Source organism: Streptomyces sp. NPDC031418 (assembly GCF_055581605.1).
In genome coordinates, this window is the sequence record NZ_JBVIJC010000021.1 from 61,837 (window position 1) to 117,606 (window position 55,770).

The following is a 55,770-nucleotide window of genomic DNA, read 5'->3' on the forward strand; positions in this document are numbered from 1 at the left end:
TCTCGGCGACGGGGTCAACGACCTGCCCGCGCTGCGCACCGCCGACGTCGGCATCGCCCCGCGGGACGCCGCCGACGTGGCCCGGGAGGGCGCGGACGTGGTGCTGGCGGAGCGGGACCTCACCGCGCTCGCGCACGCCGTGGCCGTGGGCCGGCACGCGGGCGGCAACATCGCCACCTATCTGCGCATCACCCTCTCCTCCAACCTGGGCAACGTCCTCGCGATGCTCTCCGCGGGTCTGCTGCTGCCCTTCCTGCCGATGCTCCCGGCACAGGTCCTTTTGCAGAACCTGTGCTTCGACGCCGCCCAGCTCACCTTCGCCCACGACCGCCCGCACCCCTCGGTGCTGCGCCGGCCGACCGTGCTGGACCCGCGGGCCCTGCTGCGTTTCATCACCGTCTTCGGGGGCCTCAACGCCGTCGCGGACCTGGCCACCTTCGGCGTCCTGGCGCTCGCGGTGCACGGGCCGGGGACGGGCGACGACGAGGCGGTGTTCCACTCCGGCTGGTTCAGCGAGAACCTGCTCACCCAGGCCCTGGTGATGGTGCTGCTGCGGGCCGGCCGCGGCACCGCCGGCCGGCGCGGACCGGGACCGGTCGCCCGGGCCGCGCTCGTGCTGGCCGCCATCGGTCTGGTGCTGCCGGTCTCACCGCTCGGCCCGGCGCTCGGCCTGCCCGCGCTGCCGGCCGTGTACTACCTGCTGCTCACCGCCGTACTCGCCCTCTACGGCCTGGCGCTGCCCGCGCTGCGGTCCGGGGCGCGAGCAGCGGTGTGACATGCGCGGACTTCGTGACGCTTCTCTGGTGAGCGGTTGCATGAGATGCCTCACCTGTGAATTCCCCCAGGATCACTGCTGCTCGGGCCATGTGTTTGTTAGATTGCGCAACTACGCAACCGAGTCGGGGTGTGGCGCTCCGTCTTCTCGTCCACCGGCCTGACCGGCCCGAGCGTTCATTGGGAGTGGGAGATGAGCGACCCGTGGGACGGCCCGGTCGGGCAGACCACGCGCAGCCGCACCGCCCAGATGCCGGAACAGCGTACGGCCGGGCCGGGTGAGGCGCGCCCCACGGGGGGTCGGGAGGCGGTGAGGCCGGCGGTCGGCGGCCGGGCGGCGGCCCGTGAGGCGGCCCGTTCGCGCGGCGGACGCGCCGCGGCACGGCGCCGGGCGCGTCCGGCAGGGCGCGGCAGGCGTGTCCTGAAGATCGTCGGTATCTGCACGGCCCTGCTGGTGCTGGCCACGGCAGGCGTCGGCTGGTGGTTCTACCAGCATCTGAACGGCAACATCCACAGTGTGGCGCTGGACGGCAAGGGCGGTACGGAGAAGGCGGACGCGTTCGGCCGTACGCCGATCAACATCCTGGTGATGGGGTCGGACGGGCGGACCAGTGCGGCGGACTGCAAGCTGGGCGGCGGCTGTTCGCGGACCGGGGTGCAGAGCGGTCACGGCAACGCGGACGTGGAGATGGTGGTGCACATCGCCGCGGACCGTTCCAACGCGACGGTGATGAGCATTCCGCGGGACACCATGACCCGGGTCCCGGCCTGCAAGGACAGTGAGACGGGGCAGTCCACGCCGGGCTACTACGGGCAGATCAACAGCGCGTTGCAGTACGGTCCGGCGTGTCAGGTGGCGACCGTGCACCAGCTGACCGGGATTCCCATCGATCACTTCGTGAAGCTGGACTTCTCCGGTGTGGTGAAGATGTCGGACGCGGTCGGCGGTGTGTCGGTGTGTGTCAGCGACAACGTCTACGACACCTACTCGCATCTGAAGCTGTCCAAGGGTGAGCACACCCTTCAGGGGCAGGCGGCGCTGGAGTTCGTGCGCTCGCGGCACGGCTTCGGCGACGGCAGCGATCTGGGCCGCACGGTCTCGCAGCACATCTTCCTCAGCTCGATGATCCGCAAGTTCAAGAGCGCGGGCACGCTGACCGACCCGGGCGCGGTCTACGACCTGGCGGACGCGGCGACCAAGGCGCTGACCGTGGACGACGGCCTGGGCACGGTGAAGAAGCTGATCTCGCTGGCCGACGACGTGAACAAGGTCCCGACCAAGCGGATGACCTTCACCACCATGCAGACCGCCCCCGACCCCGGCAACGACTCCCGCGTCGTGGTCGGCCCGGGCGCGAAAACTCTGTTCGCCACGATCGCCGACGACCAGTCGCTGACCACCGGCTCCGGAGCGAAGTCGGCAGCCGCCTCGGCGACCACCAAGCCCACCGCCACCGTGCCCGCCGCGCAGATCGCGGTCACCGTGGAGAACGGCACCACGGTCACCGGCCGCGCCTCGCAGATCGCCGCCGCGCTCACCGGCAAGGGCTTCAGCCCGCAGACCACCACCGCCAACGCGCCCAGTGCGGCGGCGGTCACCGCGCTGACCTACGGCAGCGGGCAGAAGGCGCAGGCGCAGACGGTGGCCAAGGCGCTGCATCTGTCCGGCTCGCATCTGCACCAGGGCAGCGGCAGCGGGCTGACGCTGGTCATCGGCGCCGACTGGCCCGACGGCACCGTCTTCCCCGCCGCGACCGCCGCGGACACCAAGGCCGCGGTGTCCAACGCCCATGCCTCCACCGCCGACCAGGCCAAGACGTGCGCCAAGGTCAGCCCGTACCGGACGGTGGAGCTGAACGGGGTGCCGATGACCCCGGCCCAGGCCTACGCGGCCGCGACCAAGATCCCCGACTCCGACTCCTGAGCGCCGGCCCTGCTCAGGGGCTGGCGACGTCGAAGCCGTACCGGAGGGGTTCCTCGGTGACGCCGTAGTCCAGGCGGTAGACGTACACGCTCTCCGCGCGCACCCCCGGCGGCACGCCCGGCGGTGCCGCCTCGGCGGGGCACGGATACGTCACCTGGATCACCCGCGGCCGATGGGCCACCTTCATCCGCATGCCGTCGGCCGGCCCGCCGGCGAGCACGGCGGTCTCCCAGGCGCCCTCGGCGGCGCGGTCGGTGGTCACGTCGGTGGTCTCCACACCGGACAGTTTAGGTGTTGCGCAAGTCGCCGGCCGGGTCTCCGCCGAGCAGCCGCAGCACATCCCGGAGGGTGTGCTCGAACACCGGCTCCGAGTCCGTCAGCGCGAAGTCCAGGTGCCCGAACACCTCGATGGACACCATGCCGTACAGACGCGACCAGCAGAGCACGACGACGTACAGCGCCTCCAGGGGCGGCTGTTCGGAGTCGATGTGCTCCCGCACCTCCGCCAGCTGGCGCAGCCACTGTGCGTCCAGGGTGCCGGGCTCGGGCAGCGGCAACGTGCCCGCCCGCCAGAAGTCCAGCATCAGTTCGAGGAAGACCCCGCCGAAGCGCCAGGCGGCGGCATGACTGGGGTCCTCGGGTCCGTTGCCGGAGTCGGGCAGCGGCTTGCTGAACACAAGCGCGAACTCCGCCTCGTGACTCAGCGCCCAGGAGCGCAGCGCCCGGGCCGTGGCGCTGAAGCGGCCCTGGAGGGACTGGTCGGGGGCCTGGTCGCGGGCGTGCTCCAGGGCGGCGGCGAGTTCGTCGTAGACCGCGGCGGTCAGTGCCTGGACCAGTTCGCGGTGGTCGGCGTAGTAGCGGTACAGGCCCGGAGCGGTCATGCCCATCTCGCGCGCGATGGCGCGCAGCGAGACCGCGGCCGGCCCCTCGGCCACCAGCAGCCGGCGCGCATGGCCCAGGATCTCGGCCTTCGTCTCGGCGCGCTGCCGCTCCCGGGCCTCCTCCCGCTGCCGGGCCCTGCGGGTGGTCGCCGAGGCGATCTCGCTGCTCACGGCTGCGTCTCCTGGTTCGTCTGCGGCTCCGCCGACCGGCCCGCCCTTGACAATGTTAACGCCGATCAGCTCTAGTAAACGCCGTTAGCTAATGCTGTTTACTGAGTGGCGTACACGTAGGGGGAGTCACTGTCATGCGGACCACGATCGTTCTGACCTACACCGTCACACCGGCCTGGCTGGCCCTGTCCCGCGAGGAGCGGAACGCGCTGACGGCCGCCCATGTCCAGCCGCTCTTCGCCCGGTACGCCGACCGCGTCTCGGCCCGCTTCTTCGACGCGGAGGCCTTCACCGCGGCCTTCTCCGACTTCGCGCTGCTGGAGACGGAGGACCTGCGGGCGTACTACTTCCTGATCGAGGAGCTGCGCGACTCCCCGCTGATCGCGCAGGGCTACCTGGTCATGAACGACGTCTTCATGGGCGTGGAGGACGGCTTCCGGTCGTACGAGGAGCAGGCCGGCCTCGGCACGGGCGCGACGGCCCGCGCCTGACCGGCCCTCCCGCCTGCTCGTCAGGCGCTGAGCGTGCCGGTGGCCAGCAGGCCGATCAGGACGGCGCCGATGACGATCCGGTAGATCACGAAGGCGTTGAAGGAGTGCTTGGCGACGAACTTCAGCAGCCAGGCGATGGAGGCGTAGGCGACGACGAAGGACACCACGGTGCCGACGGCCAGCGGGACGGCACCCACGCCCGCGCCGAGGGCGTCCTTCAGCTCGTAGATGCCGGCGCCGGTCAGGGCCGGGATGCCGAGGAAGAACGACAGCCGGGTGGCGGCGACCCGGTCCAGGTCCAGGATGAGCGCGGTGGACATGGTGGCGCCGGAGCGGGAGAAGCCGGGGAAGAGCAGCGCGAGGATCTGCGAGCAGCCGACCCACATCGCGTCCTTGAAGGACGTGTCGTCCTCACCGCGCTTGTGCCGGCCCATCTGGTCCGCGCACCACATCACCACGGAGCCGGCGATCAGCGAACCGGCGACCACCCACAGCGAGGCGAGCGGGCCGTCGATCAGCGGCTTCGCCGCCAGGCCCACGACCACGATCGGGATGGTGGCCGCGATGACCCACCAGGCGAACTTGTAGTCGTGGTGGTAGCGCTCCTCCTTGTTGGTCAGCCCGCGGAACCACGCGGTGACGATCCGCCTGATGTCCTTGAAGAAGTACAGGAGTACGGCGGCGATGGCGCCGACCTGGATGACGGCGGAGAACCCGACGACGGACTTGTCGTCCACCGGGATGTCCATGAGCCCTTCGGCGATCTTGAGATGGCCGGTGGAGGACACGGGGAGGAACTCGGTCACCCCCTCGACGATGCCGAGGACGACGGCCTGACTCACACTGATCGCGCTCATGGGATCCACTTCGGGAGAGAGGGCCGGTGCCCGGCCTCGCATGGCACACTCGGAACAGCAGCTTTTACGCGACTGTAAAACTTTTACGCGACTGTAAAAGGCGAAGGGAGGCGAACGCAAACCCATGGCCATCGATGACCGGTCGGCCGGCCGTCGCCCCAACGGGCAGCTGGAGGCGGAGATCCTCACTGTGCTCCAGCGGTCCGGGAGCGCGCTGAGCGCCGGACAGGTCATGGACCGGCTGGACGACGACCTGACGTACAGCACCGTGATCACCGTACTGAACCGGCTGTACGACAAGCAGGTCCTCAGCCGCACCCGCCACGGCCGTGCCTATGTCTACGCCCCCGTCGCCGACGAGGCCGGCCTCGCCGCCCGCCGAATGCAGGGCGTCCTGGACGAGCGCGGCCGCGACCGGGAGGCGGTGCTGTCCCGGTTCGTGGACGGCCTGTCCAGCTCGGACGAGGAACTGCTGCGCCAGCTGCTCGACCAGGGACCCGGACGGTAGGCCAGGCCCCCATGCACCTGGCCGTCTATCTCCCCCTGCTGCTTCCCCTGCTCGCGTTCCCGGGCGCGCGGATGCTGACCGAGCACTGCGAACCCCGGCTGGCCAGCTGGCTGTCGGCCGGCTCCGCCCTCGTCCTGGGCGCCGCGAGCACCCTCTCGCTCGCCCTGCTCGCCTCCACCTGGCTGGTCCGCAGCCCGCTGCCGGCGTTCCTCGGACACCGGCCGCTCGGGCCGGCAGGGCAGCACCTCCCCGCCCGGCTGCCGGTGGCCGTCGCCGCCGCGGCGCTGCTCGCCGTCGCGGCGGTCGGTGTGCTGCGGCTGCTCGTACGACGCGTGCGCGCGCTGGCCGCCGCCACCCTGGACGCGGCCTGCATGCCCACACGGGACGGGACGGTGATCGTCGACGACCCGGCACCCGACGCGTTCGCCCTGCCCGGGCTGCCCGGCCGCATCGTCGTCTCCACCGGCATGCTCCGCACGCTGGACCGCGCCGAGCACGAGATCCTGCTGGCCCACGAACGCGCCCATCTCACCGGCCACCACTACCTCTTCGTCGCCCTCGCCCAACTCGGCGCCGCCGCCAACCCGTTGCTGCGCCCCCTGGCCCACGCCGTCACCTACACCCTCGAACGCTGGGCCGACGAGCACGCGGCCACGGCCACCGGCGACCGGCGCCGCGTCGCCCGCGCCGTGGGCCGGGCAGCCCTGGCCACCCGGCACTCCCGGGCCCGCGGCGGCCTCCCGCCCGCCGCCCTCGGCCTGCTGGGACGCCGGCGCAACCCGCTCCGCGGCGCGGGCCCGGTCCCGCGCCGGGTGGCCGCCCTCCTCGCCCCGCCCGTGACCCACCGCCTGCTGCCGGCCCTGGCCACGGCCCTCGTCCTGGCCGCAGCCACCTGCTCCGTCGCGGAAGCCGCCCACGACCTGCACCGCCTGCTGGAACAGCTGCGGGCACTGAACGGCTGACCGGCCCCGACGCGCCCGGAGCTACCGGCTGCACGCCGGCAGCGCCATCACCCCGGCCTCGCCGTGGTAGGCGTGGTGACAGTGCAGCATCCACCGGCCGGGGTTGTCCGCGTCGAAGAAGACCGACACCGGTGTCCTTGCGGGCCACATGCTGACGCTGTTGACGAAGTCCGGCTGTCGGTCATGGGCCCACGGTAGGGATCGGCACGCCGGGCGACCACCGAACATCCGAGGCGACCAGGCCAGCCCCGCCGTGGCCGTGCACCTCAGGGGCCGAGCACGCCCAGCGCGCCGAGGACGAGGCAGACGGTCCCGAAGAGGAAGAACCCGCCCACGGCGATCATGGCCGCACCGAGCCTTACGATGCCGGCACTCCTGCTCTCCTGCGGTACCAGCGAGCCCGACGCCCTCTGCCTGAAGTCGAGATACGCAGGCAGCTGTCCGGTCCGCCGCAGCATCCGTCCGACGCTGATGAGCGCTATGCCGAAGACCAGCGCGAGCGCGCTCGTCTGGAGCTGGTAGGCCGGGTCGTACGGACCCGAAAAGGCAATGATCACGAAAGTCCCCCCAGGACGCGCCAGGCAGCCGGCGCTGCCACCGCCGACAGAAAGAAGCACCCCATCCTGCCTGACGGCTGGCCCTTGGACCTGTTCGTTTTCGAAGTAACTGGGGCGGGGTTTCTGCCTCGGGTGGTCCTGCCTTCGGCTGCTCTGAGGGTCCGCAGACCTCCGCCTTCATCCGCCGCTGAGCGTCGGCGTTGTCACGCAGGTCGACGTCCACCGCCGCGGCTCACCTCTTGCGGCGCTTGCTCGCCATCTTCTTCAGCTCGGCTTGGCGCAGACGCAGGGGAGGGCGCATGGCTGGGGACACCTGGGTCCCAGGCGCACGCGGTCAGTACACCCAGCGCATCTCCTTGATGTGCACGCTTTTCCATCTGAGTTGGTGGGGAGCTGTGCGACGGAAACTGAGACGGTCCGTCCGGCGGTCGTTGTCAGTGGACACGTCTAGTCTCCGTTCATGAGCATGATCGGTCAGTATCTGCGTGTCACGGCTGCTGAGCTTGATCGAGCGATCCAAGATCCCGGCTGGGCTCTGGACTTCGCCGAAGAGGTCCAGGATGCGGAGGAGGAGACGAGACCTGCGCCGGCCGAGGCGCGCCACTTCAGTACGGCTGCGGCACACGCGCCGCCGGGGCATCGAGACTACGAACCTGGCACGCGCCGTGGAGTTGCTCGGTCGGCAGCAGCAGCCGGTTCGCCTGGGGGAGATCAGGGCTGCCGATGGCTCCTGGACGTTCATGCTGTTTCTGACCGAAGACGGCAGCAGGCTGATCGCGTGCACCGGCGTGCGGCGGACCCACGTCTGAACCTCAGCCGACGAAAGCCAGCGACGGCGGCGAGGACGTCGAACGAGCGGGCGCGCGTATGTGTCGCCGTACCCCCACCGGGCTCAGCCACGCTACTGATGCCGTCGACCAGAGCAAGCCGTGGCGGCCGGCGCGTGACCACCGCGGCGTGCCCTCAGCTTGGGAAGCTGCGGGCATTCGCACGGGGTCTCACCCCGCACAGGCTCAGGCACTCCCACAAGACGGTCATGGAGGAACTCGGGACCCCACCCAAGCTCATGGATGAACGGATGGGGCATGAGGATGGCTCGGTGCAAGCCCGCTACTCGCACATCACGGCGCGGATGCGGGACCGGTTCATGGACGACCTGACCGAGCAGTGGGAAGAGGCGTTGGCGGCACGTTCTGCCATGCACCCGCGGTCACCGGTCCGCGCGCTCGATGCGCTGTTGAGAGCGCGTCAACGGTGACGTCCGGGGAGTCGATTTCCTTGATCCACTCCCCGTTCACTCCCCAGACGCCCTGCGGAACGAGTCAGGGCCGGTTCTCCGTGAAGGAGAACCGGCCCTGACCTGGTGTTGCGGCTGTCGGGGTGGCGGGATTTGAACCCACGACCTCTTCGTCCCGAACGAAGCGCGCTGCCAAGCTGCGCTACACCCCGGTGTCGCTGCTTCCCGCGGCGACGTCGTTTACTTTAGCCCACGGGTGGCCCAGAGACGAAATCCGATTCAGAGGGGGCGGCGGACCGGGGTCGGGCGGGCGTGGTCCAGGGCGACCAGGAGGACTCCGACGGCGTAGATCGCGAGGCCGATGAGGAGGGCGTTGGCCAGGGTGCTGCGGTAGCCGTGGGCGGTGACGTCCAGGAAGGGGTAGAGGTAGCGGGACGGGCGGGTCGGCGGGATCACGGTCGCCCGGGCGAAGGTGAAGGCCAGGTAGGCCAGGGGGTACAGGAGCCAGCTCGCGGCCTGGCGCAGGTGCAGGCGGGTCGCGGGGGTGAGGCAGAGCCAGTCGAGCAGGGCCGCCGCCGGGGCCACCGTGTGCAGCAGCTGGAGAGCCGCCCACTGGGCGTGCCAGCGCTCCGGGGCCTTGGTCGCGCCGGTCATGGAGAACGGGGGCGTCGTGTGGGCCAGCAGCAGGTGGTAGACGAGCGCCGAGATCACGACGTACAGCAGTGCTGCGCCGGTCACGCCGGAGGGGAGGGGACGGCGGGCGCGCCAGGCCCGCGACGCCGAGAGCAGCATCGTCACGGCCAGCAGTACGGCCGCCTGGACGCCGAAGTAGCTCAGCGTCCGGGCCGGGGTGCCCAGCAGGAGCTGGAGGGCGACGCCCGCGGCGGCCACCAGGGCGGTCAGCAGCCGGAACACCGCGGCCGCGGGGCGGCGGATCGGGCCCACCACCGCCGTGGCTGGGACCGGGGAGGGCAGGAGCAGGGGCGGGCCCGGGACCGCGGGCAGGTCCGGGATCTCCCTGGGTATGGGGGCGGTCATGCCCTCACGCTAGGGGTGGGGGGCAAAAGGGGCTATTTGGGATGCGCCTCATGCGCCCAGTGGGGTGGTAGGGCGTTCCAGGGCGGGGGTGGAGTGGCGTTCTTGCCGACGTCCCCCCGCCCTCGCCGTCGCCTTTGAGTGGCCGACCGGAGTCCGCCCGCCCCCTACCGCCGCTCCACCAGCGTCAGCAGCGTCGCCTCCGGCGGGCAGGCGAAGCGGAGCGGGGTGTAGCGGTTGGTGCCGCAGCCCGCCGAGACGTGGAGGTAGGAGGTGCGGCCCTCGGCGGTGTGCGTGGAGAGGCCCTTCACCCGGTCCGTGTCCAGGTCGCAGTTGGTGACCAGGGCGCCGTAGAAGGGGATGCACAGCTGTCCGCCGTGGGTGTGGCCGGCCAGGATCAGCGGATAGTCGTCGGCCGTGAAGGAGTCCAGGACGCGCAGGTAGGGCGCGTGGACCACGCCGACGGAGAAGTCGTACGCCGCCGAGGGGCCGCCCGCCACCCGGGCGTACCGGTCGCGCTTGATGTGCGGGTCGTCCAGGCCGGTCAGCTCGATCGACACGTCGTCGACCTTCAGCACGCCCCGGGTGTTCGTCAGGTTCAGCCAGCCCGCCGCGTCGAAGCCGTCCCGCAGCTCCTCCCACGGGTTGTGGATCGCACCGACCGCCGGCGGGTTGCCGTTCAGGCCGTGCCGGCCGCTCGCCTTCTCCAGCAGATAGCGGGCGGGGTTGCGGAGCTTGGGGCCGTAGTAGTCGTTGGAGCCGAAGACGTACGCGCCCGGGAACTCCATCAGGGGGCCGAGCGCGTCCAGGGTCTCCGGCACACCCTCGGGGTCCGAGAGGTTGTCACCGGTGTTGATCACGAAGTCCGGGCGCAGCCCCGCCAGCGACTGGAGCCAGCGCTGCTTCTTCCGCTGGCCGCTCACCATGTGGATGTCGGACACCTGAAGCACGCGCAGCGGGCGCATGCCCGGCGGGAGCACCGGGACCGTCACCCGGCGGAGGCGGAAGGAGCGGGCCTCGAAGCCCGCGGCGTACACCAGCCCGGCGGCGCCTGCCGCCATGATTCCCATGGGAATTCCGTATCGCGCGCGCATGCGCCCATCGTGTCAGACCCCGGAGCCCGCGGAAGACCGGGCGGCCGCAAATCCGCGGGCGTCCGGCGGCCCATACCTGCGACAATCGAGCCATGACCACCACGCTCAAGTCGAAGCTCCAGGACGACCTCAACGCCGCGATCAAGGAGCGCGATGAGCTGCGCTCCTCGACGCTCCGGCTGACCCTCACCGCGATCACCAAGGAGGAGGTCGCCGGCAAGGAGAAGCGCGAGCTGTCCGACGACGAGATCCTCAAGGTGATCACCCGGGAGGCGAAGAAGCGCCGCGAGGCGGCCGAGGCCTTCGCGCAGGGTGGCCGGGCCGAGTCGGCCGAGCGGGAGAAGGCGGAGGGCGAGGTGCTCGCCGAGTACCTGCCCAAGCAGCTGTCCGACGAGGAGCTGGACGCGATCGTCACCCAGGCCGTGGCGGAGGCCAGGGAGGCCGGTGCCGAGGGGCCGCGGGCCATGGGTGCCGTCATGAAGATCGTGAACCCGAAGGTGGCCGGCCTGGCCGAGGGCGGCCGCGTCGCCGCCGTGGTGAAGAAGCACCTTCAGGGCTGAATCCCTGCACAGCCACAGGCACAGGACTGAATCGCCGCACAGGCACAGTGCTGAAGCGCCGCACAGCCACAGTGCTGAAGCGCCGCACAGGCACAGGCACAGACAGAGCGGGGCCGGCCCTTTCCGCAAGGGCCGGCCCCGTCGTCGTACGGCATCAGCCTCGGTTGCCGCCGATTCCGTTGCCGTTGCCGTTCCCGTTGCCGTTGGAGCCGCCGTTCGTCTGGCCCTGGATGAAGTTGCCGGGCAGGGAGAACGTCGGGGTGGGAAGAGCGCCGCCGGCCGTGCCGGTGGTGGTGTCACCCGTGGTCCCGCCGGTCGACGCACCGCCGTCCGTCAGGTCACCGATGAGTCCGCCGATCACCTGACCGGTGGTGTCCCCGTTCTTCCCCCCGTCCGTCCCCCCGGGGCCTTTTCCCTGACCACCGGTGCCCTTGCCGGTGTCGTCGGGGATGTCGATCAGGTGGAAGTCCTCCACGGGCTTGCCGTCCAGCGCGCCGGTCATCATGTCGCGCCAGATCGGGCCCGGGACCTTGCCGCCGTAGACCTTGTCGTACGGGATGCCGCCGATGGTGATGTTGATCATGTGGCGCTTGTGGGCCGGGTCGCCGACCCAGACCGCGCCCGCCATGTTCGGGGTGTAGCCGACGAACCAGGCCGCGAAGCGCTCGTCCGTCGTACCGGTCTTGCCCGCGCTCGGGCGGCTGCCGAGACCGGCCTCCTCACCCGTGCCGTCCTCGACCACGCCCTTGAGGATCGTGCTGATGCTGTCGGCGGTCTTCTCCGACATCGCGCGCGAGCAGGTCGACTTCGGCACCGGCAGCGACTTCTGCATGCTGCCGACCTTCTGGGTGATCGACTCGATCGCGACCGGGGTGCAGTACGTCCCGCGCGCGGCGAAGGTGGCGTACGCGTTCGCCATCGTCAGCGGGGACATCTCCTGGCTGCCGAGCGCGATCGACGGCGCCTGGTCGATGGGCCGGCCGTCCGCCCGCGCCACGCCCATCTTCTTGGCCATGTCGATGACCGGGCAGATGCCGATGTCGCTGATCAGCTGCACGTAGTAGGTGTTGACCGACTTGGCGGTCGCCTCCTTCATGCCGTACGGCCCGTGCTCCGACCTGCTCTCGTTGGTCAGCTTCGCCGGGTTGTTCGGGTCGTTCCGCCAGACCTTCCCGTCACAGGCCTGTACGGGGCTCGGGTACGGCATCTCGTACGGCGACGAGTACTGCTGCGTCGGCGGCTTCCCGCCCTCGATCGCGGCCGCCGCGACGATCGGCTTGAACGTCGAACCGGGCTGGTAGCCGGCGCCGCCGCCCATGTCCGAGTTCACCGAGAGGTTGATCTGCGTCTCGTTCTTGCCGAAGCCGTACGGCCGGGACTGGCCCATCGCGAGGATCTTGCCGGTGCCGGGCTGCACGATGGTCGCGGCCGTCGCCACGGAGTCGCTCTTGTAGACGTGCTGCTTGACGGACGCCTGGAGGGACTGCTGGGACTGCGGGTCCAGGGTGGTGCGGATCGTCAGGCCGCCGCGGTTCCACAGCTGGGCCCGCGCCTCCTTGGTCTTGCCGAAGGAGGGGTCGGTCAGCACGATGTCGCGGACGTAGTCACAGAAGAAACCGGCGCCCTTGACCGCGGTGATGCAGCCGTTCTTGGGGCGGCTGGGGTTCAGGCCGAGCGGCTTCTCCTTGGCCTGGTCGGCCTCCTGCTGGGAGATGTCGCCGACCTCTGCCATCCGCTGGAGCACGGTGTTGCGGCGCTTGGTGGCCTCCGCCTCGTCGTTCACCGGGTCGTAGCGGCTTGGCGACTGCACGATGCCGGCCAGCAGCGCCGCTTCCTGGAGGTTCAGGTCCTTGGCGTGCTTGGAGAAGTACCGCTGGGCGGCGGCCTCGACGCCGTAGGCCTGCTCACCGAAGAAGGTGATGTTCAGGTAGTTCTCGAGGATCTTCTTCTTGCCGAGCTTCTCCTCGATCTGGATCGCGTACTTCAGCTCGCGGATCTTCCGGCCGAGGGTCTGCTGGGTGGCCTCGGCGACCTTCGTCGGGTCGTCGCCGGCCTCCTCGATGAAGTAGTTCTTCACCAGTTGCTGGGTGAGCGTGGAGGCGCCCTGGGCGACCCCGCCGCTCTGCGCGTTCTTGTTCAGGGCGCGCAGCACGCCCTTGAGGTCGATCGCGCCGTGCTTGTAGAAGCGCGAGTCCTCGATCGCGACGATCGCCTTCTGCATGTACGGCGACATGTCCTTGAGGTCGACCACCGTGCGGTCGCGGGAGTAGACGGTCGCGATCTGGCCGCCCTGGTTGTCCAGGATGGTGGTGCGCTGACTCAGCTGGGGGCTCTTCAGGTTGGCCGGGATCTCGTCGAAGCTCTGGACCGACCCCTTGGCCGCGAGGCCGAGCGCGCCGGCCGCGGGCAGTGCGATGCCCGCCATCACGGCTCCGGCGAGCACACTGACACCGAGGAACGTGGCGGCCTGTTGCATCGGCGACAGACCACCGCCCGAGCGCTTCTTTGGCATGGGGGCAGCCTAATCCGTAGTCATGAGCGTTCCGAGGGAGCGGCTCCCCCCGGGATGTTTCGCATGCGGGATCGTGACGGCAGCGCAACCTGGCCCCACCCTGACCTGCCTACGTTTCCATTTCCCGGACACGCGCGCAGGCCTTGGCCTAAGCTGCTCTCAACTGTCACAGCAGTGCGGTCACGTATCAATACGTCCGGCAGCCCCGAATCGTTCCGGAAGTACCCCGGCTTCTTGGTGGGGGCGTGTCCGAATCCGCCTTGTGTGTCATCCGGCGTCCGGTGTGGTGCATCATAACTGTCCCGGTTTGCCGGAATCGTCGCGCATGTCGCCAGCTCACTCCCGCGGGTGATCTGCCGCTTACCCATAGTCCGTTCGGGCCATTCAAGATTGGGCCCGAAGGGGGTGTTGCGCTGTCCCCGCCTTCCGTAACGTCCTCAACTGGCGGCGGTGAATATGCCGCTGCCGCCGTGGGGGAGCCTCGATTCGGGAGAGGACGGCGCCGGTATGGGCTGGGTAACCGACTGGAGTGCGCAGGCTGCCTGCCGCACTACTGATCCGGATGAACTGTTCGTTCAAGGAGCAGCGCAGAACAGGGCCAAGGCGGTGTGCACCGGATGTCCGGTACGCACCGAATGCCTGGCCGATGCGCTGGACAACCGCGTCGAATTCGGCGTGTGGGGAGGCATGACGGAGCGGGAACGCCGCGCACTGCTGCGCCGGCGGCCCACCGTGACCTCCTGGCGCAGGCTGCTGGAGACCGCCCGCTCGGAGTACGAGCGGGGCGCGGGCATCGTGTCGCTCGACAGCGACGAGGTGTACGAGAACTACGCGGCGGTGAGCTGAGGGGATCTCTCGCGCCCCTCATATCCCTCGCCTGCCTCGCATTCCCGTGGTGTATGCCACCACGGGTGGCCCTCGTCCGTCTCGTCCTGGGCGCGCATCGCCCCGGATGGACGCCACGGACACCGCGTACGTCGGGCATCTCTCTCGCGCCGCGCCCGCCGCTCGTGACGGTTCGCTACGGCGGCTCCGTGCGCCCTGTCGCCCCGGCGGCGAGCCGGGCGCCGATGTCGCGCAGGCCCGCGAGGTCGTGGACGTCACCGGGCAGCGCGGCGACCTCCACCACCGCCACCTCGGGATGGCGCGCGGTGAAGCGGTCACGCGTGCGCTGCTCGCGTGCGAGGAGATGCATACGGTCGGCGTGCAGTCTCAGCAGTCCCGCGGTGAGCCGGTCGACGGGGCGTTCCGCGTCGGCGGGGGAGCCTTCCTCGGAAGCAGGGGTACCGGTCCCGGGCTCGGATGCGGGAGATGTTGAACTGCCGTACGTGTCAGGAGAGTTACGAAGACCAGCTTTCCCGCCCCCCTGATCCACAATGCGGGACTCCTCAAGATTTTCCGCGGCGGCGAGCGCCCGCTCGGCCGACAGCCGGACGGCGCCGCTGCCGTGCACCCGGTTGAGCACCAGCCCCACCAGGGGCATGTCCTCCGCGGCCAGCCGCTCCACGAAGTACGCCGCCTCGCGCAGCGCGTCCCGCTCCGGGGCGGCGACCACCAGAAACGCCGTACCGGGCGCCTGGAGCAGTTTGTACGTGGCGTCCGCGCGCGTGCGGAACCCGCCGAAGGTGGTGTCCATGGCGGCGACGAACGTCTGCACGTCCTTCAGCAGCTGGCCGCCCAGCAGCTTGCCCAGGGTGCCGGTCATCATCGACATGCCGACGTTGAGGAAGGCCAGGCCCGCGCGGCCGCCCAGCTTCGCCGGCGCGGTGAGCAGGCGGATCAGGCGGCCGTCCAGGAAGGAGCCGAGCCGCTTCGGCGCATCCAGGAAGTCGAGCGCCGAGCGGGACGGCGGGGTGTCCACGATGATCAGGTCCCACTCGTCCTTGGCGCGCAGCTGGCCCAGCTTCTCCATCGCCATGTACTCCTGCGTGCCCGCGAAGCCCGCCGAAAGCGACTGGTAGAAAGGGTTCGCCAGGATCGCGGCCGCCCGCTCCGAGTCGGCGTGCGCCTCCACGACCTCGTCGAAGGTGCGCTTCATGTCGAGCATCATGGCGTGCAGTTCGCCGTCGCCCTCGGTGCCCTTGACCCGGCGCGGGACGTTGTCGAGCGAGTCGATGCCCATCGACTGGGCCAGCCGCTTGGCCGGGTCGATGGTGAGCACGACCACCTTGCGGCCCCGCTCGGCCGCCCGCAGACCGAGCGCCGCGGCGGTCGTCGTCTTGCCGACCCCGCCCGAGCCGCAGCACACCACGATCCGGGTGCCGGGGTCGTCCAGCAGCGGGTCGATGTCCAGCACGCGTGCGGGGGAGAGGCGGCGGCCCTTCTCCCAGCCGTCGGCCGGCTCCCCGACTTCGGCCGCGTCGGGGGTTTCGGGTGCTTCGGATGCCTCGGCCGGGTCCGGACTCATGACAACCCCTGCTTCCGCAGCTCGGTGGCGAGTTCGTACAGGCCCGCCAGGTCCATGCCCTCGGCGAGCAGCGGCAGTTCGTGCAGCGGCAGGCCCAGCTCGGTCAGGACCGCACGCTGGTCCTGCTCCAGCGCGTACCGCTCGGCGTACTCCGCGGCCTGTTCCAGCAGCGGGTCCACCAGCTTCGCGGCGTTGCCACCGCGCCGGGCCCCGCCCAGCCCGGCCGCCGACAACGCCTGTGCGACAGAAGAACGCTCCACGCTCCGGACGAGTTCCAGATCGGCCCCGTCCAACACCTGCGGCCGGACCATGTTCACGATGACCCGGCCCACCGGCAGCCGCGCCGCGCGGAGTTCCGCGATGCCGTCGGCGGTCTCCTGGACCGGCATCTCCTCCAGCAGCGTCACCAGGTGCACCGCCGTCTCCGGCGACTTCAGCACACGCATGACGGCCTGGGCCTGATTGTGTATCGGGCCGATCTTCGCCAGGCCCGCCACCTCGTCGTTCACGTTCAGGAAGCGGGTGACGCGGCCGGTCGGCGGGGCGTCCATCACGACGTAGTCGTAGGCGAACCGCCCGCGCTTGTCCTTGCGGCGCACCGCTTCGCACGCCTTGCCGGTGAGCAGGACGTCGCGCAGGCCGGGGGCGATGGTGGTGGCGAAGTCGATGGCGCCGAGCTTCTTCAGGGCCCGGCCGGCGCCGCCGAGTTTGTAGAACATCTGGAGGTAGTCCAGAAGGGCCAGTTCGGGATCGATGGCGAGGGCATACACCTCGCCGCCGCCCGGTGCGACCGCGATCTTCCTTTCCTCATAGGGCAGCGCCTCCGTTTCGAAGAGCTGTGCGATGCCCTGCCGGCCCTCGACCTCCACGAGAAGCGTCCGCTTCCCCTCGGTCGCGAGGGCCAGCGCGAGGGCGGCGGCGACCGTCGTCTTTCCGGTCCCGCCCTTGCCGCTGACGACCTGGAGCCTGCTCACGTCTTCGAGCCTAACCATTCCGGCCGACACTCACGCGGGAGGCTGTGGATAACGCACGTCACCGCCCTCCCGGCCTCAGGTCACGGTCCCCCCGGTCACAGCGGCTACAGTCGGCCCATGACCAAGTGGGAATACGCAACCGTGCCGCTGCTCGTCCATGCCACGAAGCAGATTCTGGACACCTGGGGCGAGGACGGCTGGGAGCTCGTCCAGGTCGTGCCCGGGCCCAACGCCGAGCAGCTCGTGGCCTACCTGAAGCGGGAGAAGCAGGCGTGAGCGCGGTCGAGGAGAAGCTGGCCGAACTGGGCCTGACGCTGCCGGAGGTCGTACCGCCGCTGGCCGCCTACCAGCCGGCCGTGCAGTCCGGTGTGTACGTGTACACCGCCGGCCAGCTGCCCATGGTGCAGGGCAAGCTGCCGGTCACCGGCAAGGTGGGCGCCGAGGTCACGCCGGAGGAGGCCAAGGACCTGGCCCGTATCTGCGCGCTGAACGCGCTGGCCGCCGTGAAGTCCGTCACCGGCGACCTGGACCGCATCGCGCGCGTGGTGAAGGTCGTCGGCTTCGTCGCCTCCGCGTCCGACTTCACCGGCCAGCCCGGTGTCGTCAACGGCGCCAGCGAACTGCTCGGAGAGGTCCTCGGCGACAAGGGCGTGCACGCACGCAGCGCGGTGGGCGTCGCGGTGCTCCCGCTGGACGCGCCGGTCGAAATCGAGATCCAGGTCGAGCTGGCTCAGTAGCCCACGGGGGCCGGCCGGCGCGGGGGCGTCGACGCGGGGGCCTGTCCGTGCCGGGGTGCGTCCGTGCCGGGGCCCGGTCGGGGGGAGGTCCGTCGGTGCCGGGCTGGGTCCGTCGACGCCGGGGTAGGCCGTCCGCCGGGGCCCGGGAGCCCGCCGGCCCTCGGCGGCCGGCAGTCCGGCGACCCCGGCAGCGGCAGTCCGCACCCTGGCCCTCGGCGCCCGGTAGTCGCAGCCTGCCGCCCCCGGCAGTCCGCCGATCCCGCCCCCGGTAGTCGGTAGCCGGCCCGGCCTGGCAATCGGCCGGGCCGGGCAGTCGATAGTCCGCCTGATCTCGGCCTCGGCCCCGGGTAGTCCGCCGCTGGCCGGACCTGGCAGTCGGTAGTTCGCCGGGTCCTGCCCTCGCCCCCGGGTCCCCGGTAGTCGGTAGCCGACCGGGCCCGGCAGCCGGCAGCAGTCCGCGGGATCCCGGCGCTCCGCAGTCGGCAGTCCGCCGGATCCCGCCCCCGGTAGTCGGTAGCCGGCCCGGCGTGGCAGTCGGCCGGATCCCGCCCTCCGGCCCACGGCAGCCGGTAGTCGGCAGTCGGCCGGAGTGAGCAGCCGCCGGATCTCGGCCCACGGCAACCGGCAACCGGCAGCTGGCCGGGCCCGGCAGTCCGCCGCATCCCGCCCCCGACAGTCGGCAGCCGGCACTCGGTCCCCGGCCGCCCCCGACGGTCAGCAGCACGGCGGGCCCCGCACCCAGCAGCCGCCCCCCCCGCAGCCCCACTCCTCACCCCCGCCCCGCCTCCCCCGGGCACCTCTCGAACATTCGCCCTATACGGGATAGCCTCCGGCCATGGCGAACGGTCAGTGGTATCCACCGGAGTGGCCGGACCGCATACGTGCGCTCGCGGCCGGCACCCTCACCCCGGTGTCCCCCAGGCGGGCGGCCACGGTGCTGCTCCTGAAGGACACCGAGAGCGGCCCGGCCGTCCACATGCTGCGCAGACGCGCCTCCATGGCCTTCGCCGGAGGCGCGTACGCCTATCCCGGGGGCGGTGTCGACCCGCGCGACGACGACCGTCAGATCGGCTGGGCGGGCCCCACGCGCGCGTGGTGGGCACAGCGGCTCGGCGTCGACGAGAACAGCGCCCAGGCGATCGTCTGCGCGGCCGTACGGGAGACGTACGAGGAGGCGGGCGTCCTGCTCGCCGGGCCGGACGCGGACTCGGTCGTCGGGGACACCACGGGCGAGGACTGGGAGGCCGACCGGGCCGCCCTGGTGGCCCGTGAGCTGTCCTTCGCCGAGTTCCTGGACCGGCGCGGCCTGGTGCTGCGCGCGGACCTGCTGGGTGCCTGGGCCCGTTGGATCACCCCGGAGTTCGAGGCCCGCCGCTACGACACCTGGTTCTTCGTGGCCGTCCTCCCGGAAGGCCAGCGCACGCGCAACGCCTCCACGGAGGCCGACCGCACGGTGTGGATCCGCCCCGCCGATGCCGCCGCCGGCTACGACAAGGGCGAGCTGCTGATGATGCCGCCCACCATCGCCACCCTGCGCCAGCTGCTGCCGTACGCCACCGCCGCGGAGACGCTCGCGGCGGCCCCCGCGCGCGATCTGACACCGGTGCTGGCCCGGGCCCGTCTCGTGGACGGCGAGATCGTGCTGTCCTGGCCGGGGCACGACGAGTTCACCAAGCACATCCCCACCGCCCCGGCGCCCGCCCCGACGACCGCCACGCAGGCCGGAACGACCGGTGGAGGCTCCGCATGACCGACGCAGCAGCTCTGCCCGGACAACCCCGGGGCGCGGTGGTCTCGGGCCCCGCCACCGCACGGGCGGTGAACGTCCTCGCGCCCAACGCCTCCGCGATGACCCTGGACGGCACCAACACCTGGATCGTCGCCGAACCGGACTCCGACCTGGCCGTGGTGATCGACCCGGGACCGCTGGACGACGGCCATCTGCGCGCCGTCGTGGACACGGCCGAGAGGGCCGGCCGGCGCATAGCCCTGACCCTGCTCACCCACGGCCATGCCGACCACGCCGAGGGCGCCGCCCGCTTCGCCGAGCTGACCGGTACGCGCGTGCGTGCGCTCGATCCGGCGCTCCGGCTGGGGGACGAGGGCCTGGCCGCGGGGGACGTGATCACCGTGGGCGGCCTGGAGCTGAGGGTCGTACCCACCCCGGGGCACACCTCGGACTCGCTGTGCTTCCATCTGCCGGCCGACCAGGCGGTGCTGACCGGTGACACCATCCTGGGGCGCGGTACGACGATGGTGGCCCATCCGGACGGCCGTCTCGGCGACTATCTGGACTCCCTGCGCCGGCTGCGGTCCCTGACGGTGGACGACGGCGTGCACACCGTGCTGCCGGGCCACGGACCGGTCCTGGAAGACGCGCAGGGCGCCGTCGAGTTCTATCTGGCCCACCGCGCCCACCGGCTCGCCCAGGTGGAGACCGCGGTCGAGGACGGTCATCGCACCGCGGCCGAGGTCGTCGCCCATGTGTACGCCGACGTGGACCGTTCGCTGTGGCCGGCCGCGGAGCTGTCGGTACGGGCCCAGCTGGACTATCTCAGCGAGCACGGGCTGATCTAGCGGGGCCGTATCCCGCGCCGTGGCTAGTTCTCCGGCCGCGGGGCCTTCACGCCGTGCACGCGCGCGTACTCGTCGGCGAGCCAGGGGCCGAGGTCGTCCACGTACGACCGCAGCAACTCCGCGTCGCCGACGGGCTCATGGCCGTACCGCGCCGCCGTACGCACCTGGGCGGCGCGCTCCGGGTAGTACGCGGCGAACGCCTCGGCCATCTCGCCCAGGTCGCTCGTCCAGCCGTTCCAGCGGGGCATGACGAGCGTGAAGGCGGTGCGGACCAGATGCCGGGACATGAACCGCACCAGCGGCCGCCGCGCCGCCTCGGTGTCCTCCGCGCCCGCGATGCGCTCCCGCCAGCGGGGCAGCCACAGTGCGAGGTCGCCGTTGGTCTCGCGGGCGAGCAGGGAGTCCGGGCGGTACCGGGGCAGCCGCTCGGCGAGGTCCTCACCGAGCAGCGGGGTGCACAGGCAGGCGACGAACCAGGCCAGGTCGTACCGCTCCAGCTCGCTCAGCAGCCGGTCCCGGCCGTACAGCAGCGTGCCGACGCCGTCGATCTGCGGGAACTCCCGGTCGAGCGCCTCCCCCAGCGCCCGTACGGCATCCCGGTCGCCGTCCCCGGGTTCCTCCTGGAGCACGACGAACAGGTCCAGGTCGCTGCGGCCCACGCGCGCGGTACCGCGCGGAATCGAGCCGTAGAGGTACGCGCTGTGCAGCCGCGCGCCGAGGGCCGCAGGCAACCGGTCGCGGGCCGCGTCCACGACCGGGCGGAAGGCGTCGGGCACGCGCGCGAGGGAGCCTTCGCGGGCGATGTGGCCATGGGCGTCGAGGCCGGGACGGCGATGCGGTGCGGACATGCCGCAACTGTGCCGTCTCCGCCGCTCCTGAGCAGCTGTTTTTCGAGCGCCGGAGGTCCCGTAGGCCGGGGAGGAGGGGCGCTCACGCTGCCACCGGGCCCCCGTCGGACGGCGGGACCCGGTGGGTCGTACGGCCGAGGCCGGTGTCAGCGGGAGCGCTTGGCGAGCCGCTCCACGTCCAGCAGGATGACCGCCCGCGCCTCCAGGCGGAGCCAGCCGCGCTGGGCGAAGTCCGCCAGGGCCTTGTTCACGGTCTCGCGCGAGGCGCCGACCAGCTGGGCCAGCTCCTCCTGGGTGAGGTCGTGGACGACGTGGATGCCCTCCTCGGACTGCACGCCGAAGCGGCGGGACAGGTCCAGCAGGGCGCGCGCCACACGGCCGGGGACGTCGGAGAAGACCAGGTCGGACATGGCGTCGTTGGTCTTGCGCAGCCGGCGGGCGACCGCGCGCAGCAGGGCGGTGGCCACCTCGGGGCGGGCGTTCAGCCAGGGCTGGAGGTCGCCGTGGCCGAGGCCGAGCAGCTTGACCTCGGTCAGCGCGGTGGCGGTCGCCGTGCGCGGGCCGGGGTCGAAGAGGGACAGCTCGCCGATCAGCTCGCCGGGGCCGACGACGGCGAGCATGTTCTCGCGGCCGTCGGGGGAGGTGCGGTGCAGCTTGACCTTGCCCTCGGTGACGACGTAGAGCCGGTCGCCCGGGTCGCCCTCGTGGAACAGGGAGTCGCCACGCGCGAGGGTCACCTCACTCATGGAGGCGCGAAGCTCCGCGGACTGCTCGTCGTCCAGAGCCGCGAAGAGCGGGTTGCGCCGCAGAACGTCGTCCACGAGTTCTCTCCTTGTCGACCTGCTCAGGGGATCTTGCTCCCCCGTGTGCCAGGGGACCGTGTTCCCCATTTTGCCGGACGGTCCAAACAGTGTGATCTGTCACAAGGATGCCGCACAGGTGTCCCGGGGTAAGCGTCAGGGGTCCAATCGGGGGCTGATCTTCCGGGTCCGGGGCGGATGTCGGTGCCGGGCTCTAGGCTGGCCGGGTGTCCAAATCGCCGGTGAGAGCACAGGCCAAGGGGGCTGGGCGGGTGGTTGTACGTCGCGATTCCGCTGTGGGCGAACAGGGCCCTGGCGGTAGTAGGAAAACCGGCAAATCGGCTGAAAAGTCTGTAGATGTCGAGAAGGGCGCGAAGAAGAGCGCATCGGCTAAGAAGGCTGCGTCCGGCAAAAAGGCTGTACCGGCTGAAAAAGCCGCCCCGGCCAAGAAGAGCGCCCCGGCCAAGAAGAGCGCCCCGGCCAAGAGGACGGCGGCCGCCAAGAAGACAGCGGCAGCGAAGAAGGTCGCCCCGGCCAAGAAGACGGCAGCAGCCAAGAAGACGGCGGCGGACAAGAAGGCCGCCAAGGGCCCCGCAGTGAAGAAGAGCGCCGCCAGGAAGGCCACGCCGGTGAAGAGGGCGGCGGCCGCCGCCGAGGTCCTGGCCGTCGGCGAGACGGTGACCGCCGGGAAGGCCGCGCCCGTGCGGACCGTGGCCGTGCGGACCCCGGCGGGTGAGTCCCGGACCGCGCTGGTCCGCCGGGCCCGCCGGATCAACCGCGAACTGGCCGAGGTGTATCCGTACGCCCACCCCGAGCTGGACTTCGCCAACCCCTTCCAGCTGCTGGTCGCCACCGTCCTGTCGGCCCAGACCACCGACCTGCGCGTCAACCAGACGACCCCCGCGCTCTTCGCCCGCTACCCCACCCCCGAGGACCTCGCCGCGGCCGACCCGGAGGCGGTCGAGGAGATCCTGCGCCCGTGCGGGTTCTTCCGTATGAAGACGAAGTCGGTCATAGGGCTCTCCCAGGCCCTGGTGGCCGACTTCGGCGGCGAGGTCCCCGGCCGGCTGGAGGACCTCGTCAAGCTGCCCGGCGTCGGCCGCAAGACCGCCTTCGTGGTGCTCGGCAACGCCTTCGGCCGGCCCGGGATCACCGTGGACACGCACTTCCAGCGGCTGGTGCGGCGCTGGAAGTGGACCGACGAGACCGACCCCGACAAGATCGAGGCCGCCGTCGGCGCGCTCTTCCCGAAGAGCGACTGGACCGATCTCTCGCACCACGTCATCTGGCACGGCAGACGGATCTGCCACGCCCGCAAGCCCGCCTGCGGCGCCTGCCCGATCGCGCCGCTCTGCCCGGCCTATGGCGAGGGCGAGACCGACCCGGAGAAGGCGAAGAAGCTCCTGAAGTACGAGAAGGGCGGCCTCCCCGGCCAGCGGCTCAACCCCCCGCAGGCCTACCTGGACGCGGGCGGCAGGCCGGCGCCGCCACTGGGGGCCGCGTGACGGAACGATCCCGGGGGCTTCGGGCGTTGGACAGGCAGAGCGGCGACGGGGGTGGCGATGACGAGGGCCAGTGAGACGCGGGGCGGTGCGGTGGCGCTCAGCACGGAGGGGCTGCCGGACTGGCTCGACCCGGTCGTCCGGGCCGCCGAGACGGTCCAGCCGCGCCAGCTCAGCCGCTTCCTGCCGCCCGAGGACGGCGCGGGCCGGCAGTCCGCGGTGCTCATCCTGTTCGGCGAGGGCGAGCAGGGCCCCGAGCTGCTGCTCATGGAGCGCTCCGGCTCGCTGCGCTCGCACGCCGGGCAGCCGTCCTTCCCGGGCGGCGCGCTCGACCCGGAGGACGGCGATCCGCGCGGCGAGGGGCCGCTGCGGGCGGCGCTGCGCGAGGCCGAGGAGGAGACCGGGCTCGACCCTGCCGGCGTGCAGCTCTTCGGGCTGCTGCCCGCGCTCTACATCCCGGTCAGCGGCTTTGTCGTCACCCCGGTGCTGGGCTGGTGGCGCGAACCCAGCCCGGTCGGTGTCGTCGACCCGAACGAGACCGCGCGGGTCTTCACGGTCCCCGTGGCGGATCTCACGGACCCCGCGAACCGCGCCACCGCCATCCACCCCAGCGGTCACCGGGGCCCGGCATTCCTGGTCGAATCGACCCTGGTCTGGGGCTTCACCGCCGGGGTGATCGACCGGCTGCTGCACTTCGCGGGCTGGGAGCGGCCCTGGGACAGAGACAAGCACGTCCCGCTCGACTGGCGCTCATGACAGGGTGTCGTCTGTGAACGTGCTGGACATCCTGTTGCTGGTCGCGGCCGTGTGGTTCGCGGTGGTGGGCTACCGCCAGGGATTCGTCGTCGGCATCCTGTCGGTGATCGGGTTCCTGGGCGGCGGTCTCGTCGCCGTGTACACGCTGCCCGTCATCTGGGACGCCGCGACCGACAACGCGGACGTCAGCACCACGGCCGCCGTGGTCGCCGTGGTCGTCGTCATCGTCTGCGCCTCCATCGGCCAGGCGCTCACCACCCACCTGGGCAACAAGCTGCGCCGGTACATCACCTGGTCCCCGGCCCGCGCCCTGGACGCCACCGGCGGCGCGCTGGTCAACGTGGTCGCGATGCTGCTGGTCGCCTGGCTGATCGGCTCCGCCCTGGCCGGCACCTCGCTGCCGACCCTGGGCAAGGAGGTGCGCGGCTCCAAGGTGCTGCTCGGGGTCTCCCGGGCGCTGCCGGCGCAGGCCGACACCTGGTTCGCGGACTTCTCCTCCGTCCTCGCGCAGAACGGCTTCCCGCAGGTCTTCAGCCCCTTCGCCAACGAGCCGATCAAGGACGTCGAGCCGCCCGACCCGGCCCTCGCCGGCAGCCCGGTGGCCGCCAGGGCCCAGCGCTCCATCGTCAAGATCACCGGCACCGCGCAGAGCTGCGGCAAGGTCCTGGAGGGCACCGGCTTCGTCTTCGCCGACCGCCGGGTCATGACCAACGCGCACGTGGTCGGCGGGGTCGACGCGCCGACCGTCCAGATAGGCGGTGTGGGCCGCCGGTACGACGCGAAGGTCGTCCTGTACGACTGGAAGCGCGACATCGCCGTCCTCGACGTACCGGACCTGAAGGCGAAGTCCCTGACGTTCTCCGCGCGGGACGCGGCCGGCGGTGACGGCGCGATCGTCGCGGGCTTCCCGGAGAACGGCTCGTACGACGTGCGCGCCGCGCGCGTGCGCGGGCGCATCACGGCCAACGGCCCGGACATCTACCACCGGGGCACGGTCCGCCGCGATGTCTACTCGCTGTACGCGACCGTCCGCCAGGGCAACTCCGGCGGCCCGCTGCTCACGCCCGCCGGCCGGGTGTACGGCGTGGTCTTCGCCAAGTCGCTGGACGACGCCGAGACCGGGTACGCCCTCACGGCGGACGAGATCAGGCCCGACATCGCCCGGGGACGTACGGCGAACGAACAGGTGGACACCGACAGCTGCGCGCTGTGAACCCGGTCCTCAAGGGGTCGGGGGTTCAGCCGCGCGGGTGACGCAGCCGTACCGAGACCCAGCGGGCCCGGCGGCGCAGGATACGCGGGATCCCCACCCTCAGGTCCCCCTCCCCGTCCTGCGGGGTACCGCGCTGAGGCGTGCTCAGGCCCGTGGCCGAGCGGCGGTTGCGGGGTGCGTCACTGTAGTCGTGCGTCCAGCCCATACCCCGACGTGTGCCCCTGCCCGAAGGTCGATAACCGCCTCCGTGGCCCCCAATTGGCCTATGCGGCAGGCATGTGGCCGTTCGAGGGACATCTGTTCACCAAACGGATACTCCACGCACCGAATCCGTCACCGAACGGTCGCCGCGTACCTCACCGGTCGGGCTCGGGGTCCTTCAGCCAGTTGACCAGTTCGGTGGAGAACGCGACCGGGTCCTCCTCGTGCGGGAAGTGGCCGAGCCCGTCGAACAGCCGCCAGCGGTACGGCGCTTCGACGTACTCGCCCGAACCGGCCGCGCTGCGTGTGCGCATGACGGGGTCCAGGGAGCCGTGCAGATGCAGCGTGGGCACCCGCACCGGCCGTTTCATCCGGCGGTAGAACTGGATGCCGTCCGGGCGGGCCAGCGAGCGCACCAGCCAGCGGTACGGCTCGATGGAGCAGTGCGCGGTGGACGGGATGCACATGGCCCGCTGGTAGGTCTCGACGGTCTCGTCCTCCGGCAGCCGCGGCCCGGACCAGTCCCGGAGCAGCCGGCCCACCAGCGCCCCGTCGTCGGCGGTGAGTTGACGCTCCGGCAGCCACGGCCGCTGGAAGCCCCAGACACAGGAGTTGGCGGCCGACTGCCGGGCGTCCCGGAGCATCGCCGCGCGCCAGCGCCGCGGGTGCGGCATCGACACCACGGCGAGGCGCCGGACGAGCTTGGGCCGCATCGCGGCCGCCGTCCACGCCAGATAGCCGCCCAGGTCATGGCCGACCAGGGCGGCGTCCGGCTCGCCGAGCGAGCGGATCACCCCGGTGACGTCGAGGGCGAGGTTGGCCGGGTCGTACCCGCGGGGGGTGCGGTCGCTGCCGCCGACGCCCCGCAGGTCCATGGCCACCGCCCGGTAGCCGGCGTCCGCGAGCGCCACCAGCTGGTGCCGCCAGGTCCACCAGAACTGCGGGAAGCCGTGCAGCAGCAGCACCAGGGGGCCGTCGCCGAGTTCGGCGATGTGGAAGCGGGCGCCGTTCGCGGCGACGTCCCGATGGCTCCAGGGGCCGTCCATGCGTACGGCCGAGGGTGCGGGGTCCGTCATGACGACGAGCGTGCCACAGCCTCGATGGCCGCGGGTGCTTTGTCCCCCGGCAGTTCCGGTCGCAGTTCCGGTCGCGGGTGCGGCTTGGCGTTCTGGAGGACGCCCGCCGTCTCCTTCACCGACGCGGCCACCTTCTGCGGACCCTGCCCCTTCTTGGCCTTCTTCGCCATCGCCACGCCGACCAGGGCGAGGACACCGGCGACGAGCACGTTCGCCGCGAAGGACAGCAGGAAGCAGACCGCCAGGTTCCAGTGGCTCCAGGTGCGGATGCCGTAGGCCAGGGCGAAGTTGAGCATCGGCAGGGAGAACACCAGCACCGCGCCGGCCAGCGAGAAGGCGCCGCCGCTCACCGCGCCGCGCTTGACGTCCTGCTTCAGCTGGGCCTTGGCCAGCGCGATCTCGTCGTGCACCAGCGCCGACAATTCGGTCGTCGCCGAGGCGAACAGCTGGCCGATGCTGCGTTCGGCGCCGACCGGGCTGCCGTCGGGTGCGCTCATCGCGTTCTCCCTCAGAGGTCTGATGTGCCGTACCGCCGTACGCGGGCCGCTCAGGTGCCGTCCTGGGCGGCCGTTCCGTGCGTCGTACGGCCGTCTTGTTTTGTACCGTCTCGTCAGATCATGCCGGACGGTCGCCCTCCTCGCCTGCCCCGCCCGCCACTTCCGAAAGCCCGTGGCGCGCCGCGGCCGCCCGCTCGGCGGCGATCCGCCGGTGTTCGGCGGCCTTGCGCTCGTAGATCGCGGCCAGCCGCAGGTGGTACTCCGGGTTGTCCTGTTCGTAGATGTCCGGGATGCCGTCGAGGTCCTCGTCGCGCTCCTCCTCCGCGCACAGCCTGCGGTACTTGGCGTTGCGTATCTTCAGCAGCACCGTGGCGCACACGGCGGCGAGCAGCGAGCCGGTGAGCACGGCCGCCTTGACCTCGTTGGTGAGGGCGTTGTCGCCGGCGAAGGCGAGTTCGCCGATGAGCAGCGAGACGGTGAAGCCGATGCCGGAGAGCGAGGCCAGCGCGAAGACGTCGGCCCAGGCGAGGTCCTCGCTGAGCGAGGCGCGGGTGAAGCGGGCGGTCAGCCAGGTGCCGCCGAAGATGCCGAGCGTCTTGCCGGCGACCAGCCCGAGCACCACCCCGAGCGTCTCCGGCCTGGTGAAGACGTCCCGCAGCGCCCCGCCCGAGATCGACACCCCGGCGCTGAACAGCGCGAACAGGGGCACGGCGAGCCCGGCCGACAGGGGGCGCACCAGATGCTCGACGTGCTCGCCGGGCGAGCGGTCCTCCCCCTCCCGGGCCGTGCAGCGCAGCATCAGGCCCATCGCCACGCCGGCGATGGTGGCGTGCACCCCGCTGTTGTACATCAGCGCCCAGATCACGACGGCGAGCGGGACGTACACGTACCAGCCGCGGACGCCCCTGCGCAGCAGCAGCCAGAAGACGGCCAGGGCGGCGGCCGCCCCGCCGAGCGCGGCGAAGTTCAGCCGGTCGGTGAAGAAGACCGCGATGATCAGGATCGCGAACAGGTCGTCGACGACCGCGAGGGTGAGCAGGAAGGCGCGCAGGGCGCTGGGCAGCGAGGTGCCGATGACCGCGAGGACGGCGAGCGCGAAGGCGATGTCGGTGGCGGTGGGCACCGCCCAGCCCTGGGTGGAGCCGCCCGCGGTGAGGTTGGCGACGGTGTACACGAGAGCCGGTACGGCCATGCCGCACAGCGCGGCCACCACGGGCAGCGCGGCCGCCTTGGGGTCGCGCAGGTCCCCGGCGACCAGCTCGCGCTTCAGCTCGATGCCGGCGACGAAGAAGAACACCGCGAGCAGGCCGTCGGCCGCCCAGTGGGCGACGGACAGGTGCAGGCCGAGCGCGGCGGGGCCGAAGTGGAAGTGGCTGACGGTCTCGTAGCCATGGCGGAGCGCCGGGATGTTCGCCCAGATCAGCGCGGCCACGGCGGCGAGGAGGAGCAGGATGCCGCCGACGGTCTCGGTGCGCAGCGCGTCCGCGACGAAGGTGCGCTCCGGCAGGGACAGCCGGCCCAGGAGCTTGCGCGGGGCGGCCGGGGTGCGGAGCGCGGTCACGGGAGACCTCCGGTGGGTGGGCAGGGTCGGCTCACTTGCCGACCAGACTTCCCGGCGCACCCATGACGCGTCCTTGACGCTTTACTTAGCTTACCTAAGATCTTGCGTCTGTCCAAGCTCTTCTTCCCGGGCCGTGGGCGACCGGGACCGGTGATCCTCACGGTAGACGCGGAAGGGGCACCCGGCGCGTTGTGCGACGGGTGCCCCTTCGGGGTGGATCAGTGCCGGCCGGGTGTCGCTCAGTCCTCGCTGGGGGCGGCCGGGAGCTTGGTCTGGATGAGGTCCATGACCGTGGAGTCCGTCAGCGTGGTGACGTCACCGAGCTGGCGGTTCTCGGCCACGTCGCGCAGCAGCCGGCGCATGATCTTGCCGGAGCGGGTCTTGGGCAGCTCGGCCACCGGCAGGATCCGCTTGGGCTTGGCGATCGGTCCGAGCGTGGCGCCCACGTGGTCGCGCAGCTCGCCCACGAGCGTGTCGGTCTCGGCGGCCGTACCGCGCAGGATCACGAAGGCGACGATGGCCTGCCCGGTGGTCTCGTCGGCGGCGCCGACGACGGCCGCCTCGGCGACCGAGGGGTGCGAGACGAGCGCCGACTCCACCTCGGTGGTGGAGATGTTGTGCCCGGACACCAGCATCACGTCGTCCACCCGGCCCAGCAGCCAGATGTCCCCGTCGTCGTCCTTCTTGGCGCCGTCCCCGGCGAAGTACCGGCCCTCGAAGCGGGACCAGTAGGTGTCGAGGAACCGCTGGTCGTCGCCCCAGATGGTGCGCAGCATCGACGGCCACGGCTCGGTCAGCACCAGGTAGCCACCGCCGCCGTTCGGCACCTCGTGGCCCTCGTCGTCGACGACGGTCGCGCTGATGCCGGGCAGCGGGCGCTGCGCGGAGCCGGGCTTGGCCTCGGTGACGCCGGGCAGCGGCGAGATCATCATCGCGCCGGTCTCGGTCTGCCACCAGGTGTCCACGACCGGAGTCCGGTCGGCACCGATGTGCTTGCGGTACCAGATCCAGGCCTCGGGGTTGATCGGCTCGCCCACCGAGCCGAGCACGCGCAGGCTGGACAGGTCGAACTTGGCGGGGACGTCGTCGCCCCACTTCATGAACGTCCGGATCGCCGTCGGCGCGGTGTAGAGGATCGAGACCTTGTACTTCTGCACGATCTCCCAGAACCGGCCCTGGTGCGGGGTGTCCGGGGTGCCCTCGTACATGACCTGTGTGGCGCCGTTGGCCAGCGGGCCGTACACGATGTAGGAGTGCCCGGTGACCCAGCCGACGTCGGCCGTGCACCAGTAGACGTCGGTCTCCGGCTTGAGGTCGAACACCGCCCAGTGGGTGTACGCGGTCTGGGTCAGATAGCCGCCGGAGGTGTGCAGGATGCCCTTCGGCTTCCCGGTGGTGCCGGAGGTGTAGAGGATGAACAGCGGGTGCTCGGCCTCGAACGCCTCCGGGGTGTGCTCGGCCGACTGGCGGTCGACCAGCTCGTGCCACCAGTGGTCCCGCTCCTCGTTCCAGGCGACCTCCTGCCCGGTACGACGCACCACGAGCACGTGCTCGACGCTGTCGACCTTGGCGATCGCCTCGTCCACGGCGGGCTTGAGCGCGGACGCCTTGCCGCGCCGGTAGCCGCCGTCGGAGGTGATGACGACCCGCGCGTCGGCGTCCTGGATGCGGGTCGCGAGCGCGTCCGCCGAGAAGCCGCCGAAGACCACCGAGTGGGTGGCGCCGATGCGGGCCGTGGCCAGCATGGCGATCGCGGTCTCGGGGATCATCGGCATGTAGACGGCGACCCGGTCGCCCTTGCGGACACCCAGTTCCAGCAGCGCGTTCGCCGCCTTGGAGACCTCGTCCTTCAGCTCGGCGTAGGTGATCGAGCGGCTGTCGCCGGGCTCACCCTCGAAGTGGATCGCGACCCGGTCTCCGTGTCCGGCCTCCACATGGCGGTCCACGCAGTTGTAGGCGACGTTCAGCTCGCCGTCCTTGAACCACTTCGCGAACGGGGGGTTCGACCAGTCCAGCGTCTCCGTCGGCTCCTTGGCCCAGGTCAGCCGCCGGGCCTGCTCGGCCCAGAAGCCGAGCCTGTCAGCCTTGGCCTGTTCATACGCCTCCCCCGTGACGTTGGCGTGTGCGGCCAGGTCGGCGGGGGGTGCGAACCTGCGCTCTTCCCTGAGCAGGTTGGCCAGGCTCTCGTTGCTCACGACATCTCCCTCTCGAAGGGTGTCCGTTGTGTCCCAGGCCACAGCTCATCAGACGCGGGGGGCCGATGACAAGAGCCGACGGCTAAATTGGTTTAGACCTGTCGGGCGGCCTCTTCCGCCCTGGCCGAAATGGCCTCTCGCACGGCCTCTGCGTTCACCCGTGGGCGTGAAGCGAGCATTTCATCGGCTTGTCGTATTAATTCCTTCCGCGCCTCGTGCGACCTTGACGGCGCTGTCGGTACAAGCCCGGCACATCACCAGAAACAGCCCAGCCGGCAGCGTGTGCCCGAGAGAAGGAAGAAGGTGGGCGGAACATGGCCGCCACCCAGAGGATCGCCGTCGGTGCCATGGTCGCCGCGGCCTGCGCCGCGTCGCTCGCCGGATGCTCGAGCGACTCCAGCAGTACGAAGCAAGGGGCGTCCGGCCCGCAGAAGCAGGCGCCGGCCCCCGCACCGGGGAGTGTGCTCCGGCTGATCGGCGACGGATCCACCGCGTACACCGGTGCCCAGCCGCATCTGCCCCGGCCGGAGCGGCTGAAGCCCGGTCAGAAGCCCCCGCAGTTCGTCGTCTTCTCCTGGGACGGCGCGGGCGAGGACAGCCAGAAGCTGTTCTCGCACTTCCGCAAGGTCTCCCAGGAGAACCACGCGACCATGACGTACTTCCTCAGCGGCGTGTACATGCTGCCGGAGGAGAAGCGCGACCTGTACAAGCCGCCGCAGCACGCCCCGGGCCGCTCCGACATCGGCTTCAACGACGCCCAGGGGATCGCCGACACAGCCAGGCAGGTACGGCTGGCCTGGCTGGAGGGCAATGAGATCGGCACCCACTTCAACGGCCACTTCTGCGGCCCCGACGGTGGCGTCGGCACCTGGTCGGTGGACGAGTGGAAGAGCGAGATCAACCAGGCCAAGCAGTTCGTGAAGAGCTGGAAGACCAACGCGGGCATGAAGCGCTCGGCGCCGCTGCCCTTCGACTACGACAAGGAGCTGATCGGCGCCCGCACCCCCTGCCTGGAAGGGCAGAAGAACTTCATGAAGGCCGCCCGCCAGATGGGCTTCCGCTATGACTCCAGCGGGGTCAACGACCAGGTGTGGCCGAAGCGGAAGGAAGGTCTCTGGGACCTGTCGATGCAGCTGGTGCCCTTCCCCGGCCACACCTACGAACAGCTGACCATGGACTACAACTTCATGGTCAACCAGTCCGGCACCGAGACCCAGGGCGACCCTGACAAGTTCGACTACTGGGGCGACCAGATGCGAGACGGCCTGATCAAGGGCTTCTACCGCGCCTACGACGGCAACCGCGCGCCCCTGATCATCGGCAACCACTTCGAGTCCTGGAACGGCGGCACCTATATGCGTGCCGTCGAGGACACGGTGAAGGAGGTCTGCAACAAGCCCGACGTGCGCTGTGTCTCCTTCCATCAGCTGGCCGACTGGCTGGACGCCCAGGACCCGAAGACCCTTCAGAAGCTGCGCACCCTGAAGGTGGGCGAGGCTCCCAGGCAGGGCTGGGCGTCCTTCCTGTCCGGCCGCCCGGCTCCGGCGCCCAAGGGGGTGCCGGGGGCGCCGGCGGACAAGCGGTAGGCGTCAGCAGCGGACGCGGACGCGGACGCGGATGGGGATGCGGGCGGCGGGTGCGGCGGCCGGCTCAGACAGGTGCCGCCGCGCCCGCGCCGATGCGGTCGCCCGCCCCCATGTGATCGCCCGCGCCGAGGTGCTCGCCGAGCACGAAGGAGGGGTCGACCTGCGCCGCCAGGTCGGCCCCGGTGCGCTCGTTGCCCCACGACTCGGCGTTCTTCAGGTGGAAGTGCACCATCTGACGGGTGTAGTGCTCCCAGTCACGCAGCTCGTACCGGGCGTCCGCCGCGGCCTTCAGGGTGTGCAGCGCACGGGCGTTGGCCTCCTCCAGGAGATCGAACCGGGGCGGGCGGCCCTTCTCCATGGCGCGCACCCAGTCCGAGCGCCCGACCGTCACGAGCAGGTCGTCCCCGACCTCCGCGCGCAGGAAGTCGATGTCGTCCTGTTCCTGGATCTTGTTGCCGACGACCTTCAGGGCCACCCCGAAGTCGCGGGCGTACTCCTTGTACTGGCGGTAGACGGAGACCCCCTTCCGGGTCGGCTCGGCGACGAGGAACGTCATGTCGAAGCGGGTGAACATGCCGGAGGCGAAGGAGTCGGAGCCCGCCGTCATGTCGACCACGACGTATTCGTCGGGGCCGTCGACGAGGTGGTTCAGGAACAGCTCCACCGCTCCCGTCTTGGAGTGGTAGCAGGCGACCCCCAGGTCGGCGTCCGTGAAGGGGCCCGTGACCATCAAACGGACGGCGCCGCCGTCGAGTTCCACCGGGCGGGCGCAGGCGTCGTAGACCGGGTTGGGCTCCCGCACCCGGACCAGCCGGGAGCCCTCGCCGGGCGGCGTGGTCTTGATCATCGTCGCGGCGGAGGCGATGCGCGGGTTGGTGCCGCGCAGGTAGTCCTTGATCAGGGTGAGCCGGCTGCCCGTGGCGGGCAGTGCGGCCGCCTCTTCCTCCTCGAGGCCGAGCGCGGGGCCGAGGTGCTGGTTGATGTCCGCGTCGATGGCGACCACCGGTGCACCGGCGGCCGCGAGATGGCGGATGAAGAGGGAGGAGAGCGTGGTCTTGCCGCTGCCGCCCTTCCCGACGAAAGCAATTTTCATGTTCACCAACGGTAGTCGGGTGATAGCGGTGCGTGTCAGGTGGAAGTGAAGAAGACCACTCCTTCGTGGGGTGGGCGGGTCGGGTGCGTAGGGTCGTACTCATGAGTACGACAGGCGCGAACGCCGACCCCCTCGCGGCCCTGGGCGCGCTGCCCGGGGTGGCCGACTCCGTGGAGTCCGTACGCAAGGCCGTGGACCGGGTCTACGGGCACCGGATCATGCGTCGGCGCAGTACCGCGGTCACGTCCGAGGCGGCGCTGCGCGCGGCTCGCGGCTCGGCGGCGCTGTCCGGCGCGGACTGGGCCCTGGAGGAGGTCCGGCGGCGCACCGACTTCAGCGCCGACGCCGAGGCGCGCACCGTGGGCGCGGCCCTGCGGCTGTCGGCCGAGGCGGGGCAGCTGCTGTCCATCTGGCGGCAGTCGCCGCTGCGGGTGCTGGCGCGGCTGCATCTGGTGGCCGCCGCGGAGCAGGACGAGCGGGTCGGCAGGCCGCGGCAGGCCGGCGAGGCGGTGGACGAGCCGCTGGTCGAGCTGCCGCTGCCGGATGCCGAAGAGGTCGCCGGCCGGCTGGAGGGACTGGCCGAGCTGATCGTCGCCGGGACCTCCGCGCCCGCGCTGGTGACGGCCGCCGTGGTGCACGGCGAACTGCTCGCGCTGCGTCCCTTCACGTCCCACAACGGCCTGGTCGCGCGCGCGGCCGAGCGGATCGTGCTGATCGGCAGCGGCCTGGACCCCAAGGCGATCTGCCCGGCCGAGGTCGGCCATGCCGAGCTGGGCCGCGCGGCCTATCTGGGGGCCCTGGACGGCTATGTCTCCGGTACGCCCGAGGGCATGGCGGCCTGGATCGCGCACTGCGGCAAGGCCGTGGAGCTGGGGATGCGCGAGTCGACCGCGGTGTGCGAGGCGCTCCAGCGCGGCGCCGCCTGACGGGAGGGCCCGGGAAGGGTCACGGCAGGCCCCGGGAAGGGTTGCGGCGGTACGAGAGACTCGTACCGCCGCTGGCATGCTCACCGGGTTACCAAGCGTCCTCGATATGTGCCCATCAGGTCGGGGTCTTTGCCCGTCACCTGGTGCGGCTGGCCCGTAATCGACGGGTCGACGTCGCGTGGGTGCCCGGTGTTCATGCGAGGTCCGTGGGGCCAGTGCGTAGTGACAGGGGATCCTCTCGGATGTCCTTGGTCTCGCGGGCCTGACTTCTTTCTACCCCGTACCGGCGGTAACCGGAACCCTTCGTGGCACTTATTTACTTGCGCGATCAAACCGGGTGAAACGGGTGCGGCCACGGGTGCGGCTCAGGCGGTGCCGCGCCGCCGGTTGGCGTACCAGACCAGGCCCGCCGTCGCGGCCGCCGCACCTATGGCCGCCGCCGCGACCAGCGCCGGGCGGGGCGGGACGGACAGTGTGGGCAGCCGCTTCTTGAGCGGGACCGGGCGGCGGAACTCCAGAACTGGCCAGCCGCGGGCGAGTGCCTCGCGCCGCAGTGCCCGGTCCGGGTTCACGGCGTGCGGGTTCCCGACCTCCTGGAGCATCGGCAGGTCGGTCGCCGAGTCGCTGTAGGCGTAGCAGCGGTCGAGGTCGTAGCCCTCGGCCGCGGCCAGCTCCCTGATCGCCTCGGCCTTGGTCGGGCCGTACGCGTAGTACTCCACCTCGCCGGTGAAGCAGCCGTCCTCGCCGACGACCATGCGGGTGGCGACCACGCGGTCCGCGCCCAGCAGCTCGCCGATCGGCTCGACCACCTCGGCGCCCGAGGTGGAGACGATCACGACGTCCCGCCCGGCCGCGTGGTGTTCCTCGATGAGGGAGGCGGCCTCGTCGTAGATGATCGGGTCGATCAGTTCGTGCAGGGTCTCGGCCACGATCTCCCGCACCTGCTGCACATTCCAGCCGCGGCACAGCGCGGAGAGGTACTCGCGCATCCGCTCCATCTGGTCGTGGTCCAGGCCGCCGGCCAGGAAGACGAACTGGGCGTATGCGGTCCGCAAGGCGGCCCTGCGGTTGATCAGTCCACCTTGGTAGAAGGACTTGCTGAAGGTGAGCGTGCTCGACTTCGCAATGACCGTCTTGTCCAGGTCAAAGAAGGCTGCTGCGCGAGGCAAGGAGTGGTTTTCCACGCCCCTGAGCATAGGCGCCCACCATTCGGCGTAAGGTGGGGCGCGTGGGTTTGCCTGAGAGGGCTCTCGGGTACACCATGGAAGTCACGGATCGTTCGCGACCGTGCTAACCCGGCCCGACTCCTCCCCCCCCGAGTCGGCCGTGGGGACGACCCCCGCTCTCCCCCCCGGCGGGGGTCGTCGCATGTCCGGGTGGGTTTTGCTGCTCCCCTCTTCTTCTCGTACGGCGTTGCGGCCCGGGTGATCCCGCTGGTGGCCGCCGCTTCCCCATGGCCATGATCCGTTACCCAGAGTAATCGGTGTGCTGCTCTGTGGAAGTCGTACAGGGATCAGTACAGGGGTCACCGGTATGGGTGACGGAGTTATTCACAGGACCGAAGTTGTCCACCGTTTTCGACCAAGATCCACACGATTTCGGGGATCGCTGCACCGTGATTCCAGCGCGCTCCGGCCGCGGCGAGTTCATGGCCGATTCCGATTGCGGGGCGCGTATGGCCGGTTCCTGTCGGCCGTTCATATGGAGACCGCTTGCCGGTTCTCCGCACGCCCGGGAATCGCGGGGCCGCAGCGGCCGCGCGGAACACACAGCGAAGGGGGAACGCACATGTCCAAAACCGTCACCCACGACCCACCGCCCGACCCCGGCGGCCGGCCGGGACGGCCGCTCATCGTCACCGAGGACACCTGGCTGCTGGACGACCTGCTGCGCCTGTGCGCGGCCGCCGGCGCCACCCCCGAGGTCCACCACGCCCTCCCGGCCGCCGGCGACGGCTGGCAGACGGCCCCGCTCGTCCTGATCGGCGACGACGTCGCCCGCCGGATGCGGGGAGCCGCGCGCCGCCCCGGGGTGGTGCTGGTCGGCCGTGACCAGGACGACCCGGGGGTGTGGAAACGGGCCGTCGAGATCGGCGCCGACCATGTGCTGATGCTGCCCGACGGAGAGCAGTGGCTGGTCGACCGCATCGCCGACGTCGTCGAAGGCGTCGGCCGTCCGGCTCTCACCGTGGGGGTGATGGGCGGGCGGGGCGGGGCCGGAGCCTCCACGCTCGCCTGCGCCCTCGCCGTCACCTCCGCGCGCGAGGGGCTGCGCACCCTGCTGGTGGACGCCGATCCGCTCGGCGGCGGACTCGACGTCCTCCTCGGCGGGGAGACCGCGGAGGGGCTGCGCTGGCCCGCCTTCGCCGCCTCCCGCGGCCGGGTCGGCGGCGGTGCCCTGGAGGAGTCGCTGCCCGAACTGCACTCCCTGCGCGTGCTGAGCTGGGACCGCGGCGACTGCGTCGCCATCCCGCCGCAGGCCGTGCGGGCGGTGCTCGCCGCCGCCCGGCGACGCGGCGGCACGGTCGTGGTCGACCTGCCCCGCCGGCTCGACGACGGGGTCGCCGAGGCCCTCGCCCAGCTCGACCTGGTGCTGCTCGTCGTCCCCGCCGAGCTGCGGGCGGTCGCGGCGGCCGGCCGGGTGGCGTCCGCCGTCGGCATGGTCGTCCGCGATCTGCGCGTCGCGGTCCGCGGCCCGTACGCCCCCGGCCTGGACGACCACGAGGTGGCCCGGCTGCTCGGGCTGCCGCTCGCCGGCGAGGTGCCGGCCGAACCCCTGCTGTCCCGCCCGCAGGCCGGGGCGAAGCCGCCCGGTGCCACCGGACGCGGCCCACTCGCCCGCTTCTGCACGGACTTCTGGGAGCGCGCGCTGGTCGAGGCGGGAGGCACCCGGTGAGCCTGACCGGAGCCGGCCCGGTGGACGGCGCCCTGCTCGACGGCGTCCGACGGCGGCTGGCCGAGAGCGGCGCCGAACCCACCCCGGCGCGCGTGGCCCAGGCCCTGCGCGAACAGGGCCGGGTGCTCGGCGACGCGGAGGTGCTCGGCGCGGCCGAACGGCTCAGGTCGGAGCTGGTCGGCACCGGCCCGCTGGAGCCGCTGCTCGCCGACCCGGACGTCACCGACGTGCTGGTGTCGGCCCCGGACCGGGTATGGGTGGACCGCGGCGGCGGCCTCGAACTGACCCCGGTGGCCTTCCCCGACGCGGCGGCCGTACGACGCCTCGCGCAGCGCCTGGCCGCGGTGGCCGGACGCCGGCTGGACGACGCCCGGCCCTGGGCGGACGCCAGGCTGCCCGACGGCACCCGGCTGCACGCGGTGCTGCCCCCGGTCGCCGTCGGCTGCACCTGCCTGGCCCTGCGGGTGGCCCGGCCCCGGGCGTTCACCCTCGCGGAACTCGTCGCGGCCGGCACGGTGCCGCCCGGCGGTGACCGCATCCTGGCGGACCTCGTCGGGGCCCGGCTGTCCTTCCTGGTCAGCGGCGGCACCGGGAGCGGCAAGACGACCCTGCTCAGCGCCCTGCTGGGGCTGGTCGGCCAGGGCGAACGGATCGTGCTCGCCGAGGACTCCGCCGAGCTGCGGCCGGAGCACCCGCATGTGGTCCGGCTGGAGACCCGGCCCGCCAACCAGGAGGGCGCGGGCCTGGTCACGCTGGAGGACCTGGTCCGGCAGGCGCTGCGGATGCGGCCCGACCGGCTGGTCGTCGGAGAGGTGCGCGGACCCGAGGTGGTGCACCTGCTGGCGGCGCTCAACACCGGCCACGAAGGCGGCTGCTGCACGGTCCATGCCAACGCGGCCGGAGATGTGCCGGCCCGTCTGGAAGCGCTGGCCACGGCCGCCGGGCTGGACCGGGCGGCACTGCACAGCCAGCTGGCGGCCGCTCTCTCCGTGGTGCTCCACCTGGTACGGGACCGGTCCGGGCGGCGCCGGATCGCCGAGGTCCATGTGCTGGAACGGGATGCCTCGGGCCTGGTGCGGACGGTGCCGGCGCTGCGCTGGGGCGAGCGGGCCTTCGCACGCGAGCGCGGCTGGCAGCGGCTGCGCGGACTGCTCGCGGGCACCGACGGGTTCGGAAGCGAGGCGCAGGCATGACGAGCGGGACCGACATGACCGGCCAGATGTCCCAGACGTCCCTGGGCGCCGCGCTGTTCTGTCTCGGCGCGGCCGTGTGGCTGCTGGGCGGAGGGCACTCCGGCGCCCGGCGTGCGCGGCTGCTGCTCGCCGGCGGCGGCGCGGTGGCCGTCGGACCACCGCCCGGGGAGCGGCTCCTCGCCGGACTGCGGCGGCTGCGCGGCCGGTGGCGGCCCGAGTGGTGGTCGCTGGTCGCCGGGGCGCTGCTCGGACTGCTGGGCGCCTCCCCGCTGCCGGTCGCCGCGGGGGCGGCCGGGGTGCCGGTGCTGCGCCGGGTGCTGCGGGCCCGGCAGGCCGGACAGGACCGGCAGCGGCGGGCCGACGCGGTGATCGGCCTGTGCGGGGCGCTCGCCGGGGAGGTGCGCGCGGGACGGCAGCCGGGCGAGGCGCTGTTGCGGGCCGCGCGGGACTCCGGCGGGCTCGGCGAGGCGCAGGCGGCCGTGGTGGCGGCGGCGCGGTTCGGCGGGGATGTTCCCGGCGCCCTCGCGGTGGCGGCCCGGCAACCGGGTGCCGAGGGACTGCTCGGGCTCGCCGCGTGCTGGCGGGTGGCCGTCGATCAGGGCGCCGGTCTCGCCGCGGGACTGGACCGGCTGGACGGCGCGCTGCGCGCGGAACGCGACCGGCGCGCCGACCTGAAAGCCCAGTTGGCGGGCGCGCGGGCGACCGCGGTACTGCTCGCCGCGCTTCCCGCGCTCGGCCTCCTCCTCGGCGCGGCCATGGGCGCCGACCCGCTGTATGTGCTGCTGCACACCGGGGCCGGTTTTGGCTGTCTGGCGGCCGGGGCGCTGTTCGAGGCGCTCGGGTTGTGGTGGTCGGTCCGGATCATGCGGACGGCGGGAGCGGGGTGAACGCGGGCGTGTGCAGGGGGTGGTGTGTGCACGCGCCGGACGGGGGTCGGGAGGGAGCACCGGTGCGGACGGGAGTTGGCCGGACGGGGGTCGGGAGGGTGCCCGGTGCGCACGGGGGCTGGTGCGCACGGGGGCTGGTGCGCGGGAGAGAAGCGGTCGGAGGGGTCGGGGGAGTGGTTCCGGGCGGGCGGCGAGGGGCGGCGAGATGGGTGGAGTGGCGGGGTGGGCGGAGTGGTTTCGGGTCGGCGGGTGGAGTGGCGGGGTGGGCGGAGTGGTTTCGGGTCGGCGGGGAGGAGTGGCGCGGTGAGCGGGGACGTTGTGCACAGGCTGGGGATGGCCGGGGTCGTGGTGGCGGCGCTCGGCTGGGCGGTGTGGTGGCTGGACCGGGTTCGGCGGCGGCGCCGGGCGCGGCGGCTGATCGCGGAACTGATGGGCCGCGAAGCCCCGCCCGGCAGACGGCGGTTCGCGGTGCCGGCGGTGCTGCGCGGCGGGCTGCCGTCGGTCGGCGCGGCCTGCGGCACCTGGGTGCTGGTCGGGGGGATCGCCGGGGCCCTGCTGGGGCTCGCGGTGGGCGCGGTGCTGTGGCGCCTGCGGGGCCGGGCGACGGCACAGGCCGGGACGGAGCAGGCCTGCGGTGCCGAAGCCGCCCGCCAACTGCCGCTCGCCGCCGACCTGCTGGCGGCCTGCATCGCCGCCGGGGCCGGGCCGGTGATCGCCGCCCAGGCGGTGGGCGACGCCCTCGGCGGACCGGTCGGGGCGGCACTGGCCCGGGGTGCGGCGGAAGTGCGGCTCGGCGGTGAACCGGTGGACGCCTGGTGCGGGTTGGCGGCGCTGCCCGGTGCGGGGCCGCTGGCCCGGCTGCTGGAGCGGGCCGGCGAGTCCGGGGTGCCCGCGGCCGCCCCGGTCGCCCGTCTCGCCTCGGACGCGCGTGCCGAGTGGGCCCGCGCCGCGACGGCCCGGGCCCGCCGGGCGGCCGTCCTGATCTCCGCGCCGGTCGGGCTGTGCTTCCTGCCCGCCTTCATCGCCGTCGGTGTGCTGCCGGTGGTGATCGGGCTGGCCGGCGGAGTGCTGGCGGGGAGGTGAGGGAGGACGACGTGAGCGGGACCGGGTGACCTGCGGGGACTGCCGAGAGACACAACAGGAGGGAATGTCATGCGAGTCGGGATGAAGAAGAAGGCCCAGAAGGCGGCGGCGCGGCTGTGCGGGGCGGTTCGCCGGGACGACGGGATGGTGACCTCGGAGTACGCCATGGGCATCATCGCGGCCGTCGGGTTCGCGCTGCTGCTCTACGAGGTCGTCACCAGCGGCCAGGTCAGGGCGGAGCTCCAGGACATCGTGAAGAAGGCCCTCAGTGCGCGGATGTGACCGGGAGGCCGACCGGGGGTTCGTGACCGCGGAGACGGCCGTGGTGCTCGGTGTGCTGGTGGCGTTCACGATGGCGCTGGTGTGGGGGCTGCTCGTGGTCGCCGCGCAGATCCAGTGCGTGGACGCCGCCCGCACCGGCGCCCGGGCCGCCGCCCGCCAGGACCCGCCGGACGCGGTGCTGGCGGTGACCCGGGAGGCCGCGCCGCGCGGGGCCCGGGTGTCGGTCCGGCGCGAGGGCGATCGGGTGCGGGTGACGGTGGTGGCCCGGCCGCCGGTGCTCAGCGGACTGCCGTTCGAGGTGCGGGAAGAGGCCGTCGCGGCGGCGGAGGAGACGGTGGGCGCGGGAAAGGAGGGGCTGTGAGGCGGGGCGTAGTGCGGAAGCGGGGCGTGGCGCGGCGCCGAGAGGGCTCCGACCGCGGGTCCGCCACCGTGTGGAGCCTCGGAGTGATCGCCGTGCTGTGCGCGGTGTTCGGCGCCGTGCTCGCTCTCGGGCAGGCCGTGGTCGTCAGGCACCGGGCCGCGGGCGGTGCCGATCTGGCGGCGCTCGCGGCGGCGGACCACTGGGCCGAGGGGGCGACGCCGGCCTGTGCCCGGGCCGGGCGGCTGGCGGCGGCCCAGGGGGTGCGGCTGGTGCGGTGCGCGATCGTCGGCGAGACCTCGGATGTGACGGCTGCCGCGGGCAGCGGGCCGTTCCGGGCGGAGGTCAGGGCGAGAGCCGGGCCGGCCGGCACCCCGGTCAGCTCTCCGGCCCCTCCGGAAGCTCCTCCTTCGGCTGACCCGCAAGCTCCTCCGGAAGCTCCTCCTTTGGATCCCCCGCAAGCTCCTCCGGAAGCCCCTCTGGAGGCTCTTCCACAAGCTCCTCCGCGGGCTTCTCTTCCGGTGCGTCCCTCAGGAGCACCGTGAGCAGGCGCACCGCACCCCTCTTGTGCAGCGGTTCGTTGCCGTTGCCGCACTTGGGGGACTGGATGCAGGAAGGGCAGCCGGCCTCGCACTCGCAGGAGGCGATGGCCGCCCGGGTCGCGGCGAGCCAGGTGCGCGCGGTGTGGAAGGCGCGCTCGGCGAACCCCGCGCCGCCGGGGTGGCCGTCGTAGACGAAGACCGTCGGCAGGAGCGTATCGGGGTGCAGGGGGACGGACACCCCGCCGATGTCCCAGCGGTCGCAGGTCGCGAAGAGGGGCAGCATGCCGATGGAGGCGTGTTCGGCGGCGTGCAGCGAGCCGCCGAGGATCTCCGGGGTGATCCGGGCCTCGTCCAGTTGGTCCTCGGTGACCGTCCACCACACCGCGCGGGTGCGCAGCGTACGAGGAGGGAGGTCGAGTTTCGTCTCGCCGAGCACTTCGCCGGTGAGGAGACGGCGGCGCAGGTAGGAGACCACCTGGTTGGTGACCTCGACCGAGCCGTAGCACAGGCGGCCGGCGCCCCAGGGGATCTCGGTGTCCGTCTCCAGGACGGAGATCGCCGTGGTGTCGCGGGCGACCGTGGAGTAGGGCGGGTCGGCCTGCTCGACCAGGGCGACGGAGTCCTCCAGGTCGAGATGGCGCACCAGGTAGGTGCGGCCCTGGTGCAGATGGACCGCGCCCTCGTGGACGGTGGAGTGCGCGGAGCCGGCGTCGACGGTGCCGAGCAGACGTCCGGTACCGGCCTCCACGATCTGCACCGGGCGGCCGCCCGCACCGCGGATGTCGGTCAGGTCGGCGGCCCGCTCGCGCCGCGTCCAGTGCCAGGCCTTCGTCCTTCTGCGGAGCAGCTTCGCGGCCTCCAGCTGCGGCAGCACCTCCGCACTGGCGGGGCCGAAGAGGTCCAGGTCCTCCTCGGTCAGCGGGAGTTCGGCGGCGGCGGCGCACAGGTGCGGCGCGAGGACGTAGGGGTTGTCGGGGTCCAGGACGGTCGATTCCACCGGCTGGTCGAACAGCGCCTCGGGATGGTGCACGAGGAAGGTGTCCAGCGGGTCGTCCCGGGCGACGAGGACCGCGAGGGCGCCCTGCCCGGAGCGGCCGGCGCGGCCCGCCTGCTGCCACAGGGAGGCGCGGGTGCCCGGGTACCCGGCGATCACCACGGCGTCCAGGCCGGAGACGTCCACGCCCAGCTCCAGGGCGGTCGTGGCGGCGAGGCCGAGGAGTTCGCCGGAGTGCAGGGCGCGTTCCAGCGCGCGGCGCTCCTCGGGGAGATAGCCGCCCCGGTAGGCCGCGACCCGCCGGACCAGAGAGCGGTCGACCTCGGCCAGCTTCTCCTGGGCGATCACCGAGATCAGCTCGGCGCCGCGCCGGGAGCGGACGAAGGCCACCGAGCGCACGCCCTGCACGGTCAGGTCGGTCAGCAGATCGGCGGTCTCGGCGGTGGCCGTACGCCGTACGGGGGCACCCTTCTCGCCGTGCAGTTCGGTGAGCGGGGGCTCCCAGAGGGCGAAGACCAGTTCCCCGCGCGGGGAGGCGTCGTCGGCGACCTCGACCACCGGCAGCCCGGTCAGCCGGCGGGCGGCCACGGCGGGTTCCGCGGCGGTCGCCGAGGCCAGCAGGAAGACGGGCGAGGCACCGTAGCGGGCGCACAGCCGCCGCAGCCGGCGCAGCACCTGGGCGACATGCGAGCCGAACACACCGCGGTAGGTGTGGCACTCGTCGATGACGACGTACTTCAGCGACTTCAGGAAGGAGGACCAGCGGGGGTGGGCCGGGAGTATGCCCCGGTGCAGCATGTCGGGGTTGGTCAGCACGTAGGTGGCGTACTGGCGGATCCACTCGCGTTCCTCGAACGGAGTGTCGCCGTCGTACACGGCTGGGCGAACCGCGCCGGCCAAAGGTTGTGAAAGTTCCTTCACCGACCGGCACTGGTCCGCCGCGAGCGCCTTGGTGGGCGCCAGGTACAGCGCGGTGGCGCCCCGCCCGTTCGGGGCCTCGGCTCCGTCGAGCAGGGCGGACAGGACGGGCACGAGGTAGGCGAGGGACTTGCCGGAGGCGGTGCCGGTGGCGACGACCACCGAGTCGCCGTCCAGGGCGTGCTCGGCGGCCAGTGCCTGATGGGCCCAGGGATGCTCGATGCCGCACCGCTGGACGGCCGCGATCACCTCGGACCGAATCCGGTGAGGCCAGACGGCATGGCGGCCCGCGCGCGGGGGCAAGTGCTCCGTATGAGTGATGCGCGCAGACCGGCTCGGCCCCGAGGCGAGCCGGTCCAGGACCGTGCCCGGGGAAAACCCGAAGGCCTGTTCTGCCGGGGTTCTGTCGGATCGGTGATTCTTGGCCATCGGCACCGAGTGTGTCACTGGCGTGACGGACAATGGAGCCAAGGCGTCGTGCACGCCTGCCGGTAAGTGATTGAATGCCATCGCGGCTGGCGATGCGTCCCGGGGGCCGCATGCCGAGTTACCCGAGGGGCGACCGCTCGATAGCAAGGTGCTGGAGGATCCGTGGACCTGTCCCTGTCGACCGAAACCATCGGCGATCGTACGGTCGTCCGAGTCGGTGGCGAAATCGACGTGTATACCGCGCCCAAGCTGCGTGAGCAGCTGGTCGAGCTGGTGAACGACGGGAATTTCCACCTCGTCGTCGACATGGAGGGCGTGGACTTCCTCGACTCCACCGGGCTCGGCGTGCTGGTCGGAGGCCTGAAGCGGGTGCGTGCCCACGAGGGCTCGCTGCGCCTGGTCTGCAACCAGGAGCGCATTCTCAAGATCTTCCGCATCACCGGCCTCACCAAGGTGTTCCCCATCCACACCTCGGTCGAGGACGCGGTGCAGGCCACCGACTGATCCGGGCCGTTCGCCGGCGCCGGACCGCCCCGCGCGGTCCGGTGCGGGGCGGTCCTGTCCTGGGCCGGGCCAGCGGCCCGGGCCACAGCAGTACAGCAGGGGGTGCGGCCCTCGGCGGCCCCGCCCCGACCGCACACCCGTAGTCGCGAGGGGGATGCATGGCCACCGTCGAACTCCGCTTCAGCGCGCTGCCCGAGCACGTCCGGACCGCCCGGCTGGTGGCGGCCGCGGTGGCGCGCAGGGCCGGAGTGGACGAGGCCGTCCTGGACGAGGTCCGGCTCGCCGTGGGCGAGGCCTGCTCCCGTGCCGTCGGACTGCATCGGAACAGCGGCATCACGGCGCCGGTGAAGGTGGCGCTGATCGAGGAGGAGAAACAGTTCTCCATCGAGGTCGGCGACAAGGCCCCGCATGCCGTGCCGGGCGGCGACACGCCCGGCGCAGCGGACGGCGAGCCGGAGGTCGAGGAGGACGAGATGGGCCTCGCGGTGATCAGCGGCCTCGTCGACGACGTCCAGGTCACCACCGGCCTGGACGGCGGTCTGATCCGCATGACCTGGCCGACCGCGCCCCCGGCCACGGCGCTGCTCTGAACCGCCCCCGCCGAACTTCTCGAAGGGCCCTGCCACGCAGGGCCCTTCGTCGTTTCCGGCGCAGCCCGTAATTCGTGAAGTAATTCACGATCATTCACCGTCGGCCGAGAATGCCTCGAAGGCATTACGCCATTCGAGGCGTGTAGCGCGAGGGCGATCATTTGCGATGAGCCAGTGGAGGCTAATTCCGTTTACCGTGCTCTGTTGAGATCACACGGGGGTACCTACAATCCGTCCACATCTTGAGCTCAGCCCAAGCGTCAAGGAGGACGAATGGCGGGGCTTTCTACCCCTGAGTGGGCCACCCCCCAGTGGGGCCGTTCCACATCCCTCGCGGCCGCGGTCCTGACCGACGACAACCGGATCCTCGTGGCCGTCATCGGCGCGGTCGCGCTGGCCGCGCTGGTGGTCGCGGGGCTCCTGGTGCGCCAGGTGCTGGCGGCGGACGAGGGAACCGACAGCATGAAAGAGATCGCCGGGGCGGTGCAGGAAGGCGCCAAGGCGTATCTCGCCCGGCAGTTGCGCACGCTCGGCGTATTCGCCGTCGTCGTGTTCTTCCTGCTCATGCTGCTGCCGGCGGACGACTGGAATCAGCGTGCCGGACGTTCGGTGTTCTTCCTGATCGGCGCGGCGTTCTCGGCGGCCACCGGCTATATCGGCATGTGGCTCGCCGTACGCAGCAATGTGCGGGTCGCCGCGGCGGCCCGGGAAGCGACTCCGGCGCCCGGTGAACCAGAAAAAGATCTCACCGCCGTTTCGCACAAGGCGATGAAGATCGCATTTCGCACGGGCGGTGTCGTCGGCATGTTCACGGTGGGGCTCGGCCTGCTGGGCGCCTCCTGTGTGGTGCTGGTGTACGCGGCCGACGCACCGAAGGTGCTGGAGGGCTTCGGCCTCGGCGCCGCCCTGATCGCCATGTTCATGCGGGTGGGCGGCGGCATCTTCACCAAGGCCGCCGACGTCGGCGCCGACCTGGTCGGCAAGGTCGAGCAGGGCATTCCGGAGGACGATCCGCGCAATGCCGCGACCATCGCCGACAACGTGGGCGACAACGTCGGCGACTGCGCCGGCATGGCGGCCGACCTGTTCGAGTCGTACGCCGTCACCCTGGTGGCCGCGCTGATCCTCGGCAAGGCCGCCTTCGGCGACTCGGGGCTCGCCTTCCCGCTGCTGGTGCCCGCCATCGGAGTGATCACAGCGATGATCGGCATCTTCGCGGTCGCCCCGCGCCGCGCCGACCGCAGCGGCATGACGGCGATCAACCGCGGCTTCTTCATCTCCGCGGTGATCTCGCTCGCCCTGGTGGCGGTCGCGGTCTTCGTCTACCTGCCCTCGACGTACTCCGGGCTGCACGGCGTCACGGACGCGGCGATCCGGGGCAAGGACGGCGACCCCCGGGTCCTCGCCCTGGTCGCCGTCGCCATCGGCATCCTGCTCGCCGCCGTCATCCAGCAGCTGACCGGCTACTTCACCGAGACCACCCGGCGCCCGGTCCGGGACATCGGCAAGACCTCCCTCACCGGCCCCGCCACCGTCGTCCTCTCCGGCATCTCCCTGGGTCTGGAGTCGGCCGTCTACACCGCGCTGCTCATCGGGCTGGGCGTGTACGGCGCGTTCCTGCTCGGCGGTACGTCGATCATGCTGGCGCTGTTCGCGGTGGCGCTGGCCGGCACCGGACTGCTCACCACGGTCGGTGTGATCGTCGCCATGGACACCTTCGGGCCGGTCTCCGACAACGCGCAGGGCATCGCCGAGATGTCCGGTGACGTCCAGGGCGCGGGCGCGCAGGTGCTCACCAACCTGGACGCCGTCGGCAACACCACCAAGGCCATCACCAAGGGCATCGCGATCGCGACGGCCGTCCTCGCCGCGTCGGCGCTGTTCGGGTCGTACCGTGACGCGATCACCACCAATGTGCAGGACGTCGGGGAGAAGCTCAGCGGGCCGGGCGCGCCGCTGAGTCTGTCCCTGGACATCTCGCAGCCCAACAACCTCGTCGGCCTCATCGCGGGTGCCGCGGTCGTGTTCCTCTTCTCCGGACTGGCCATCAACGCCGTGTCCCGGTCGGCGGGTTCGGTGGTGTTCGAGGTGCGGCGGCAGTTCCGGGAGAAGCCCGGGATCATGGACTTCAGCCAGAAGCCCGAGTACGGCAAGGTCGTCGACATCTGCACCAAGGACGCCCTTCGGGAGCTGGCCACGCCCGGTCTGCTGGCCGTCATGGCGCCGATCTTCGTCGGGTTCACGCTCGGCGTCGGCTCGCTCGGCTCCTATCTCGCCGGCGCCATCGGCGCGGGCACGCTGATGGCGGTGTTCCTCGCCAACTCCGGCGGCGCCTGGGACAACGCCAAGAAGCTGGTGGAGGACGGCCACCACGGCGGCAAGGGCAGTGAGGCCCACGCGGCCACGGTGATCGGCGACACGGTCGGCGACCCCTTCAAGGACACCGCGGGCCCCGCGATCAACCCGCTGCTGAAGGTGATGAACCTCGTCTCGCTGCTCATCGCACCCGCGGTGATCAAGTTCTCCTACGGCCACGACAAGAGCCTCGGCGTGCGGATCGCGATCGCGGTGCTCGCGCTCCTGGTGATCGTCGGTGCGGTGTACGTCTCCAAGCGGCGCGGGATCGCCGTGGGCGACGACGACGAGAGTGCCGAGCGGGTGGCCAACTCGCCGGGTACGGCGGTGGTTTCGTAGCTGTCGTGGGGAAGCCCTGTTCAACGGGCGGGCGGGTGGCGCTTACTGACGCGCGGCCCGCCCGTCCGCGTCTGTGGGCACGCCCACGTCGTGAGCCTTCTCTCTGGCGGTGCAAACGCGTACGAAAATACACATAGGGGATGTTCGCGCTGCGGGGGGTGTGTGTCCGCCGTGTAGGGTCCGTGGGCCGAGAGCCATGGAAGGGACCAATCCGGTGAACAAGAAGCTCACGGCCGCACTGTCCGGCGGTGCGGTACTGGTGGTGGCATTGACGGGATGCACCAGCAGCAGCGGCGGCGGCAGCAAGGGCCCCGACCCCAAGCTCGTCTCCTGGGCCAAGTCGGTGTGCGACGCGGTGCCCGCGCAGGACGCGAAGATCAAGGCGGCCAACGCGGCGATCAGCACCACGGCCGCCGACACCGCCAAGCCGCAGGAGTTGCAGAAGACGGACTCGCAGGCCTTCCAGGACATGGCCGACGGCTACAAGGCGATCGCCACCGCCGTCGGCAAGGCGGGCGCGCCGCCCGGGGTCGAGGGCGGCGTCAAGCGGCTCCAGGCGGTCGTGAAGAGCTTCAACAGCCTCTCCGCCTCCTACGCCGACCTGAAGAAGCAGGTCGACGCGTTGAACACCAAGGACCAGGCGAAGTTCGCCTCCGGGCTGCACGATGTCGCGGTGCAGATGACCGACCTGGAGAAGAAGCACCAGAGCGGCACCGAGGCGCTGAAGAACCTCCAGCAGGGCGAGGTCCAGGACGCGATCGCGCAGCAGGCCAGCTGCAAGAAGGTCGCCGAGTCGGCCACGGCCTCGCCGGCGCCGTCGTCTCCGGCGTCGTCCCCGTCGGCGTCGGCGTCCTCCAAGAAGGGCTGACACGTCGGTCCGCCGGGGGACGATGTCACTGCCCTCGGCGGACCGGCTCCGGGCGTGCGGAGGGCGCGCGGACCGGCCCCGCGGCCGCCCCCGGGACACAATGGGGGCGTGACTGACACCGGACTCGCCCCCCTGCCCGCCGCCGACCGGCCCGACATCGCCGCACGCCTGCGGGACGCCCTGCTGGCCGCCTCCTTCACCGCCGACGGTCTGCTCGAGCTGCTCGGCGCCCCCGCCTACGCGGCGCTGGCCCGCAGCGAGACCGTGCCCGCCCTGCGCGCGACCCGTGGCGACACGCCGCTGGAGACGCTCGTACGGCTGTTCCTGCTCCAGCAGCCGGTGCCCCACGCGCGCGTGGCGGCGATCCTGCCGGTCGAGGAGGCCGTGGAAGCCGGGTGGCTCACGCGCGTGGGCGGCGACGAGGTCGCCGCGACGGTGGATGTACGGCCCTACGGCGGCCCCGACGGCGAGGACTGGTTCATCGTCTCCGACCTCGGCTGCGCGGTCGGCGGCGCGGGCGGCATCGGACGCCGCGACGAGGGCGTCGTCCTCGGGGTCGGCGGCGCCTCCACCACCCTCGCCGGCATCACCGTCCGCACCCCGGTCGCCTCCGCCCTGGACCTCGGCACCGGTTCCGGCATCCAGGCGCTGCACGCCGCCCAGCACGCCACGCGCGTGACGGCCACCGACGTCAACCCGCGCGCGCTGCACATCACCGCCCTCACGCTCGCGCTCTCCGGCGCGCCCGCCGCCGAGCTGCGCGAGGGCTCGCTGTTCGCACCGGTCCGGGACGACGAGACCTTCGATCTCATCGTCTCCAACCCGCCGTTCGTGATCTCGCCGGGCGCCCGGCTGACCTACCGGGACGGCGGCATGGGCGGGGACGATCTGTGCCGCTCGCTCGTTCAGCAGGCGGGGGAACGGCTGAACGAGGGCGGGTTCGCGCAGTTCCTCGCCAACTGGCAGCACGTGGCAGGGGAGGACTGGCAGGACAGACTCAGGTCGTGGGTGCCGAGCGGGTGCGATGCCTGGATCGTGCAGCGCGAGGTGCAGGACATCACGCAGTACGCCGAGCTGTGGCTGCGGGACGCCGGTGACCACCGTGGGGACCCGGCGGAGTACCAGGCGCACTACGACGCCTGGCTCGACGAGTTCGAGGCGCGCAAGGTGAAGGCGGTCGGCTTCGGCTGGATCACGCTGCGCAAAAGCGGGGCCGCGGAGCCGTCCGTCACCGTGGAGGAGTGGCCCCACCCGGTCGAACAGCCGCTCGGGGACGCCATCCTGGCCCACTTCGAGCGCCTCGACTATCTCCGTGAGCACGACGACGCGGCCCTGCTCGCAAGCCACTTCAGGCTCGCTGCGGAGGTGGTCCAGGAGCAGGTCGGGCTGCCCGGCGCCGAGGACCCCGAGCATGTGGTGCTGCGCCAGAACCGCGGTATGCGCCGGGCGACCAAGGTGGACACGGTCGGCGCGGGCTTCGCGGGCGTGTGCGACGGCACGCTGAGTGCGGGCCGCATCCTGGACGCCATCGCCCAGCTGGTCGGCGAGGACCCGGTGCTGCTCCGCGACCGCACCCCGGCGCAGATCCGGCTGCTGGTGGAACAGGGCTTCCTGGAGCCGGCGCCGGTGGCGTAGCGCCGGGGCGGACAAGGGCGGGGCGCCGAGGACCCGGGCGGGGGACCGGCGCCGTACGCTCCGGAAAACGGCCGGAAAGCATGGGTTCCGGAGTTCGGGCGAGCGGTCTCCGGGCGCCCGTCCGGTGGCGCGCCGGCCCCCCGTTCACCCCGATGTCGTCCGCCCGTCGTCCGCGCGTGCCACCCTCCCCGCGCTGGGCGGAGCCGGACGGCAGGAAAGGGGCGCGGGGCGATGGAGAGCGGGCCGGCGATCTATGCGGGAGCGGTGTTCGCCCTGTTCGGCGCGGCCCTGCTGACCTGGACCGGGGTCCGGCTGCGGCGCGGGGAGCCGGTGGCGGACGGTGTGAGGCACCTCCCATCGGCGGTCGTCGCGAGCGTCGCGGGAACCGTCGCGCTGGCACTCGGCGGATACTGCCTCACCCGGCTCTGACGTCGGCGGGCGTGCCCGGGAGGGGGGTGTCGCGGAAGTAAGAGGAGCGACGCGCTCCGGACAGGCCCCGAGGGGGTACCCGGTACTCCGGGCGGCAGGAATGGCGGTAGTCGGGTTACCGTTCGAGTGGCCGTTGTGGGCTTTTCCCGTTTGACACGGGGGCGGGATGTACCGTCACACTCCGCAGCGTCACACGAGCCAGCAGTACGCCGCGACCCCGGGACGAAGGCCTGGGGAGGCCACAGCGTCGACCGGAGAGAAGAGCGAAGTTGTCCCCGACCAGCGAGACCGCACAGGGCGGCCGCCGACTCGTCATCGTCGAGTCGCCTGCCAAGGCGAAGACGATCAAGGGCTACCTCGGCCCCGGCTACATCGTCGAGGCGAGCGTCGGGCACATCCGCGACCTTCCCAACGGTGCCGCGGAGGTGCCGGAGAAGTACACCGGTGAGGTCCGCCGCCTCGGTGTGGACGTCGAACATGACTTCCAGCCGATCTATGTGGTCAACGCCGACAAGAAGGCGCAGGTCAAGAAGCTCAAGGACCTGCTGAAGGAATCCGACGAGCTGTTCCTCGCCACCGATGAGGACCGGGAGGGCGAGGCGATCGCCTGGCACCTCCAGGAGGTCCTCAAGCCGAAGATCCCGGTCAAGCGGATGGTGTTCCACGAGATCACCAAGGACGCGATCCGGGAGGCCGTCGCCAACCCGCGCCAGCTCAACCAGAAGCTGGTCGACGCCCAGGAGACCCGCCGCATCCTCGACCGCCTCTACGGCTACGAGGTCTCGCCGGTCCTGTGGAAGAAGGTCATGCCGCGCCTGTCGGCCGGCCGTGTCCAGTCCGTCGCGACCCGTCTCGTCGTGGAGCGGGAACGCGAGCGCATCGCGTTTCGTTCTGCCGAGTACTGGGACCTGACGGGCACCTTCGCGACCGGCCGCGCGGGGGATCCGTCGGACCCGTCGTCGCTGGTCGCCCGCCTCCAGACCGTCGACGGCAGGCGGGTCGCGCAGGGCCGCGACTTCGACTCCGTGGGACAGCTGAAGAGCGCGAACATCCTCCACCTGGACGAGGCCACCGCCCGCGCCCTCGCCACCGCCCTGGAGAACACCCGCTTCTCCGTCCGGTCCGTGGAGTCCAAGCCGTACCGCCGCTCGCCGTACGCCCCGTTCCGTACGACGACGCTCCAGCAGGAGGCGAGCCGCAAGCTCGGCTTCGGCGCGAAGGCGACCATGCAGGTCGCCCAGAAGCTGTACGAGAACGGCTACATCACGTACATGCGTACGGACTCGACGACGCTGAGCGACACCGCGATCGCCGCGGCCCGCGCGCAGGTCACGCAGCTCTACGGCGCCGACTACCTGCCGCCGCAGCCGCGTACGTACGCCGCGAAGGTGAAGAACGCGCAGGAGGCCCACGAGGCGATCCGCCCCTCGGGTGATCGTTTCCGCACTCCCGCCGAGACCGGCCTGACCGGCGACCAGTTCAAGCTGTACGAGCTGATCTGGAAGCGGACCGTCGCCTCCCAGATGAAGGACGCGACCGGCAACAGCGTGACGGTGAAGATCGGCGGCACCGCGGCCGACGGCCGGGACGTCGAGTTCAGCGCCTCCGGCAAGACGATCACCTTCCACGGCTTCCTGAAGGCCTACGTCGAGGGTGCCGACGACCCGAACGCCGAGCTGGACGACCGCGAGCGCCGGCTGCCGCAGGTCGCCGAGGGCGACGCGCTGTCCGCCGAGGAGATCACCGCCGACGGCCACGCCACCAAGCCCCCGGCCCGCTACACCGAGGCCTCGCTGGTCAAGGAGCTGGAAGAGCGGGAGATCGGCCGCCCGTCGACGTACGCGTCGATCATCGGCACGATCCTCGACCGCGGCTATGTCTTCAAGAAGGGCACGGCCCTGGTGCCGTCCTTCCTGTCCTTCGCCGTCGTCAACCTGCTGGAGAAGCACTTCGGGCGACTGGTCGACTACGACTTCACCGCGAAGATGGAGGACGACCTCGACCGCATCGCGGCCGGTGAGGCCCAGGCCGTGCCGTGGCTGAAGCGCTTCTACTTCGGCGAGGGCACTGCCACGGGCGGCGCGGCCGACGCCGGCAACGGCGACGGCGACCACCTCGGCGGCCTCAAGGAACTGGTGACCGACCTGGGCGCGATCGACGCGCGCGAGGTGTCGTCGTTCCCGGTGGGCAACGACATCGTGCTCCGTGTCGGCCGCTACGGCCCGTACATCGAGCGCGGCGAGAAGGACACCGAGCAGCACCAGCGCGCCGACATCCCCGACGACCTGGCGCCGGACGAGCTGACCGTCGAGCTGGCCGAGGAACTGCTGGCCAGGCCCAGCGGCGACTTCGAGCTGGGCACCGACCCGGCCACCGGCCACACGATCGTCGCCAAGGACGGCCGCTACGGCCCGTACGTCACCGAGATCCTCCCCGAGGGCACCCCGAAGACCGGCAAGAACGCGGTCAAGCCGCGTACGGCCTCGCTCTTCAAGTCCATGGCGCTGGACACGGTCACCCTGGACGACGCGCTGCGGCTGATGTCGCTGCCGCGGACGGTCGGCACCGACACCGACGGCCAGGAGATCACCGCGCAGAACGGCCGCTACGGCCCGTATCTGAAGAAGGGCACGGACTCGCGCTCGTTGCAGTCCGAGGACCAGATCTTCACGATCACGCTGGAGGAGGCGCAGGCGATCTACGCCCAGCCGAAGCAGCGTGGCCGGGCCGCCGCCAAGCCGCCGCTGAAGGAGCTGGGCGAGGACCCGGTCTCCGGCAAGCCGGTCGTGGTCAAGGACGGCCGCTTCGGTCCGTACGTCACCGACGGCGAGACCAACGCGACCCTGCGCTCCGACGACAGTGTCGAGGCGATCACCCCGGAGCGCGGCTTCGAGCTGCTCGCCGAGAAGCGTGCCAAGGGGCCCGCCAAGAAGACCGCGAAGAAGGCCGCCACCAAGGCGACGGCCAAGAAGGCGGCTCCGGCGAAGAAGACCGCCGCCAAGAAGACGGCCGCGAAGAAGACGACGACGGCCGCCAAGAAGACGACGGCCGCGAAGAAGACGGCTGCCGCGAAGGCGACGGCGTCCAAGGCGGCGGCTTCCGGCACGGAGGACTGACCTTCCCGGTCCGACCTCGCCGGTCCGACCTCGCCGGTCCGGCCTCCCCGGTCCGACCTCTCCGGAGGGCCGGCCCGACGGAGAACCGGGCCGCCAGGGCATGGACATGCCAGGGTGCGGGGGTGTGGTGTCGGTGGCTGCGGATAGGCTGAACGCATGACGCGAGCCGAGCAGCCAACGGCCCACACCACCGCCCCGGACGACGCCCTGGTCGCGGACTCCCGCGAACGCGCCGTCCGATCCCTGCTGCGCCGCCCACAACTGCGGCGCCTGTGGAGCGCGCAGTTGGTGAGCGGTGTCGGTGACACCCTCGCCCTGCTCGTCCTGGTCGTCCTCGTCCTCCAGGCGGCGATCGCCCAGGGCGCCTTCGGCGGCGGCTACCGGGGTGTGGCATTCGCAGTGGCGATGGTCTTCGCCGGCCGGGTCCTCGCCACGCTGCTCTTCGGCGCGGTACTGCTCGGGCCGCTGACCACGCTCACCGGCCCCGAGGGCCCGCTCGACCGCCGCTGGACCATGGTCGGCGCCGACGGCCTGCGGGCCGTCCTGCTGATCGTCGCGCCCCTGTGGATCGACTGGACCCCGGACAACGCCCTCGCCGTCCTGCTGGTCACCGCCTTCGTCACCGGCGTCGCCGAGCGGCTGTGGACGGTGTGCCGGGAGAGCGCGGCCCCCGCGCTGCTGCCCGCTCCGCCGCCCGAGGGCGCGACCGTACGGCCGCTGCCGGACCACCTGGACGCCCTGCGCCGGCTCTCCCTGCGCACCGGCTTCCTGGCCGTCCCGCTGGCGGCCGCCGCCCTGGTCGCCGCCTCCCTCGTCAACAACCTGCTGGGCACCGGCGTCGCCTGGTTCGACCAGCACCACGCGGCCCTCGGGTCGTATGTCGCGGCGGGTCTCTTCGCCGCCTCCCTCTCCCTGCTGACCGCCCTGGAACTGCCCGGCACCCGCACCCCGCGCCCGCGGTCCCCGCTGGAGGGCCTGCGCCGCCCGCGCACCGGCACCGGCGTCGACAAGGGCCGCACCGGCGCGATCCCGCTGCTCGTCCCGGCCTGCGCCGCCGTGGCCGGCGCCGTCGCGGCCGCCGTCGCCGTGTGCGTGCTGCACGCCGCCGACCTGGGCGGCGGCCCGGTCCTCTACGGCCTGCTGGTGCTCGGTCTGACCGGCGGCGTCGCCCTCGGCATCCGTACGGCGCCCGGGCTGCTGCCCTCGTTCTCGCGCCGCCGGCTGTTCGCCCTCGCGATCGCCTTCACCGGGGTCGCGCTGCTGGGCGCCGGGCTGGTTCCGGACGTCACCACCGTGCTGCTGATCGTCACGCTGGCCGGTGCGGGCGCGGGCATCGCGGCCAACACCGGGCACGCGCTGCTCGACCAGGAGACCGAGGACTTCCGCCGGCCGCGCGTCACCGAGCACCTGCACGCGATGGTCCGCGTCTTCATCGCGCTCGCCGCGCTCGTCGCCCCCGTCGTGGCGGGCCTGATCGGCCGCCACCGGCTGGAGAACGGCCGGTTCGTCTTCGCGCACGGCGGCGCCTCCTTCACGCTGATGCTGGTCGGCGCGCTGCTGCTGCCGGTGGCCGTGCTGGTCCTCGCCAAGGTCGACGACCGCTCGGGCATCCCGCTGCGCCAGGACCTCAGGGACGCGCTGCTCGGCGGTGACGACCCGGACACCGTCCCGGCGGCGACCGGCTTCTTCATCGCCCTGGAGGGCGGCGACGGCGCCGGCAAGTCCACCCAGGCCGAGGCGCTCGCCGAGTGGATCCGCGGCAAGGGCCACGAGGTCGTCCTCACCCGCGAGCCGGGGGCCACTCCCGTGGGCAAGCGGCTGCGCTCGATCCTGCTGGACGT

The 55,770-nt window shown here is 71.8% G+C and carries 51 protein-coding genes, 1 tRNA gene and 3 pseudogenes (2 of these 55 cut by a window edge); 34 read left to right on the forward strand and 21 right to left on the reverse strand.

Annotated features, from left to right (window positions below; translation table 11 throughout):
* Both mgtA and ACZ5CZ_RS28445 read left to right on the forward strand, forming a co-directional pair.
* Positions 1-775: the final stretch of a magnesium-translocating P-type ATPase gene (gene mgtA / locus ACZ5CZ_RS28440; RefSeq protein ID WP_468947123.1), read on the forward strand. Its footprint begins 1,868 nt before the window's first position; 775 of the gene's 2,643 nt are visible here — the last part of the coding sequence; the start codon falls outside the window, past its left edge; it ends in the stop codon at positions 773-775.
* Between the two features lie 192 nt (positions 776-967).
* Positions 968-2,698 carry an LCP family protein gene (locus ACZ5CZ_RS28445; protein ID WP_468947125.1) on the forward strand — a complete coding sequence of 577 codons (1,731 nt, stop codon included), beginning with the start codon at positions 968-970 and terminating at the stop codon, positions 2,696-2,698.
* A gap of 13 nt (positions 2,699-2,711) precedes the next feature.
* Here the strand turns inward: ACZ5CZ_RS28445 and ACZ5CZ_RS28450 are convergent, their stop codons facing one another.
* Together ACZ5CZ_RS28450 and ACZ5CZ_RS28455 are read right to left on the reverse strand one after the other, a co-directional pair.
* Positions 2,712-2,975, reverse strand: a complete 264-nt coding sequence (locus ACZ5CZ_RS28450; protein WP_385846874.1) for a hypothetical protein — start codon at positions 2,973-2,975, stop codon at positions 2,712-2,714.
* Between the two features lie 10 nt (positions 2,976-2,985).
* On the reverse strand, positions 2,986-3,750 hold the full coding sequence (locus tag ACZ5CZ_RS28455) for a TetR/AcrR family transcriptional regulator (RefSeq protein WP_468947127.1): 765 nt from the start codon (positions 3,748-3,750) through the stop codon (positions 2,986-2,988).
* Positions 3,751-3,884: 134 nt separating this feature from the next.
* Here ACZ5CZ_RS28455 and ACZ5CZ_RS28460 point away from each other — a divergent pair, with 134 nt between their 5' ends.
* Complete coding sequence (locus ACZ5CZ_RS28460; RefSeq protein WP_385846872.1) at positions 3,885-4,241, forward strand: darcynin family protein; 357 nt, start codon at positions 3,885-3,887, stop codon at positions 4,239-4,241.
* A gap of 20 nt (positions 4,242-4,261) precedes the next feature.
* On the opposite strand, the gene ACZ5CZ_RS28465 is transcribed toward ACZ5CZ_RS28460, so the two are convergent.
* The gene (locus ACZ5CZ_RS28465) at positions 4,262-5,098 is read right to left on the reverse strand and encodes an undecaprenyl-diphosphate phosphatase (RefSeq protein WP_385846871.1); all 837 of its coding nucleotides are present in this window, start codon (positions 5,096-5,098) and stop codon (positions 4,262-4,264) included.
* Positions 5,099-5,222: 124 nt separating this feature from the next.
* On the opposite strand from ACZ5CZ_RS28465, the gene ACZ5CZ_RS28470 reads away from it, so the two are divergent.
* Positions 5,223-5,606, forward strand: coding sequence for a BlaI/MecI/CopY family transcriptional regulator (locus ACZ5CZ_RS28470; protein WP_385846870.1), 384 nt, complete (start codon positions 5,223-5,225; stop codon positions 5,604-5,606).
* An 11-nt stretch (positions 5,607-5,617) separates the two neighbouring features.
* The gene (locus ACZ5CZ_RS28475) at positions 5,618-6,568 is read left to right on the forward strand and encodes a M56 family metallopeptidase (protein ID WP_385846869.1); all 951 of its coding nucleotides are present in this window, start codon (positions 5,618-5,620) and stop codon (positions 6,566-6,568) included.
* 21 nt (positions 6,569-6,589) lie between these two features.
* Here the strand turns inward: ACZ5CZ_RS28475 and ACZ5CZ_RS28480 are convergent.
* Together ACZ5CZ_RS28480 and ACZ5CZ_RS28485 are read right to left on the reverse strand one after the other, a co-directional pair.
* Positions 6,590-6,700: pseudogene (locus ACZ5CZ_RS28480) on the reverse strand (multicopper oxidase domain-containing protein); the annotation flags it as partial.
* 134 nt (positions 6,701-6,834) lie between these two features.
* Positions 6,835-7,125 carry a hypothetical protein gene (locus tag ACZ5CZ_RS28485; RefSeq protein WP_468947130.1) on the reverse strand — a complete coding sequence of 97 codons (291 nt, stop codon included), beginning with the start codon at positions 7,123-7,125 and terminating at the stop codon, positions 6,835-6,837.
* A 466-nt stretch (positions 7,126-7,591) separates the two neighbouring features.
* On the opposite strand from ACZ5CZ_RS28485, the pseudogene ACZ5CZ_RS28490 reads away from it, so the two are divergent.
* From ACZ5CZ_RS28490 to ACZ5CZ_RS28500, 3 genes and pseudogenes are all read left to right on the forward strand, one after another.
* Positions 7,592-7,696, forward strand: a pseudogene (locus ACZ5CZ_RS28490) (DUF1877 family protein); the annotation flags it as partial.
* A gap of 94 nt (positions 7,697-7,790) precedes the next feature.
* Positions 7,791-7,934, forward strand: a complete 144-nt coding sequence (locus tag ACZ5CZ_RS28495) for a hypothetical protein (protein ID WP_468947223.1) — start codon at positions 7,791-7,793, stop codon at positions 7,932-7,934.
* 98 nt (positions 7,935-8,032) lie between these two features.
* A complete protein-coding gene (locus ACZ5CZ_RS28500; RefSeq protein ID WP_468947221.1) occupies positions 8,033-8,383 on the forward strand; it encodes a tyrosine-type recombinase/integrase in 351 nt (116 codons plus the stop codon).
* 117 nt (positions 8,384-8,500) lie between these two features.
* Here ACZ5CZ_RS28500 and ACZ5CZ_RS28505 read toward each other — a convergent pair.
* The 3 genes from ACZ5CZ_RS28505 to ACZ5CZ_RS28515 form a co-directional block, all read right to left on the reverse strand.
* A tRNA-Pro gene (locus ACZ5CZ_RS28505) sits at positions 8,501-8,574 on the reverse strand.
* Positions 8,575-8,641: 67 nt separating this feature from the next.
* Positions 8,642-9,400 carry a Pr6Pr family membrane protein gene (locus tag ACZ5CZ_RS28510; protein ID WP_468947131.1) on the reverse strand — a complete coding sequence of 253 codons (759 nt, stop codon included), beginning with the start codon at positions 9,398-9,400 and terminating at the stop codon, positions 8,642-8,644.
* Positions 9,401-9,564: 164 nt separating this feature from the next.
* Entirely contained in the window at positions 9,565-10,491 is a 927-nt protein-coding gene (locus ACZ5CZ_RS28515) for a metallophosphoesterase (protein ID WP_385846854.1), read from the reverse strand.
* 92 nt (positions 10,492-10,583) lie between these two features.
* On the opposite strand from ACZ5CZ_RS28515, the gene ACZ5CZ_RS28520 reads away from it, so the two are divergent.
* Positions 10,584-11,051 (forward strand): GatB/YqeY domain-containing protein, encoded by a 468-nt coding sequence (locus ACZ5CZ_RS28520; RefSeq protein WP_385846853.1) that lies wholly within the window; start codon positions 10,584-10,586, stop codon positions 11,049-11,051.
* A 154-nt stretch (positions 11,052-11,205) separates the two neighbouring features.
* On the opposite strand, the gene ACZ5CZ_RS28525 is transcribed toward ACZ5CZ_RS28520, so the two are convergent.
* Positions 11,206-13,563 (reverse strand): transglycosylase domain-containing protein, encoded by a 2,358-nt coding sequence (locus ACZ5CZ_RS28525; RefSeq protein ID WP_468947133.1) that lies wholly within the window; start codon positions 13,561-13,563, stop codon positions 11,206-11,208.
* Positions 13,564-14,070: 507 nt separating this feature from the next.
* On the opposite strand from ACZ5CZ_RS28525, the gene wblA reads away from it, so the two are divergent.
* On the forward strand, positions 14,071-14,409 hold the full coding sequence (gene wblA / locus ACZ5CZ_RS28530) for a transcriptional regulator WblA (protein ID WP_174266212.1): 339 nt from the start codon (positions 14,071-14,073) through the stop codon (positions 14,407-14,409).
* A 175-nt stretch (positions 14,410-14,584) separates the two neighbouring features.
* Here wblA and bagB read toward each other — a convergent pair whose 3' ends face one another.
* Positions 14,585-15,970, reverse strand: a complete 1,386-nt coding sequence (gene bagB / locus ACZ5CZ_RS28535) for an ATPase BagB (RefSeq protein ID WP_468947135.1) — start codon at positions 15,968-15,970, stop codon at positions 14,585-14,587.
* Entirely contained in the window at positions 15,967-16,944 is a 978-nt protein-coding gene (bagA, locus tag ACZ5CZ_RS28540; protein WP_385846850.1) for an ATPase BagA, read from the reverse strand. Before bagA ends, bagB begins: the two co-directional genes overlap by 4 nt.
* A gap of 117 nt (positions 16,945-17,061) precedes the next feature.
* Between bagA and ACZ5CZ_RS28545 the strand changes: the two genes are divergently transcribed.
* The 4 genes from ACZ5CZ_RS28545 to ACZ5CZ_RS28560 all read left to right on the forward strand — a co-directional run bounded on the left by ACZ5CZ_RS28545 (position 17,062) and on the right by ACZ5CZ_RS28560 (position 20,258).
* A complete protein-coding gene (locus ACZ5CZ_RS28545) occupies positions 17,062-17,220 on the forward strand; it encodes a DUF4177 domain-containing protein (protein WP_071828754.1) in 159 nt (52 codons plus the stop codon).
* Positions 17,217-17,681 (forward strand): RidA family protein, encoded by a 465-nt coding sequence (locus tag ACZ5CZ_RS28550; RefSeq protein ID WP_385846849.1) that lies wholly within the window; start codon positions 17,217-17,219, stop codon positions 17,679-17,681. The genes ACZ5CZ_RS28545 and ACZ5CZ_RS28550 overlap by 4 nt, the downstream gene beginning before the upstream one ends.
* Before the next feature lie 835 nt (positions 17,682-18,516).
* Positions 18,517-19,431, forward strand: a complete 915-nt coding sequence (locus tag ACZ5CZ_RS28555) for an NUDIX hydrolase (protein ID WP_468947138.1) — start codon at positions 18,517-18,519, stop codon at positions 19,429-19,431.
* Positions 19,428-20,258, forward strand: coding sequence for an MBL fold metallo-hydrolase (locus ACZ5CZ_RS28560; protein ID WP_385846845.1), 831 nt, complete (start codon positions 19,428-19,430; stop codon positions 20,256-20,258). The genes ACZ5CZ_RS28555 and ACZ5CZ_RS28560 overlap by 4 nt, the downstream gene beginning before the upstream one ends.
* Before the next feature lie 23 nt (positions 20,259-20,281).
* Here the strand turns inward: ACZ5CZ_RS28560 and ACZ5CZ_RS28565 are convergent, their stop codons facing one another.
* Positions 20,282-21,106, reverse strand: a complete 825-nt coding sequence (locus ACZ5CZ_RS28565; RefSeq protein ID WP_468947140.1) for a nucleotidyltransferase domain-containing protein — start codon at positions 21,104-21,106, stop codon at positions 20,282-20,284.
* A 146-nt stretch (positions 21,107-21,252) separates the two neighbouring features.
* A complete protein-coding gene (locus tag ACZ5CZ_RS28570; RefSeq protein WP_018547939.1) occupies positions 21,253-21,927 on the reverse strand; it encodes a Crp/Fnr family transcriptional regulator in 675 nt (224 codons plus the stop codon).
* Positions 21,928-22,202: 275 nt separating this feature from the next.
* Between ACZ5CZ_RS28570 and nth the strand changes: the two genes are divergently transcribed.
* Genes nth through ACZ5CZ_RS28585 form a run of 3 tightly spaced genes read left to right on the forward strand, consistent with a single transcriptional unit; the run spans position 22,203 to position 25,377 of the window.
* On the forward strand, positions 22,203-23,411 hold the full coding sequence (gene nth, locus ACZ5CZ_RS28575) for an endonuclease III (RefSeq protein ID WP_468947142.1): 1,209 nt from the start codon (positions 22,203-22,205) through the stop codon (positions 23,409-23,411).
* A gap of 57 nt (positions 23,412-23,468) precedes the next feature.
* Entirely contained in the window at positions 23,469-24,164 is a 696-nt protein-coding gene (locus tag ACZ5CZ_RS28580; protein ID WP_450789801.1) for an NUDIX hydrolase, read from the forward strand.
* A 13-nt stretch (positions 24,165-24,177) separates the two neighbouring features.
* Entirely contained in the window at positions 24,178-25,377 is a 1,200-nt protein-coding gene (locus tag ACZ5CZ_RS28585) for a MarP family serine protease (protein ID WP_385846838.1), read from the forward strand.
* 25 nt (positions 25,378-25,402) lie between these two features.
* Here ACZ5CZ_RS28585 and ACZ5CZ_RS28590 read toward each other — a convergent pair whose 3' ends face one another.
* The 5 genes from ACZ5CZ_RS28590 to acs all read right to left on the reverse strand — a co-directional run bounded on the left by ACZ5CZ_RS28590 (position 25,403) and on the right by acs (position 30,907).
* The gene (locus tag ACZ5CZ_RS28590; RefSeq protein ID WP_385846836.1) at positions 25,403-25,582 is read right to left on the reverse strand and encodes a hypothetical protein; all 180 of its coding nucleotides are present in this window, start codon (positions 25,580-25,582) and stop codon (positions 25,403-25,405) included.
* A gap of 151 nt (positions 25,583-25,733) precedes the next feature.
* A complete protein-coding gene (locus tag ACZ5CZ_RS28595; protein ID WP_385846835.1) occupies positions 25,734-26,654 on the reverse strand; it encodes an alpha/beta fold hydrolase in 921 nt (306 codons plus the stop codon).
* Positions 26,651-27,151: a phage holin family protein gene (locus ACZ5CZ_RS28600; protein WP_385846833.1), complete on the reverse strand. Its 501-nt coding sequence runs from the start codon at positions 27,149-27,151 to the stop codon at positions 26,651-26,653. Before ACZ5CZ_RS28600 ends, ACZ5CZ_RS28595 begins: the two co-directional genes overlap by 4 nt.
* 118 nt (positions 27,152-27,269) lie before the next feature.
* On the reverse strand, positions 27,270-28,712 hold the full coding sequence (gene nhaA / locus ACZ5CZ_RS28605) for a Na+/H+ antiporter NhaA (RefSeq protein WP_468947145.1): 1,443 nt from the start codon (positions 28,710-28,712) through the stop codon (positions 27,270-27,272).
* A gap of 239 nt (positions 28,713-28,951) precedes the next feature.
* Positions 28,952-30,907, reverse strand: a complete 1,956-nt coding sequence (acs, locus tag ACZ5CZ_RS28610; protein WP_385846831.1) for an acetate--CoA ligase — start codon at positions 30,905-30,907, stop codon at positions 28,952-28,954.
* 314 nt (positions 30,908-31,221) lie between these two features.
* Here acs and ACZ5CZ_RS28615 point away from each other — a divergent pair, with 314 nt between their 5' ends.
* Entirely contained in the window at positions 31,222-32,493 is a 1,272-nt protein-coding gene (locus ACZ5CZ_RS28615) for a polysaccharide deacetylase family protein (protein ID WP_385846829.1), read from the forward strand.
* A 64-nt stretch (positions 32,494-32,557) separates the two neighbouring features.
* Here the strand turns inward: ACZ5CZ_RS28615 and ACZ5CZ_RS28620 are convergent, their stop codons facing one another.
* On the reverse strand, positions 32,558-33,586 hold the full coding sequence (locus tag ACZ5CZ_RS28620) for an ATP-binding protein (RefSeq protein ID WP_468947148.1): 1,029 nt from the start codon (positions 33,584-33,586) through the stop codon (positions 32,558-32,560).
* Between the two features lie 101 nt (positions 33,587-33,687).
* Here ACZ5CZ_RS28620 and ACZ5CZ_RS28625 point away from each other — a divergent pair, with 101 nt between their 5' ends.
* Positions 33,688-34,512, forward strand: a complete 825-nt coding sequence (locus ACZ5CZ_RS28625) for a Fic family protein (protein ID WP_468947150.1) — start codon at positions 33,688-33,690, stop codon at positions 34,510-34,512.
* A 365-nt stretch (positions 34,513-34,877) separates the two neighbouring features.
* Here ACZ5CZ_RS28625 and ACZ5CZ_RS28630 read toward each other — a convergent pair whose 3' ends face one another.
* Positions 34,878-35,708, reverse strand: coding sequence for an HAD family hydrolase (locus ACZ5CZ_RS28630; protein ID WP_467549150.1), 831 nt, complete (start codon positions 35,706-35,708; stop codon positions 34,878-34,880).
* 592 nt (positions 35,709-36,300) lie between these two features.
* Here ACZ5CZ_RS28630 and ssd point away from each other — a divergent pair.
* The 7 genes and pseudogenes from ssd to ACZ5CZ_RS28665 all read left to right on the forward strand — a co-directional run.
* Entirely contained in the window at positions 36,301-37,407 is a 1,107-nt protein-coding gene (gene ssd, locus ACZ5CZ_RS28635; RefSeq protein WP_450789816.1) for a septum site-determining protein Ssd, read from the forward strand.
* A complete protein-coding gene (locus tag ACZ5CZ_RS28640) occupies positions 37,404-38,600 on the forward strand; it encodes a TadA family conjugal transfer-associated ATPase (RefSeq protein ID WP_468947152.1) in 1,197 nt (398 codons plus the stop codon). Before ssd ends, ACZ5CZ_RS28640 begins: the two co-directional genes overlap by 4 nt.
* On the forward strand, positions 38,597-39,487 hold the full coding sequence (locus tag ACZ5CZ_RS28645; protein WP_468947154.1) for a type II secretion system F family protein: 891 nt from the start codon (positions 38,597-38,599) through the stop codon (positions 39,485-39,487). Before ACZ5CZ_RS28640 ends, ACZ5CZ_RS28645 begins: the two co-directional genes overlap by 4 nt.
* A gap of 303 nt (positions 39,488-39,790) precedes the next feature.
* Positions 39,791-40,570, forward strand: a complete 780-nt coding sequence (locus tag ACZ5CZ_RS28650; protein ID WP_468947155.1) for a type II secretion system F family protein — start codon at positions 39,791-39,793, stop codon at positions 40,568-40,570.
* Positions 40,571-40,639: 69 nt separating this feature from the next.
* Positions 40,640-40,852: a DUF4244 domain-containing protein gene (locus ACZ5CZ_RS28655; protein WP_385846818.1), complete on the forward strand. Its 213-nt coding sequence runs from the start codon at positions 40,640-40,642 to the stop codon at positions 40,850-40,852.
* Positions 40,839-41,213: a TadE family type IV pilus minor pilin gene (locus tag ACZ5CZ_RS28660; protein WP_467549144.1), complete on the forward strand. Its 375-nt coding sequence runs from the start codon at positions 40,839-40,841 to the stop codon at positions 41,211-41,213. The genes ACZ5CZ_RS28655 and ACZ5CZ_RS28660 overlap by 14 nt, the downstream gene beginning before the upstream one ends.
* 104 nt (positions 41,214-41,317) lie before the next feature.
* Positions 41,318-41,515: pseudogene (locus ACZ5CZ_RS28665) on the forward strand (Rv3654c family TadE-like protein); the annotation flags it as partial.
* A gap of 73 nt (positions 41,516-41,588) precedes the next feature.
* Here ACZ5CZ_RS28665 and ACZ5CZ_RS28670 read toward each other — a convergent pair.
* On the reverse strand, positions 41,589-44,174 hold the full coding sequence (locus ACZ5CZ_RS28670) for a DEAD/DEAH box helicase (protein WP_468947158.1): 2,586 nt from the start codon (positions 44,172-44,174) through the stop codon (positions 41,589-41,591).
* 81 nt (positions 44,175-44,255) lie between these two features.
* On the opposite strand from ACZ5CZ_RS28670, the gene bldG reads away from it, so the two are divergent.
* From bldG to tmk, 8 genes are all read left to right on the forward strand, one after another.
* Entirely contained in the window at positions 44,256-44,597 is a 342-nt protein-coding gene (bldG, locus tag ACZ5CZ_RS28675; RefSeq protein ID WP_385846814.1) for an anti-sigma factor antagonist BldG, read from the forward strand.
* Between the two features lie 158 nt (positions 44,598-44,755).
* The gene (locus tag ACZ5CZ_RS28680) at positions 44,756-45,187 is read left to right on the forward strand and encodes an ATP-binding protein (protein ID WP_385846812.1); all 432 of its coding nucleotides are present in this window, start codon (positions 44,756-44,758) and stop codon (positions 45,185-45,187) included.
* A 273-nt stretch (positions 45,188-45,460) separates the two neighbouring features.
* Positions 45,461-47,881, forward strand: a complete 2,421-nt coding sequence (locus tag ACZ5CZ_RS28685) for a sodium-translocating pyrophosphatase (RefSeq protein WP_468947160.1) — start codon at positions 45,461-45,463, stop codon at positions 47,879-47,881.
* Positions 47,882-48,077: 196 nt separating this feature from the next.
* Positions 48,078-48,749, forward strand: coding sequence for a small secreted protein (locus ACZ5CZ_RS28690; protein WP_385846809.1), 672 nt, complete (start codon positions 48,078-48,080; stop codon positions 48,747-48,749).
* Between the two features lie 108 nt (positions 48,750-48,857).
* Entirely contained in the window at positions 48,858-50,384 is a 1,527-nt protein-coding gene (locus ACZ5CZ_RS28695; RefSeq protein WP_385846807.1) for a DUF7059 domain-containing protein, read from the forward strand.
* A 231-nt stretch (positions 50,385-50,615) separates the two neighbouring features.
* Positions 50,616-50,813 (forward strand): hypothetical protein, encoded by a 198-nt coding sequence (locus tag ACZ5CZ_RS28700; protein ID WP_385846805.1) that lies wholly within the window; start codon positions 50,616-50,618, stop codon positions 50,811-50,813.
* Positions 50,814-51,082: 269 nt separating this feature from the next.
* Positions 51,083-53,929 carry a type I DNA topoisomerase gene (topA, locus tag ACZ5CZ_RS28705; RefSeq protein WP_468947162.1) on the forward strand — a complete coding sequence of 949 codons (2,847 nt, stop codon included), beginning with the start codon at positions 51,083-51,085 and terminating at the stop codon, positions 53,927-53,929.
* Between the two features lie 156 nt (positions 53,930-54,085).
* Positions 54,086-55,770 carry the 5' end (the start) of a dTMP kinase gene (gene tmk / locus ACZ5CZ_RS28710; protein ID WP_468947164.1) on the forward strand. 1,714 nt of this gene lie beyond the right edge of the window, so 1,685 of the gene's 3,399 nt are visible here — the first part of the coding sequence; its start codon is at positions 54,086-54,088; its stop codon lies beyond the right edge, outside the window.

What these genes read in the sequence shown, in the direction of transcription:
- ACZ5CZ_RS28445 (WP_468947125.1), top strand. Translation starts at nt 968, where the DNA reads ATGAGCGACCCGTGGGACGGCCCGGTCGGGCAGACCACGCGCAGCCGC.
- ACZ5CZ_RS28460 (WP_385846872.1), top strand. Translation starts at nt 3,885, where the DNA reads ATGCGGACCACGATCGTTCTGACCTACACCGTCACACCGGCCTGGCTG.
- ACZ5CZ_RS28465 (WP_385846871.1), bottom strand. Translation starts at nt 5,098, where the DNA reads ATGAGCGCGATCAGTGTGAGTCAGGCCGTCGTCCTCGGCATCGTCGAG.
- ACZ5CZ_RS28470 (WP_385846870.1), top strand. Translation starts at nt 5,223, where the DNA reads ATGGCCATCGATGACCGGTCGGCCGGCCGTCGCCCCAACGGGCAGCTG.
- ACZ5CZ_RS28475 (WP_385846869.1), top strand. Translation starts at nt 5,618, where the DNA reads ATGCACCTGGCCGTCTATCTCCCCCTGCTGCTTCCCCTGCTCGCGTTC.
- ACZ5CZ_RS28500 (WP_468947221.1), top strand. Translation starts at nt 8,033, where the DNA reads ATGCCGTCGACCAGAGCAAGCCGTGGCGGCCGGCGCGTGACCACCGCG.
- ACZ5CZ_RS28510 (WP_468947131.1), bottom strand. Translation starts at nt 9,400, where the DNA reads ATGACCGCCCCCATACCCAGGGAGATCCCGGACCTGCCCGCGGTCCCG.
- ACZ5CZ_RS28515 (WP_385846854.1), bottom strand. Translation starts at nt 10,491, where the DNA reads ATGCGCGCGCGATACGGAATTCCCATGGGAATCATGGCGGCAGGCGCC.
- ACZ5CZ_RS28520 (WP_385846853.1), top strand. Translation starts at nt 10,584, where the DNA reads ATGACCACCACGCTCAAGTCGAAGCTCCAGGACGACCTCAACGCCGCG.
- ACZ5CZ_RS28525 (WP_468947133.1), bottom strand. Translation starts at nt 13,563, where the DNA reads ATGCCAAAGAAGCGCTCGGGCGGTGGTCTGTCGCCGATGCAACAGGCC.
- wblA (WP_174266212.1), top strand. Translation starts at nt 14,071, where the DNA reads ATGGGCTGGGTAACCGACTGGAGTGCGCAGGCTGCCTGCCGCACTACT.
- bagB (WP_468947135.1), bottom strand. Translation starts at nt 15,970, where the DNA reads ATGAGTCCGGACCCGGCCGAGGCATCCGAAGCACCCGAAACCCCCGAC.
- ACZ5CZ_RS28545 (WP_071828754.1), top strand. Translation starts at nt 17,062, where the DNA reads ATGACCAAGTGGGAATACGCAACCGTGCCGCTGCTCGTCCATGCCACG.
- ACZ5CZ_RS28555 (WP_468947138.1), top strand. Translation starts at nt 18,517, where the DNA reads ATGGCGAACGGTCAGTGGTATCCACCGGAGTGGCCGGACCGCATACGT.
- ACZ5CZ_RS28560 (WP_385846845.1), top strand. Translation starts at nt 19,428, where the DNA reads ATGACCGACGCAGCAGCTCTGCCCGGACAACCCCGGGGCGCGGTGGTC.
- ACZ5CZ_RS28565 (WP_468947140.1), bottom strand. Translation starts at nt 21,106, where the DNA reads ATGTCCGCACCGCATCGCCGTCCCGGCCTCGACGCCCATGGCCACATC.
- ACZ5CZ_RS28580 (WP_450789801.1), top strand. Translation starts at nt 23,469, where the DNA reads ATGACGAGGGCCAGTGAGACGCGGGGCGGTGCGGTGGCGCTCAGCACG.
- ACZ5CZ_RS28590 (WP_385846836.1), bottom strand. Translation starts at nt 25,582, where the DNA reads ATGGGCTGGACGCACGACTACAGTGACGCACCCCGCAACCGCCGCTCG.
- ACZ5CZ_RS28595 (WP_385846835.1), bottom strand. Translation starts at nt 26,654, where the DNA reads ATGACGGACCCCGCACCCTCGGCCGTACGCATGGACGGCCCCTGGAGC.
- ACZ5CZ_RS28600 (WP_385846833.1), bottom strand. Translation starts at nt 27,151, where the DNA reads ATGAGCGCACCCGACGGCAGCCCGGTCGGCGCCGAACGCAGCATCGGC.
- ACZ5CZ_RS28615 (WP_385846829.1), top strand. Translation starts at nt 31,222, where the DNA reads ATGGCCGCCACCCAGAGGATCGCCGTCGGTGCCATGGTCGCCGCGGCC.
- ACZ5CZ_RS28620 (WP_468947148.1), bottom strand. Translation starts at nt 33,586, where the DNA reads ATGAAAATTGCTTTCGTCGGGAAGGGCGGCAGCGGCAAGACCACGCTC.
- ACZ5CZ_RS28625 (WP_468947150.1), top strand. Translation starts at nt 33,688, where the DNA reads ATGAGTACGACAGGCGCGAACGCCGACCCCCTCGCGGCCCTGGGCGCG.
- ACZ5CZ_RS28630 (WP_467549150.1), bottom strand. Translation starts at nt 35,708, where the DNA reads ATGCTCAGGGGCGTGGAAAACCACTCCTTGCCTCGCGCAGCAGCCTTC.
- ssd (WP_450789816.1), top strand. Translation starts at nt 36,301, where the DNA reads ATGTCCAAAACCGTCACCCACGACCCACCGCCCGACCCCGGCGGCCGG.
- ACZ5CZ_RS28645 (WP_468947154.1), top strand. Translation starts at nt 38,597, where the DNA reads ATGACGAGCGGGACCGACATGACCGGCCAGATGTCCCAGACGTCCCTG.
- ACZ5CZ_RS28655 (WP_385846818.1), top strand. Translation starts at nt 40,640, where the DNA reads ATGCGAGTCGGGATGAAGAAGAAGGCCCAGAAGGCGGCGGCGCGGCTG.
- ACZ5CZ_RS28670 (WP_468947158.1), bottom strand. Translation starts at nt 44,174, where the DNA reads ATGGCATTCAATCACTTACCGGCAGGCGTGCACGACGCCTTGGCTCCA.
- ACZ5CZ_RS28680 (WP_385846812.1), top strand. Translation starts at nt 44,756, where the DNA reads ATGGCCACCGTCGAACTCCGCTTCAGCGCGCTGCCCGAGCACGTCCGG.
- ACZ5CZ_RS28685 (WP_468947160.1), top strand. Translation starts at nt 45,461, where the DNA reads ATGGCGGGGCTTTCTACCCCTGAGTGGGCCACCCCCCAGTGGGGCCGT.
- ACZ5CZ_RS28690 (WP_385846809.1), top strand. Translation starts at nt 48,078, where the DNA reads ATGGAAGGGACCAATCCGGTGAACAAGAAGCTCACGGCCGCACTGTCC.
- ACZ5CZ_RS28700 (WP_385846805.1), top strand. Translation starts at nt 50,616, where the DNA reads ATGGAGAGCGGGCCGGCGATCTATGCGGGAGCGGTGTTCGCCCTGTTC.